Annotated in this window: 40 protein-coding genes and 1 riboswitch; of the genes, 12 read left to right on the top strand and 28 right to left on the bottom strand. The window is 41.1% G+C overall.

What is annotated here, in order from left to right:
- Positions 1 to 1,138 precede the first annotated feature (1,138 nt).
- Entirely contained in the window at positions 1,139 to 2,677 is a 1,539-nt protein-coding gene (gene modF / locus DZ860_RS20385; protein WP_120034805.1) for a molybdate ABC transporter ATP-binding protein ModF, read from the top strand.
- A 206-nt stretch (positions 2,678 to 2,883) separates the two neighbouring features.
- On the opposite strand, the gene DZ860_RS20390 is transcribed toward modF, so the two are convergent.
- From DZ860_RS20390 to thiD, 9 genes are all read right to left on the bottom strand, one after another.
- Positions 2,884 to 3,174, bottom strand: coding sequence for a putative quinol monooxygenase (locus tag DZ860_RS20390; protein ID WP_120034807.1), 291 nt, complete (start codon positions 3,172 to 3,174; stop codon positions 2,884 to 2,886).
- A 142-nt stretch (positions 3,175 to 3,316) separates the two neighbouring features.
- On the bottom strand, positions 3,317 to 4,072 hold the full coding sequence (locus tag DZ860_RS20395) for a phosphatase PAP2 family protein (RefSeq protein ID WP_120034873.1): 756 nt from the start codon (positions 4,070 to 4,072) through the stop codon (positions 3,317 to 3,319).
- A 265-nt stretch (positions 4,073 to 4,337) separates the two neighbouring features.
- The gene (gene thiE / locus DZ860_RS20400; RefSeq protein ID WP_120034809.1) at positions 4,338 to 4,952 is read right to left on the bottom strand and encodes a thiamine phosphate synthase; all 615 of its coding nucleotides are present in this window, start codon (positions 4,950 to 4,952) and stop codon (positions 4,338 to 4,340) included.
- 81 nt (positions 4,953 to 5,033) lie between these two features.
- Positions 5,034 to 5,819 (bottom strand): hydroxyethylthiazole kinase, encoded by a 786-nt coding sequence (gene thiM / locus DZ860_RS20405; protein WP_120034811.1) that lies wholly within the window; start codon positions 5,817 to 5,819, stop codon positions 5,034 to 5,036.
- On the bottom strand, positions 5,812 to 6,489 hold the full coding sequence (tenA, locus tag DZ860_RS20410) for a thiaminase II (protein ID WP_120034813.1): 678 nt from the start codon (positions 6,487 to 6,489) through the stop codon (positions 5,812 to 5,814). The genes thiM and tenA overlap by 8 nt, the downstream gene beginning before the upstream one ends.
- Before the next feature lie 42 nt (positions 6,490 to 6,531).
- Positions 6,532 to 7,485 carry an ABC transporter substrate-binding protein gene (locus tag DZ860_RS20415; protein WP_120034815.1) on the bottom strand — a complete coding sequence of 318 codons (954 nt, stop codon included), beginning with the start codon at positions 7,483 to 7,485 and terminating at the stop codon, positions 6,532 to 6,534.
- Positions 7,486 to 7,558: 73 nt separating this feature from the next.
- The gene (locus DZ860_RS20420; protein ID WP_120034817.1) at positions 7,559 to 8,308 is read right to left on the bottom strand and encodes an ABC transporter permease; all 750 of its coding nucleotides are present in this window, start codon (positions 8,306 to 8,308) and stop codon (positions 7,559 to 7,561) included.
- Positions 8,301 to 9,110 carry an ABC transporter ATP-binding protein gene (locus tag DZ860_RS20425; protein ID WP_120034874.1) on the bottom strand — a complete coding sequence of 270 codons (810 nt, stop codon included), beginning with the start codon at positions 9,108 to 9,110 and terminating at the stop codon, positions 8,301 to 8,303. Before DZ860_RS20425 ends, DZ860_RS20420 begins: the two co-directional genes overlap by 8 nt.
- A gap of 40 nt (positions 9,111 to 9,150) precedes the next feature.
- Positions 9,151 to 10,050: a bifunctional hydroxymethylpyrimidine kinase/phosphomethylpyrimidine kinase gene (gene thiD / locus DZ860_RS20430; RefSeq protein WP_120034819.1), complete on the bottom strand. Its 900-nt coding sequence runs from the start codon at positions 10,048 to 10,050 to the stop codon at positions 9,151 to 9,153.
- 109 nt (positions 10,051 to 10,159) lie between these two features.
- Positions 10,160 to 10,265, bottom strand: a riboswitch (TPP riboswitch).
- Positions 10,266 to 10,426: 161 nt separating this feature from the next.
- Between thiD and DZ860_RS20435 the strand changes: the two genes are divergently transcribed.
- Positions 10,427 to 11,323 carry a LysR family transcriptional regulator gene (locus DZ860_RS20435; RefSeq protein ID WP_120034821.1) on the top strand — a complete coding sequence of 299 codons (897 nt, stop codon included), beginning with the start codon at positions 10,427 to 10,429 and terminating at the stop codon, positions 11,321 to 11,323.
- 192 nt (positions 11,324 to 11,515) lie between these two features.
- Here the strand turns inward: DZ860_RS20435 and DZ860_RS24515 are convergent, their stop codons facing one another.
- From DZ860_RS24515 to DZ860_RS20485, 11 genes are all read right to left on the bottom strand, one after another.
- On the bottom strand, positions 11,516 to 11,668 hold the full coding sequence (locus DZ860_RS24515; protein WP_165862943.1) for a hypothetical protein: 153 nt from the start codon (positions 11,666 to 11,668) through the stop codon (positions 11,516 to 11,518).
- 858 nt (positions 11,669 to 12,526) lie between these two features.
- A complete protein-coding gene (locus DZ860_RS20440; RefSeq protein WP_120034823.1) occupies positions 12,527 to 13,357 on the bottom strand; it encodes an arginase family protein in 831 nt (276 codons plus the stop codon).
- 4 nt (positions 13,358 to 13,361) lie between these two features.
- Positions 13,362 to 14,087 (bottom strand): IclR family transcriptional regulator, encoded by a 726-nt coding sequence (locus tag DZ860_RS20445; protein ID WP_120034825.1) that lies wholly within the window; start codon positions 14,085 to 14,087, stop codon positions 13,362 to 13,364.
- A gap of 280 nt (positions 14,088 to 14,367) precedes the next feature.
- Positions 14,368 to 15,759, bottom strand: a complete 1,392-nt coding sequence (locus tag DZ860_RS20450) for a glycoside hydrolase family 1 protein (protein WP_120034876.1) — start codon at positions 15,757 to 15,759, stop codon at positions 14,368 to 14,370.
- Between the two features lie 208 nt (positions 15,760 to 15,967).
- A complete protein-coding gene (locus DZ860_RS20455) occupies positions 15,968 to 17,641 on the bottom strand; it encodes a flagellar assembly protein A (RefSeq protein WP_120034827.1) in 1,674 nt (557 codons plus the stop codon).
- 664 nt (positions 17,642 to 18,305) lie between these two features.
- Positions 18,306 to 18,485 carry a hypothetical protein gene (locus tag DZ860_RS20460; RefSeq protein WP_120034829.1) on the bottom strand — a complete coding sequence of 60 codons (180 nt, stop codon included), beginning with the start codon at positions 18,483 to 18,485 and terminating at the stop codon, positions 18,306 to 18,308.
- Positions 18,486 to 18,829: 344 nt separating this feature from the next.
- Positions 18,830 to 20,527, bottom strand: coding sequence for an ATP-binding SpoIIE family protein phosphatase (locus DZ860_RS20465; protein WP_120034831.1), 1,698 nt, complete (start codon positions 20,525 to 20,527; stop codon positions 18,830 to 18,832).
- Positions 20,528 to 20,539: 12 nt separating this feature from the next.
- Complete coding sequence (locus tag DZ860_RS20470; RefSeq protein ID WP_120034833.1) at positions 20,540 to 20,839, bottom strand: STAS domain-containing protein; 300 nt, start codon at positions 20,837 to 20,839, stop codon at positions 20,540 to 20,542.
- A gap of 744 nt (positions 20,840 to 21,583) precedes the next feature.
- Entirely contained in the window at positions 21,584 to 23,629 is a 2,046-nt protein-coding gene (locus DZ860_RS20475; RefSeq protein WP_120034835.1) for a tRNA(Met) cytidine acetyltransferase TmcA domain-containing protein, read from the bottom strand.
- 115 nt (positions 23,630 to 23,744) lie between these two features.
- On the bottom strand, positions 23,745 to 24,716 hold the full coding sequence (locus tag DZ860_RS20480; protein WP_120034837.1) for a ParB/RepB/Spo0J family partition protein: 972 nt from the start codon (positions 24,714 to 24,716) through the stop codon (positions 23,745 to 23,747).
- A 7-nt stretch (positions 24,717 to 24,723) separates the two neighbouring features.
- Positions 24,724 to 25,941, bottom strand: coding sequence for a ParA family protein (locus tag DZ860_RS20485; protein ID WP_120034839.1), 1,218 nt, complete (start codon positions 25,939 to 25,941; stop codon positions 24,724 to 24,726).
- Between the two features lie 1,264 nt (positions 25,942 to 27,205).
- On the opposite strand from DZ860_RS20485, the gene DZ860_RS20490 reads away from it, so the two are divergent.
- The 4 genes from DZ860_RS20490 (at position 27,206) to DZ860_RS20505 (ending at position 31,603) form a co-directional block, all read left to right on the top strand.
- Entirely contained in the window at positions 27,206 to 29,176 is a 1,971-nt protein-coding gene (locus tag DZ860_RS20490; protein WP_120034841.1) for a replication initiator protein RctB domain-containing protein, read from the top strand.
- Between the two features lie 997 nt (positions 29,177 to 30,173).
- Positions 30,174 to 30,374, top strand: coding sequence for a hypothetical protein (locus tag DZ860_RS20495; protein WP_120034843.1), 201 nt, complete (start codon positions 30,174 to 30,176; stop codon positions 30,372 to 30,374).
- Positions 30,375 to 30,533: 159 nt separating this feature from the next.
- The gene (locus DZ860_RS20500; RefSeq protein ID WP_120034845.1) at positions 30,534 to 30,743 is read left to right on the top strand and encodes a DUF3283 family protein; all 210 of its coding nucleotides are present in this window, start codon (positions 30,534 to 30,536) and stop codon (positions 30,741 to 30,743) included.
- Between the two features lie 143 nt (positions 30,744 to 30,886).
- Positions 30,887 to 31,603: a YebC/PmpR family DNA-binding transcriptional regulator gene (locus tag DZ860_RS20505; RefSeq protein ID WP_120034847.1), complete on the top strand. Its 717-nt coding sequence runs from the start codon at positions 30,887 to 30,889 to the stop codon at positions 31,601 to 31,603.
- A gap of 132 nt (positions 31,604 to 31,735) precedes the next feature.
- Here the strand turns inward: DZ860_RS20505 and rodA are convergent, their stop codons facing one another.
- On the bottom strand, positions 31,736 to 32,818 hold the full coding sequence (gene rodA / locus DZ860_RS20510; RefSeq protein WP_120034849.1) for a rod shape-determining protein RodA: 1,083 nt from the start codon (positions 32,816 to 32,818) through the stop codon (positions 31,736 to 31,738).
- A 650-nt stretch (positions 32,819 to 33,468) separates the two neighbouring features.
- On the opposite strand from rodA, the gene DZ860_RS20515 reads away from it, so the two are divergent.
- A complete protein-coding gene (locus tag DZ860_RS20515) occupies positions 33,469 to 34,224 on the top strand; it encodes a helix-turn-helix transcriptional regulator (RefSeq protein ID WP_165862944.1) in 756 nt (251 codons plus the stop codon).
- Here the strand turns inward: DZ860_RS20515 and DZ860_RS20520 are convergent.
- Both DZ860_RS20520 and DZ860_RS20525 read right to left on the bottom strand, forming a co-directional pair.
- Positions 34,221 to 35,270 carry a DUF2955 domain-containing protein gene (locus DZ860_RS20520; protein WP_120034853.1) on the bottom strand — a complete coding sequence of 350 codons (1,050 nt, stop codon included), beginning with the start codon at positions 35,268 to 35,270 and terminating at the stop codon, positions 34,221 to 34,223. The genes DZ860_RS20515 and DZ860_RS20520 overlap by 4 nt on opposite strands.
- Positions 35,271 to 35,278: 8 nt before the next feature.
- Positions 35,279 to 36,328 (bottom strand): HlyD family secretion protein, encoded by a 1,050-nt coding sequence (locus tag DZ860_RS20525; RefSeq protein WP_120034855.1) that lies wholly within the window; start codon positions 36,326 to 36,328, stop codon positions 35,279 to 35,281.
- A 243-nt stretch (positions 36,329 to 36,571) separates the two neighbouring features.
- On the opposite strand from DZ860_RS20525, the gene DZ860_RS20530 reads away from it, so the two are divergent.
- Positions 36,572 to 37,465: a LysR family transcriptional regulator gene (locus DZ860_RS20530; protein ID WP_120034857.1), complete on the top strand. Its 894-nt coding sequence runs from the start codon at positions 36,572 to 36,574 to the stop codon at positions 37,463 to 37,465.
- Between the two features lie 560 nt (positions 37,466 to 38,025).
- On the opposite strand, the gene DZ860_RS20535 is transcribed toward DZ860_RS20530, so the two are convergent.
- Positions 38,026 to 39,687, bottom strand: coding sequence for a methyl-accepting chemotaxis protein (locus DZ860_RS20535; protein ID WP_120034858.1), 1,662 nt, complete (start codon positions 39,685 to 39,687; stop codon positions 38,026 to 38,028).
- Between the two features lie 431 nt (positions 39,688 to 40,118).
- The gene (locus DZ860_RS20540; protein WP_120034860.1) at positions 40,119 to 40,856 is read right to left on the bottom strand and encodes a DUF4344 domain-containing metallopeptidase; all 738 of its coding nucleotides are present in this window, start codon (positions 40,854 to 40,856) and stop codon (positions 40,119 to 40,121) included.
- A gap of 272 nt (positions 40,857 to 41,128) precedes the next feature.
- Here DZ860_RS20540 and DZ860_RS20545 point away from each other — a divergent pair, with 272 nt between their 5' ends.
- Positions 41,129 to 41,485: a YibL family ribosome-associated protein gene (locus DZ860_RS20545; protein WP_120034862.1), complete on the top strand. Its 357-nt coding sequence runs from the start codon at positions 41,129 to 41,131 to the stop codon at positions 41,483 to 41,485.
- Between the two features lie 322 nt (positions 41,486 to 41,807).
- Here DZ860_RS20545 and DZ860_RS24520 read toward each other — a convergent pair whose 3' ends face one another.
- The 3 genes from DZ860_RS24520 to malT all read right to left on the bottom strand — a co-directional run bounded on the left by DZ860_RS24520 (position 41,808) and on the right by malT (position 46,181).
- A complete protein-coding gene (locus tag DZ860_RS24520) occupies positions 41,808 to 41,969 on the bottom strand; it encodes a hypothetical protein (RefSeq protein WP_165862945.1) in 162 nt (53 codons plus the stop codon).
- 427 nt (positions 41,970 to 42,396) lie between these two features.
- Positions 42,397 to 43,344 (bottom strand): acyltransferase family protein, encoded by a 948-nt coding sequence (locus DZ860_RS20550; RefSeq protein ID WP_120034864.1) that lies wholly within the window; start codon positions 43,342 to 43,344, stop codon positions 42,397 to 42,399.
- Positions 43,345 to 43,481: 137 nt separating this feature from the next.
- The gene (malT, locus tag DZ860_RS20555) at positions 43,482 to 46,181 is read right to left on the bottom strand and encodes an HTH-type transcriptional regulator MalT (RefSeq protein ID WP_120034866.1); all 2,700 of its coding nucleotides are present in this window, start codon (positions 46,179 to 46,181) and stop codon (positions 43,482 to 43,484) included.
- Between the two features lie 422 nt (positions 46,182 to 46,603).
- Here malT and DZ860_RS20560 point away from each other — a divergent pair, with 422 nt between their 5' ends.
- The 3 genes from DZ860_RS20560 (at position 46,604) to glgB (ending at position 53,893) form a co-directional block, all read left to right on the top strand.
- Positions 46,604 to 49,057: a glycogen/starch/alpha-glucan phosphorylase gene (locus tag DZ860_RS20560; RefSeq protein WP_120034867.1), complete on the top strand. Its 2,454-nt coding sequence runs from the start codon at positions 46,604 to 46,606 to the stop codon at positions 49,055 to 49,057.
- Between the two features lie 98 nt (positions 49,058 to 49,155).
- On the top strand, positions 49,156 to 51,333 hold the full coding sequence (malQ, locus tag DZ860_RS20565; protein WP_120034869.1) for a 4-alpha-glucanotransferase: 2,178 nt from the start codon (positions 49,156 to 49,158) through the stop codon (positions 51,331 to 51,333).
- Positions 51,334 to 51,712: 379 nt separating this feature from the next.
- Positions 51,713 to 53,893 (top strand): 1,4-alpha-glucan branching protein GlgB, encoded by a 2,181-nt coding sequence (gene glgB / locus DZ860_RS20570; protein WP_120034871.1) that lies wholly within the window; start codon positions 51,713 to 51,715, stop codon positions 53,891 to 53,893.
- Positions 53,894 to 54,086 lie beyond the last annotated feature (193 nt).

Consider the following 54,086-nt stretch of genomic DNA (forward strand, 5'->3'; position numbering starts at 1 on the left):
AGTCAATAGGTCAATGTAAACGTCTTCACTGTTCAACAAGAATGTGTTGTAACCCGCTTCTTTCATCTTCTCAGCACGCTCTTCACGGCCAATCATCGATACTGTTTCAACTGCTTTAATGCGGAACGGTTCTGCTGGATAAGACATTTGTGTACTCCAATTTTATTTTCAATTAATAAAGGAAGTTGTTTATTCCGTGCTTCCTTTCGACGGGATTGATTTAAATTCATTTCTTTATCGAATGGAATGCTGGTTGAAGTTAATTAACGCTCTAGTTTTGTACAAAAAACGACACGATATACTGATTAAATAATTTGACGTAAGGCCACTAAAAAAACCATTTATCAGACAATGATGCATTGCAATTAAGGTGGTAATTTGATAGCCAGTATTTACTAATGAGATTTAATTAACATATTCTGAAAAATAATCCTCTTTGACATCACAACTGCGAAGTGTACAAAATAATAAACACTTACGAACATCCGTGTTTACTTACCAATATTTATTAAAGCAGACCTAAAATAATGCTTGTTTTGTACGATTAGGACTCATTTTTTAATGATGTTTTCATTAATTTATAAACAGACTAAGAATATATTTAATTGTTTTTATTGATTAGACCCATATTTTTATATGGCAAATAGAATATGAAAATAATAAATCAGTGGTGTTTTATTATTTTTCTATCGATTTTAAATAATAGATAATAAATGGAAGTACTAAATAAATTCATTTTTAATCATATATAACAAATAAAACCACACAAATTAAAAACAAACCAACTCAATTTAATTAACAACACTTAGTGGTAGATCTATCTCGTTGGCTATTCTTTATCATTAAAAACACGATGCAATTTTAGGTACTGTGATATCCGCTACTATTTAAAAGCTCGACTGATAGACAGACGGCAAGTGGATGAATTCCCATAAACACCAATAATGAGAGCATTGGCCAAATAAAATGAATAGCCAATACTTCTTAGGAATTGGATTAACGGTAAAATGACCCATTCTCTTATTCGCTGTTTCCTCATCCATTCAACCCTTTCGCATTGTGCCTAAATTTCGTACAGTAAAACCTATCATGACTCTTTTCCTTTGGGATCAAGCAAAATAATAAGGACTGTACTTACATGGATATTCAATTCGCAGGGTTGATCGCGCAAGGCAAAGTGGATGCATTACAGATAGAGCACTGGCACATCCAACATCAGCAATCTTGGGGGATTTTCGTTACCGAGGGAGATTCAGGCTCACTGATTGGTGATTTGTTGTGTGGAGAAATCGAGTATCAACAAGGCAGCCTATTACGTACTGATGGGCGAATCGCCCAAGTCTCACTTGAAGAGCAGCAGCGCCTACTCGAACGAGAACTCAACAATGACGATACGGATTTTTTAGATAGGATAGATACTGGCAGTCGAGTCGAAGCCTTAATTCAAGAACAGAGTAACGATTATCAACTGACGGAAAAGCTACTGACCGAATTGGATCTGCTTCATCTAAGAAACAGCGGCTTTAGAGTGCTTTCGACCGGTGAAACTCGCCGAGTGATATTAGCCAGGGCATTAGCGAGCGATCCTGACTTTCTCGTGCTGGATAACCCTTTCACTGGGCTAGACACTGCCCATCGCCAAACATTAGCGCTTTATCTACACAAGTTATCACAGTCGCTACAGATGCTGGTCTGTTTCTCTCGTGAAGAAGATTTACCCGAATGGATTGAACACATTGCGCTTTTTGAACGGGGTAAGCTGGATAGTATCCTCGATAAGAGGCGTTGGGATTCACACCCTGTGATTAAACAAATCAAGCAACAAGCTGACCAACAAAGTGAAGAAATGCTGTCATTGGTTCGCCGCCATACTTATCTCTCTCCTTTTGATGATCCGCTATTTTCCTTAACGGATGGTCATGTCGCCTATACTGATAAAACCATTTTCACGGCGGTTGATTGGGAAATCAAGAAAGGGGAACACTGGCAAATAAGTGGTCCAAATGGTTGTGGCAAAAGTACATTACTCGGGCTTATTTTTGGTGACCACCCTCAATGTTACAGCAATAACATTCAAATATTTGGTCGTCAGCGGGGCTCTGGTGAAACCATTTGGGAAATCAAAAAACACATCGGTATGGTGTCTTCCGCTTTACACTTGCAGTATCGCGTCAATTGTTGCGCACTCGATGTTATTCTATCAGGGTTCTATGATTCAATTGGGATTTATCAACAACCCACTAAAGATGAAATCAACATCGCCCGTGATTGGCTCAAAATTCTCCACATGCAAGATTATGCCAAAACATCATTTAAGCAGCTTGAATATGGTCAGCAAAGGCTACTGCTGATTGCTCGTGCCATTGTAAAGCGACCGACATTACTAATATTGGATGAACCTTATCAAGGGTTAGACTATCTGGGTCGACGATTAGTTAAGAATGCACTGGAGTTGATCGCTCGCGAACAATTATGTCAGCTGCTGTATGTTTCTCATTATCACGCAGACAAACTCGACAGCATAAAAAACTATCTCGACTTTGTTCCAATTCACCCATCAAGTTCATCATCCAGCGAAAAATCATCACATCAACAGCAATCGCTTTGCGGTTATACCGTGAAAATAACGCGTCAGAAGATACCGTTCAACCAACATAAAAAGTGCTTTGAGGTTTAATAATGCAAATATAATGTGTGCAATAAACACACAAATAAAAAATTATCTCGCTTAAAATCGTCCTGAAAGAGCAACTATAACGAGTAAAATAGAAAAAACGCCCATCAGCACAAGCCAAAGGGCGTTTTTTTACAATCTCTGCTTACATTTTGTCCACTCTAAATCAAGCCATTTATCTTGACCTAATTTAGAGATAGCTCTACGTATTATCCGATTTGTGTCATCTCATTGAGAGTAAAACTTTCAACCGCGCCCTCTGTCGCCTTCACATAAGCGGCAAGGTGAGTATTGTCCAAGTGTGCTTGTAATAACGCTCGCGATGTCCAGTTCTCATAGAAGACAAAATGGGCTGGGTTTTCATTGTCCTGATGCAAGTCGTAGTTGATACAGCCTTCTTCGCCGCGAGTTACATCGATTAATTTCAGCAACTCTGATTTCACTAATTCAATGCTATCTGGCTTCGCTACGATATTGGCAACAATTGTTAATTTCGTCATTTAAGTACCCTTTATCATTCTGGAAAACTCGTCAATGAAAATCATCTTAGTCTTAAATATTGAAAGGATAAACGGCTGCCATTCAAAAAGATTTTCAATTTATATTTGATAATCAGTTGCTAAATTGATGAATGAATTCTCACTAACGATGAAGCGGCGTTAACCAATAATCAATATATGATGTCACTCGATAGCCCAAGGTATTCATTGCCGGTAACAAGGTATAAACCGCAGCAATAAATATGACCGAACCGACCAAATCTATTGGGTGATGCATACCAAGCCAGAGACGACTGTACGCGACGCCTGTTGCCCAAGCCCCTAACAATAGCAGTAATCCATAACGCTTTTGTTCCATAAACAAACCGCCAAACATCACCAAGCAGATTGCGACAAACATAGTATGTCCTGATGGGAATGAGTAGTCGGTTTCACCTTGCCAGTGATCGGTGCGCCAATGGCTGACTCGCTTTGAAATATTCGTGATGATCTGGTGTTGTTGCTCGATGTTCAGCTTATAGAAATGATCCGCTTGTGGGATCAAGAGTTGATGAGCAAGTAACTCTGTATATGGGCGAGGACTTTCTGTCATCAATTTCAATCCAGTTTTACTCGCAAAACCCACCAGCAAAATGATCACTAGCTGGATAGCTCGTTTAACTAACGTACGGCGAGGCAAGTGTAAGCGTAGACAAACTAGACTCAAGACGATTAAGGTGATAACAAAACCTTTGCTACCAGCTGAATTCGTTAATAGAGTAAACACCGAACCGGTCAAATCCGAAACAGGCGCCAGCAAATCAATATAATTGACCAATAGGCTCATAGGCGCGATTACAACTAAAAAGGCAAACAGTACGGTTAGTCCTGCGCGCTTGTTATGTAGGTTAGCTTTCATCATTTCATCAGACCAATAAGGTTAAACGCCACAAATTTTCATGCTGTATAAACAAGAAAAGTCTAAGCGTTGAGACAACTTGTAACAAATTGAGATAGTAGCCGAATAGAACCGATAGGTTTATCAATTTGATGTCAATTTGGCGCAAGATTCGCTCACTTGTAGGAAACTGAGAGAGGCTTCACTTTGTGAAGTAACAAAAATGTCGTGTCGATAAGAGCCGAGAGATCCTCGACTTTTATCCGCGCAGAATTTGCAGCCCAACTTAATACATTTTTTCTAATAACTGTTCCGTGGCATATCTAGGGTTATCTGCATGACAGATTGCCCGCACTAATGCAATGCCATGAACCCCCGTCGCACACAAGGTCGGTATATTGCTTTCATCAATTCCACCAATAGCAACAATGGGGAGGGGAGTTTGACCAAGGGCATAGGTTAGCCCCTCAATACCCCAATGTGTTTTGGTATTCGTTTTTGTGGGTGTGGCGAAAATGGCGCTTAACCCAATATAATCTACCGGTAATTGCTCAACTTCAGCCAGTTGCTTTTTAGTTTCAATTGAGAGCCCTAAAAGTTTATTCGGCCCAATGAGTTGGCGAGCCATTTTTGCAGGCATATCACTCTGACCAAGATGAACGCCATCAGCATCGACCGCCAAAGCGACATCGACACGATCATTAATAATCAATGGTACACCGGTACCTTTTAGTACAGCTTTTACCGCATTAGCACGTTCAATAAAGGCGCGAACATCCCCATGTTTCTCTCGCACTTGTACCATAGTCACTCCACCCTCAACCGCCTGAGCGACCACATGGCACAATGTCTCAATATCTTGCTGGTCATCAGTAACCAAATATAAACGATATGGATTCACTCTTTTACCTCAAAAATCGTGTTTAACCATTTCAATAACCCGTCAATATGACGGGTATAAGAACACAATCACTCAACTAAACTATTCAATATTAAGTCGATTTAACACCGTTTCGTTGTCGAGTTGGTACAGTACATCCAGTAAGTTCATTTGTAATGACCCCGGACCTTTAGATTGCTCTACAGCGATTTCACCAACCACACCTAAAATAGCCACTGCCGCTAAACCCGTGTGATCACCGACTGCAGCAAAAGCTCCCGTCAATGCACTCAATGTACAGCCCATTCCTGTCACGCAAGGCATCATTGCATTACCGTTAGAAAGCTTAATCACTTGTTCAGGGGACACCACATAATCGGTTTCTCCGGAAATCACCACGTGAGCCTGGTATTCTTGAACCAGAAACTGCGCCGCGTCCAATGCAGTTTCGCTGCTATCTAGAGCATCAACACCTTTGCTCTGTGCTTGCTCTCCGGCCAATGCGATAATTTCAGAAGCATTGCCACGAATGATCAGCTTTTGTGCACTTCGAGCAATTTCTCGTGATGTTTCCGTTCGTAAACGACTCGCGCCACAGCCGACAGGATCCAAAACGACCACTTTATTGTTTTTATTGGCTTGCTGGACTGCATATAACATACGAGGCGTCCATTGGCTGTCCAATGTACCGATATTAATCACTAACGCTCCAGCGTAAGTCATCATTTCAGCCATCTCTTGTTGCGAATGGGCCATAATCGGCGATGCACCAAGCGCCAATAACGCATTGGCCGTATTATTCATCACAACATAGTTGGTAATATTAACGACCAGAGGCTTTTGTTCACGAACCGCGTTTAGTGCTTCTATAATTTGTTGTTTAAGCATTACTCACTTCCCCCACATTCAAACCTTGTTGCCAAAATGCCACTTCCATACGAGTAGCGGTTTTAAATACTTGAATGAGATGCTGACCACGCTGGCTATTTACATCAATCTCAGCCAACAACTGATTAAAATGCAGTGCTCCTTGTGCGACCCCTTGCTGAAATTCTTCACCACCGTATAGCAGTATCCAACTCGCGTAAGGATTATTTTCTAATACTGTTTTTTCGTTGTTAGACAATGCAAGACCGATAGCAGCATACCCTAAAGAACAAGGGGCGAGAGCCGCGTACAGATCCACCAAGTCTCCTGTCATACCTGCATCGAGTACATAACGGGTATAAGCCACTGTGCCAAAATCCTCATCTTCATTTTCTAAATCAGACTCAGAGAGCCCCCACTCACTACAGTACGCGACATGATGGGCAATTTCCGAATCGAGTAGAGCATGGACACTTGGTAATGCACGGCGCATATCATCTAGCGTTTTCGCTTTGTAAATGGCAAGCGCGTAAGCACGAGCATATTGCTTGAGAAACAGAAAGTCTTGCTTCAAGTAATGCAAAAAACAGCCATGTTCGAGTGTGCCTTGTGCCAATGTCTGCACAAATTCATGTTCGGTGTAGGCCTGCCAATCTTCATGGCATGCATTGATAAGATCTTGGTAATTCATTGAGTCGAATCTCTATCTAAAAAGGACATACAAGCGGGTTAATTAGTTCAAAACTGGCACATAATCAGCAGCTTTTGGTAATATTTCGATAATGTTTTGTTGGTACATGAACTGTGCATAATCATCATATCGTTTGAGGTCAACGGCTGATGGGCGCAATGAAAAACGAGTTAACGTATCATTCCAAGCTCGTTTATTGAGTTCGTTATTTAGGGTATCTGGTGAATAGGCGACAAATTCATTCCATGCCGCATCAGGGTGGTTGACGATATAATTGGTCGCCTGCTCTAAAGCGTTATTAAATGCCACGATAGCGGCGCGATCATAGTGATTGGCATTTGCAACAAAGACCAATTCATCATAAGTGGGAACACCATGCTCTTCAGGGAAGTAGGCTTTCGCTTGATAGCCTTCTAAAGCCAATTGATTGGTCTCAAAGTTACGCAAACCACCCCAAATCGCATCAACTTTACCTGAGGCAAGAGAACTAGAAAGAGCCCAACCAATATTGATAATCTCAACATCTTTTAATTCAACTCCTTCTTGTTTCAGCATAGTGCCAATGGTTGCCTCTTCATTTCCCGCAATCGCAATGCCTATTTTTTTCCCTTTTAAATCTCGCAACGAATCATGCTTTCCGTTATCCAATACCATCAGTGTGTTTAAAGGGGTTGCGATCAATGTCGCGGAGCGAATCAAAGGCAGACCTGCCGCAACATCAATCGTTAGGTTTGGCTGATAAGAGATCGCTAAGTCAATTTTTCCAGCCGCAACCAGTTTTGGTGGCATTGTCGGGTCAGCGGGTTCTTGAATCTCAACAGATATCCCTTGATCTGCAAAGTAGCCTCTTTCTTGCGCAATGATGATAGGACCGTGGTTTGGGTTAACAAACCAATCAAGCATCAACGTCAGTCTATTTTCTTGGGCTACCGCCACATTCGAAATTAGAGAGGTAAGCAAAGCTGCTGCCCCTAATAGAATCTTATTTTTCACAATGAATTCCTTTTAAAATGTCCAACAAACAAATAGATCAACCACCATTTTTATTAATGGTTGGTCTATTTAATATTTAATTTTCCCATGGGATAAATTTCTTCAATAACTTGTCCGTAATGAAGTACAGCGAAATAGATAACAAAGCGAGAATCAACAAGGCTGCAAACATTTCATCAATCTGCATCCGAGCATTAGCTTGTAACATCAAATACCCGAGTCCAGCACTGGAACCTACCCACTCCCCCACAACAGCGCCAATAGGTGCAATAACCACGGCGACACGAAGACCAGAGGCGAGTGTTGGCAATGAAGCAGGTATCTGAATGTGGCGTAGTCTTTGCCATTTCGATGCGCCCATTGTCTTGGCAAGATCTAAATAGCCACTTGGTGTGTTGCGTAAACCGTCATAGCAACATGTAGTTACTGGGAAAAAAATAATAATGGCGGCCATCACTACTTTTGACGCAATGCCATACCCCAACCACAGCATCAGTAACGGAGCGATAGCAAATACAGGTACCGCTTGGCTTGCAATCAAAATAGGCAACAACCAACGTTTTATTGGCTTAAATAGCAACATTTGCAGGGCGAACATTAAGCCCATGGAGAGGCCAAGTAATAGCCCGAGTAAAATTTCTTTCGCGGTAACCCACGTGTGTTTGAGTAACACATCAAAACGACTGAATAGTCGTTCGAATACGTCCCACGGGGCTGGCAAAATAAAACTCGGCATCTCAAACAAGATCACAACCAACTGCCATAATCCTAAAATTACCGCAACGGTGACTAAACTACGCCCAATTGAAATCGAACCGTCATTCATGATCCTGCTCCAATTTCGCGTAAATTGCCTGTTGTAAAGCTGCACATTCAGCATCGATGTCTCGAGGAGATAGTGCTTGGGGAACTGGCAGTGAAATCGCTTTAGCTGGAACGCCTTGCATCACATAAAGTCGATCGGCTAATCGAACGGCTTCTTGGGGATCGTGAGTAATCAAAATCACCGTTTTTTCTTTCAGCAATTGCGCTGATAAGGTTTGTAATTTGTGACGAGTCACCGCATCCAGTGCAGAAAAAGGTTCATCCATTAACACGACTGGTTTGTCTTGCATTAATGTACGAGCTAAAGCGACACGCTGTCGCATCCCGCCAGATAGTTGTCTGGGAAAAACATTCGCGTATTCCTCTAATCCCACGAGAGCCAGCAATTCTGTCGCTTTTTTCTGCGCTGATTCGAGGTAATGACCAGGAGAGCTTGTTACTGCTTTGCTATTCTTTTTCGCTTTTAGAAATGGACTGAATTTAGTACTCAAACATACGTTATCCATCACTGTCAGCCATGGCAGTAATAAATCTTGTTGCGCCATGTAAGCAATACGGTGATTTAAAGGCTGTCCATCACTGATCGACAATTCGCCCGACCATGTCACTTTGTCCCCCAATAAATCGGCAAGATAGCGCAATAAGGTGGTTTTTCCACAACCACTCCGACCTAAGATACAACTCCACTTCCCCGCAGGAATTGACATCGTAAAATCATCAAGCACCGCATCTGCGCTGTCTCGATATTGTAATCGTGCATTGACGATCTCTATTCCAAGCAATGAAGACACGGCAACTTGCATGGGTAAAGAAGCTGACAATGAGAGCGGTTGAAGTTCGCTGTTAACGCACATTTGAGTGGCCGGAAAAGAAATGATGAACAGGACCATGACCATGGCCAATATCTAACTCATCTGCATGAGCAATAGCCTGGGAAATATAGTGCTTGCCGAGCTTTGCTGCATTTAGCAAAGTATTACCTTGTGCTAAGTAAGAAGCAATTGCTGAGGACAAAGTACACCCTGTTCCGTGAGTATTTTTCGTTGGATAACGTTTCGCACTGATCAAAGAGAATCCTTGATCACTAATGAACAAGTCATTGCTGTTTTCATCTTGTTCTAAATGCCCGCCTTTCAGCAATACCGCTCTTGCGCCTAAGTCCCGCAGATCGTCGATCATATCTTCCATTTGCTCTTGGCTTTGCGGCACCGGATACCCCGTCAACGCCGCGGCCTCTGGTAAGTTAGGCGTGATCAAATCCGCTAATGGGATCAATTCATCTTTCAAAGTACTGATTGCTGAATGCTCTAATAAAAGATCCCCACTTGTTGCCACCATCACAGGATCAACAACAAGAAAAGCAGGTTGATACTGCCGGATTTTGTTCGCCACAACACGAATTATTGAACTGTCGGCTAACATACCCACTTTAACGGCAACAATATTAAGATCAGTGAATACCGCATCAAGTTGATGCTCAACATGCTCGAGAGGAATTGGAAAGATGGCTGATACACCTTGGGTATTTTGTGCTGTGATAGCGGTGATAACAGAACACGCATAGCTACCCGTTGCAGAAATCGCTTTAATATCCGCTTGAATGCCAGCACCACCACCGCTATCGGATCCCGCGATGGTCAATACAATAGGCGTCGTTTTGATATGACTTTGTTTATCCTCTTGGACACTAGAGTTCACACCAGAAACATTCGCTTGATGAGGAATATGGGATTGGTTTGGCATTGTCGCTCCTACGCGGTTTAGTAGGGAACGAACTCAACCTAGACAAGGAGAACAATGATAATCCTTGAGTGATGAGAGTATTTTTTGTGCTGCTACCAAGAGCGAAAGATCAAAAAATACGATAGTTCCCTACGTCAGTGTTAACTGAATCAGGTTCAACGGGTCTCGCATCGCGATCTCAGCCTCTTTCACAGGAGGCCCCCCGACTATATCAAATGGGATAATAACAGCTGTTTATACCCAAGTAACTTCAATTGTGCTTATCAAGCTGCTTTAGATTACAGCCGCTTTAAAAATTTAGTTTCCAATTCGGCACAACGAAAAATTAGTGTTATCTTACTTTAATAATTATTCGTTATATTCAGCGAGTTGCTCTATGCTTAATCCATTATGGCTCAAGACGTTTCAAACCTTGATCGACACTGGTCACTTTACTCGCACCGCTGAAAAGCTTTACATGACCCAGCCAGGTGTCAGCCAACACATCAAAAAACTCGAACAAGCTTGTGGCTATCCTTTGATTGAGCGATACAACAAAAGTTTTGAAATAACCCAACAAGGAATAGCGGTTTACCAATATGCGCTTCAATATGCTCATAACGAAACCGCGTTGCTGGCAAGCCTACATAATGATGACCCTTTCTCCGGTCCAGTATCATTATCTTGCTCAGGCTCACTCGCTTTATTGCTTTATCCCAAGCTATTAGATTTACAATGTAAATATCCAAACTTAGTCATCCAGCTTGAAGCAGCCCCGAACAAAAAAATTCTTGCCGATATTCTATCTGGCGAAATGGATCTCGGTATCGTTAGACATTTACCCAAAGATGGTCGGTATGCAACTAAACCTCTGGGTGAAGAAGCTCTCTGTTTAATGATGCCAAAGTCCAAGGCAGTCTCTAGCCTGACCCAAAATCACCTGCAAAGTATCGGTTTAATACGACATCCTGATGTAGAACATTACCTTTCGCTCTACTTCTCTACTTGTAATGAAGATGCGTTACGTGACCTAAATACTGATGATTTTCCGCATACTGGCTATGTAAATCAACTTAACCAAATATTATTGCCCGTTTCTAAAGGGCTGGGTTTCACTGTTCTACCATACAATGCGCTAAAAAATTTCGTCAATCGTGACCAGATTAGCGTATATCAAGCTCAACAAAATGTGGTTGAGAAATTACACTTAATCAGTAAGAAAAGACGCCCACACCCAGCTCGATTCCAAACGGTTATTAATGAAATAGAACAAATTCTTAATCTCAAGGATTAGCGTTTTCGAGTCGTAACGGCAGTATTGAGGGTTAAGATAATAACTGTCATTAAAGACCAATATAGAGGATAGAATTAGATATGTAATACTGAGGTTTAGGCAATCAGGTCAAAACGAATTAGGCACATGATAGGGCGTTATTCACTCTTATAGACGTGTTCGTAAAAAATTCATTACTACATAATTATTTTCTTAGGCTTCGAGAATATCTTCGCCAATGACATCAGATAAAAGCAGCGAATCTTCGGTATCAACATGCATCCCCATCATTGGTAAACCATGATGACATACCCAAGAACAAAAAAACACGCCAAACGCAATTGCAACAATTCCTACTGTAAACATAGCGTTATCTCCCTCTCTGACATCATTTAACTTAACCTCAACTTACGTATTATGTTGAGAATAATCAATACTAGTAATCAGAAAGTTATCATACCATCACAAAAAATATGCCATTCTGTTCATTAACCATATGGCGCACAAAAAATAACCAATTGATTTTTAGAAGAAAAATATTATTAAGACTCATTTTTTTTGATTATTGCGTGACAGAAAATAATTTAATAATTCTCAATAGATGGGAAATTTAGTTTCCAATTATAGAAGGTGCTATAACCATATTCTTGGGTAATACTCAGGAGTGATCGGTAAGATTGGATAAAAAGAATTCACCTGAGCGCTCGCCTTACCAAATAGCAGACACATGACAGTAAATCTCCAATACAACATGTCACTTAAATGAACGAAACGTTACTCAGGTGCTGAATTTACATTGCATATAAAAGAAAGTGTGCTCGAGATCGACCTATTAAACATACGTCGTACGATATTCAAGCAAAAATGTGACTTTTGATCTGGAGTTCTTAGCAAAATGTCGCTACATTGGAAGTGTTCATGAAGAACTTTATACAACAAGGCTCATAGAAGAGCTGCCTTATTTTAGTGAGGGATTATCATGAAGAAAATGAGAAAAGCGCAACTGCATCGCGTACGTATCCAATATTGGAAAGAACAAGCTCGAGATACACGTAAAGCATCTTAATGCGCGCAACACCCGTCTAAGCTGGCTTAAAACGCCAGCTTTTATAGTTTTTGGGGTATGACAAATTACTTTTAAGCTCCCCTCACCACTGTAAGTCATCGCTCGACAACACATAATAGCTTTACTTGTGTATCTATTTTCCAAAGACAGTATCTTCGCTACGCCGCGCAATCTCGACTAGGCACCATTGTCGCAATTTCATGAAGAACACCTTGTGTTGCTTTAGAATAGATATGTTTGTCTTTCCATCCGACTAATTGAACTAATTTGGTCTTTTGCGACATTAACACTAAACGAATAATACGATTAACGATTTGCACGTCCAAACCATCCCCATGCTCTAAACGTAATTTAGGGTATAGAGAGGCCAAATCGATATTCAAAACGACTTCATCACAGTGAGCAAGGTAAGCCGTGAGTTGTTGTTTAACCGCAAATCGGTGGCTAAAAGTACACTCTGAGGCTTTCATCCAATCACAGCCTAAATCTTCTGCGTATTCGAACGTCTTCATACTTTGGTTATCATCGACGCCAAGATAGAACAATCGACATCCATTGTAACGAGCGAGCGCAAAGTGAAAGGCTGAACCCTGTTCAACATCGAGAGGATCTCTGAGATCAAATTGATGTCCTATATGAATAACTCCCACCTCTTTTCGTGGTGAATCTAGCAAGGGTAAGGAGTGAAGGATGGTCTCAGTATTATTAGTAAATACTACTGGCAAAGTATTGGAACCAAAGTATCGACTGATTTTTAGCTGGTACTGCGCACCGGTTTGATCACTCATATTAAAGTGACCACCATTAAACCAATGGCCTTGTTCTTGCTCTGATAACCAGTCAAAAACTTCTTCTAAGCTTTGATTGGCTATTTCGAATTCAACTTGAGTCATAGGTTTCAGTCTTTCACTGACACTCAATAACGCTAAACTATAAGGAGATGAACCTTTTATATCGTTAACTTGCTTACGTCGAAATAGCCCAAACATTTAATTACCTTTCTGGGGGCAAAGCCCTAGCTGCTTGAAGAACGTGTAAAATAATCCGTTGTTGATTCTGTTGAACTCGATGAGCCGGGGCCATGACAGAAATAGCACCGATTAACTTAGTCCCTTTCATAACCGGCGCACTGATCCCTGAAACGCCAGGATCAATTTCCGATGTGCTCAACGCATAACCTTGGTTGCGAATCATATCTAGCTCTTGCTGCCATTCAGTGATTCGATGTGCCTCACCAAAATAACGCAAAATCTTTTCGCGACGCTGCGTAGGCATATAAGCCAACATCACTTTAGAGGACGCACCACGTAATAACGGCTGGCTTTGGCCTTGAACGTAGCTACAACGTAATGCCTGCATACTTTCCTTTCGGCTAACGCACAGAGCGCGATAACCAACTGGAACCATGTACGCTGCCATTTCACCGGTTTGTTTCTGCAAACGGTTCAATACCGCTTCTACCGTCTCTAATTCATGTTGACTGGTTTCGTAGCTGCGCATTAAAAGTAGTGCTGCTGGACCAATAATTAACGTTTTGTCACTTGGGCTTTCTTCAATTAAATTCCATTCTTTCAAAAGCTTAAGATGTCGATACAAACTACTGATCGGCGTCCCTAACTGTTCGCTTAATGTTTTTGCTGTAACTGGCTCATCATTCACGGCAACTTGCATTAACAATTGCAGAATTTTTTCGCTTACTTGCCCATGAGTTTGCTTCATCGGGTTCTTGCCCTTGTTCTATCGTTAATCAGATCTGATGATCAAATTGTATTCCCACACTTCGAGAATATATAAATTATTTAAGCATTGCTTTCTCATATAGTAAGAAAGTAATTTAAAAAATATCCACTTAAAATGGAACCGAATCGACAATTTGTATTGTCTCCAAATCCCCGCCATTAAACGTCTGTTTGTTTTTCTCGAAAATGACACTTGCTCTATGAAAAAGGCTCTGCAATGCAGAGCCTAACAATCATATTCTTACTCAGTGAAAACGAGTCTACTCTTCCAATGATGCCCCATTAGTGCGAATCACCTCTTGGTACCAGTAGAAGCTTTTCTTACGAGTTCGTGTCAAAGTGCCTGTTCCGTCATCATGACGATCGACATAAATAAAACCATAGCGTTTGCTCATTTCAGCCGTAGAGTTAGCGACTAAATCTATCGGCCCCCATGTGGTATAACCCATCAAATCAACACCATCGAGTACTGCTTCACGAGCTTGAACTAAATGGTCATTTAAATATTTGATTCGGTAATCATCAATAATTTCGCCATCTGAATTGACTTCATCACGCGCACCTAAGCCATTTTCAACGATAAACAAAGGCTTTTGGTAACGATCGTGCAAGAAATTCAACAAAATTCGTAGCCCTTTAGGATCGATCAACCAACCCCATTGGCTTTTTTCAAGATACGGATTAGGGACCCCTGCAACAATATTGCCCACCTCTTTTTCTTTTGGATCGGCACTTGCACAACCACTTGCGTAATAACTGAATGAAATAAAATCAACACTCGCGCTAGCAAGAATTTCAAGATCACCGACTTCCATATCGATGGTGATGCCATTTTCGCGGAAGTAACGCAACATATAACCTGGATACTTACCTCGAGTTTGCACATCACCAAAGAACAACCACTGGTTATTTTCATGAATTGATGCCAAAACATCATCAGGATTACACGTATAAGGGTAATTGAGTGCACCTAACAACATATTACCAATTTTCGCATCTGGGACTATTTGGTGACATAAGGTGACTGCTTTCGCACTGGCAACAAGCTGATGATGGATCGCTTGATAAATCCTTTGTTCACTCGACTCTTCAGGTAGCCCTACACCAGTAAATGGTGCATGCAGTGACATGTTGATTTCGTTAAACGTCAGCCACAACTTAACTTTGTTTTTGTAGCGTTCAAATACCGTTGTCGCATAACGTTCAAAGAAAGTGATCAATTCACGGCTTTCCCAACCACCGTATTGCTCAGTCAGTGCATAAGGCATCTCATAATGGGAGAGAGTAACGAATGGTGTGATGTCGTGCTTTGCTAACTCATCAAATATTTGATCATAGTAAGCTAACCCCGCTTCATTTGGCTGGGTTTCATCTCCATTTGGAAAGATCCTTGTCCACGCAATAGACAAGCGTAAACAAGTAAAACCCATTTCCTTAAAAAGAGCGATATCTTCTGGATATCTGTGATAAAAATCGATCGCAAGATCTTTAATACCATCAGCGCGATCTTTACGGGATTCATGTGGACTAAGAATGCCATTAGGCAGCATGTCAGACGTTGAAAGACCTTTGCCATCCAAGTCAAAAGCACCTTCAACCTGGTTAGCGGCAATTGCACCACCCCATAAAAAATCGTTCGGGAATCTAGTTATCATAATTACTCATCGCTAATTCAAAATTATCAGCAAATCCCGTCATATAAGGGCTTGCGGATTGTTTATCGATTTATTTTAGCGTATTAATGGGGAAGTAAATGAGGTTTAAGTTAACAGTTGTTGTTCCTATTTTAGGAATAGGAAGACTGTGTATCAGAATGAGAATAACGATTTGTTAACATGCGCACAGGATCGAAAGATCCTTTTATAATTCCTCTTCTAAAGCTTCTTTATCAAATAAAGACTGGCACTTGATCGCATAGCCATTGAAAGAGAATGTACTGGCTCCATGAGTTCGTTTTGTGATCACTTTTTCACTACCAAATAGAACCGTTACATGAGTAAATACTCGGCTCTTCACCACAAGAGTATTCCTTTCTAACAGCATTTCTAATTGAGTATCGTGCACTTCTTTAGCTTCTTTTACTTGCTCTAGCCGTTTATTTGCATTCTGTTTCAATCTATCGATTGTGTCGCGTTCTTGCTCGTTTCGCTCGCCTTTTGGGCGTTTTTTGAATTCCAGTTCCTTTCGAATCGCATTCATCGTTCCCTCTTGAGCTTGCTTGTAACACTCTTTTAGCTTGGTTTGACGTGCTTTATGTTTTTGGTAATGAGCAAACAACTCAACAGAGGTCGCCGTGTCACCCTCTACTCCCAAATTAACACAGATAACTTTCCCTCCAATCTTGGCTGAACCACCGCTAAGTGTCCCTTGGCGATCATTGCTATCGCAAACAACAAGATCCCCACCAACACGTATTTCATTATTTAAACAATGGACGGAAAGATGAATATCCTGAGCTGCTTGCAATTCTGAAAATTGGGCGTAGTTGGCACGAATGGAGCCTCCGGCTTTAACCAAACAAGATCGAGTCTCCCCCTCGGACACGTTATGACCAATAATGCCTTTCTTAACCTCTATATCCCCCTTAACTTGCACATCTGCAGATTCAATAAAACCATCGACGATAAGATTTCCCGTCGCACGCACGATCATATCTGACTCAATATTGCCTCGAACGACAACATTGCCTTTAAATTTGATATGTCCAGTCGCAACACCTATAGATGAAAGACTCAGAACATCATCAACTTCAACACTGCGATCGCTAATGATCGGCATTCCACAGCGATCAGCGATTAAAATATTCGGATCTTGGGCTGAAATAACCGATCCCTTACTTTCTTTTAACATCGCATCTTTACCCGGCTTCGCTGGGATCAATTTACCTTGAACTGTGATCCCATCCGTTCCTTTGGTGGATGGGATTCGTTTCATTAGAGGTTGATTTTCAGCAACATTGATCGTGCCCCCTAAATCAAGCATATCAACTTTGCCTCCCCTCTCTTGAGGTGTAAGACGCTGCTTTTTCGCATCTTTAACCAGAGGGATAAATCTTGCGTCTTTACCATTGATTGGAGGCTTACCTTGCGCTACTGCTTGCACAAATTCCTCACCAGGTTTGAGCTGGTGGCTCATTATGAGCACTTTTTTTAGCGCTAATTTATTAATGCCTTTGGTTACATTTTCTTGCTGAAGAAGCTGTATGAGCTGTACGCCGCCGAGAGGTTTACCTCCATAAGCACCAATAACACGCATACTTGCTAATAAATCTTGTTCAGAAAGAATCAGACACGCCTGTGCATCCTTTTTCTCTGCAATGACATGGGGATTTTGTGCATCCGGATGTGCCGAAGTAGCAAGCGAAATGAAATCATCTAATGCTTGTTCGAAAAGAAAAAAATGTTCTGCTCCAACCATTCCCAACCCATCAGTTAGTCCGGATCGCGTCAGATTTTTGCGAACTTCAACGCCAGAAGGTAAAGAAGCGATAACTTGCAGTCCGTTATCCGTTAAAGAGACCAGGTCTTTCCACATAACAAACCTATTTTGAGATAATTCCTTTTGTTCAGTTTATACAAAACTCTATTTTATAAGTATGAAAAAGCTAACAGTTTGATGTATCCGTTATATACAGCGTTCACATATTTGTTGAATAGTCCCATAGATAATCTGGTTTTATAACTCACCTCGCAACAAAATTAATCTCACTGAGTCTAGCTAAAATCGCTAAGTCTGGTAAACGCTCCCTGCCATAAAGCATCTTCATGCTTTAAAACGATATATAAGAAGAGATGACATCCTGTACGCTCTACCTAGCTCGTTATTACGTTTACTCTATGGTGTTATGAAACCCAGAATATCGCTTTAGAACGCATTTAGAGCGACTCTGAGTGCCATTAAAGGAGTAGTAATACATTCTCTCTATAAGAGTAATCTCTCGCCCTAACCATCATCTTGCTCGATGACCTTTACTCAATCGACTTAGTGTTGCAATTAAAGCAGAAAAGAATGGATTATTATGAGTCCTGATACGCTAACTTTTCACAGTAACTAACTTTACACTGTCACTCTGCACACTGTAGATAGAATCAATGTAACTTAAGAGCGGTAAAAAGGACCAAACGTAAAAAGGGATGAAACGAGTCAAACATATTTCAGCCATGTAGATCATTCCATCCCAGTAATTAATTTCATCAGCTTAATCTTCACTTGGAAACTCACTGCGTTTTTGATTCCCAGTATTTTCCGATTGCCAGTGCTCAGCGGGGTCAAACGCTTCGTCACACAAATCGATAGTAAATCCCATTTCTGCCACTTCTTTGAGTGTCAAACTATCAGCCAATTGTGTTACGTCCCCAGCTTTATTACGCAGTTCCACATTCACCTCCTCGTTCACTTGCCTGTGCTAGATAAAAACATTTCTCTCACTCGTCTTAATAAGTATAGGAGGCTAGCTACACATAAATAAAACCATGCAGAAAATATTTCTCTAACCATTGAGTCGCACCTAAATCAGTTTAAGATACGAGCGTCAGTGAGAGTGATTAATTTTTTAAACAAGCTTCGAAGATTGAAAAGTTAAGCTACTCCCAATGTAAGTTCGAAACTATCAAATGATGACTGCATTGGCTCGTCTTTCAATAATTGTCGCGAGCACCATATTGTGAAGTTACTTGGGTCTATCACTTACATTTATCAGTCTTACCCATTTACAGTGTAAATTCACAATGATGATGGAAAGTGATGTGATGTATCGAAGCGATAGACCGCCGTCGCAACGGTCCCCTGTTTTGAATAAGTTAAAGAATCACACAACTCAGAGGCTAGTACGATACCTCTCCCGTAGGTGAGTTCTGTATTTTTCTCGCGCCGGATTGATTGATAGTCGAATCCTTTTCCGTTGTGTTCAAGTTCAATTACCAACGAGTTTTGACCGGGCTGATAGTCGAGCGTCAATTTAATCCATAAACGATCATCTAACTTAGCTAACTTTTCTTCTCTCATTTGGTAAAACAAAAAGAAACCATCAGGCCGTTCCTTAACACTAGAATCCATATCTAATAAACCATGTTCAATAGCATTAGAAAACAATTCTGATAATACCGAGCAAACTAAATCTAAATGAGGGCCGCCATTGACAATACCCGACAGATACCGTCTAACCTCATTCATGACGGTTGTGGTTCTCAGTACTTTTGCAGGAAAGTTTAATGTCGAATGCACAGGTAAACGACTCATGATATCGGTTGATTGTTCTAACTGAGAGTCTTGAGTACTGGATATTGGAAATTCCATCGACAGAATTGACAAGTCGTCTTCAACTGAACGATTAGCAAAATCTCGGACTGAATCGAACAGCGTCGGTATCACAGCTCGCCCACTTTTGAGTACTTGCTGTAACCGCTCTTCACCATATAATTCACCTTGACCATTCTTAGCCTCGATAACACCGTCGGTATAACAGACTATCTTTTGATCCGGCTCCATTTTCAAATGAACTAAATTCGTTTCAAATTCATGTGAACGCAGAACTCCCAACGGCATATGAGTTGACACCAATTTTCGTATTATTTCGCCATCACCATCCAGTATGTAACCATCAGGTAATCCTCCTCCCCACCAAGAAACTTCGAAACCATTTGCACGAACTTCAAAGATACTTGCTGAGAGCATCATCCCCATAGGTAAGAATCGAACCAAAGCATCATTGATCTCAGACACAATCTCCCCTAGAGATAGACCTTTCATCGCCATTGAAAAGAATGCTCTTGTCGCTGGTATCGCAGAAATTGCGGCTGGAAGACCATGTCCGGTTGCGTCTGCAATCATGACATACATACCACCGTGTGGTCGGTTAGCGACAACAATCAGGTCACCATTAAAAATCGTCGATGGCGTAGAAATATAATTAATGCCATAAATACTCTTAATCTGAGACCCCATCTCTTCTTTCAAATTAGAAAAGATAGATTCAGCAATAGCGTAGTCATAGCGTACTTGCTCATGGAATTGACTCAGCTCATCTCGTTGCGTCGTTACTTCGTTGTGCATCCTCACGATTCGCATATGTGCCTGTACTTTAGCAAGTAACACATTTCGTTCGACAGGCTTCAAAATAAAGTCATCACCTATCGCTAAGCAACGCTCAAACGAGATGTTATCGTCAAGTACCGTTAGAAAAATAATCGCTATATGTTGTTCCGAAAATGCATCCCGAATCAATTGGGCTGTAGTGAAGCCATCTTGGTCTGGCATCATCACATCCAGTAGAATCACATCTGGCAACATATCCATTTGCTGCATTTTTTCAATAAGTCCGATACCGGATTCAAAGCAATCTATCTGCCGAGAGACATTGGTTAACATGAAGCGACATAATTCTCTATTCGTTTCATGGTCGTCTACGATCATAATCCTCATAGCGTCACCCTATCATTCAATCTCAAACTTTTTATCAAAGCGAGAAATAGAAAGAACTTTACGCACTTGTGGCAAGGTGTTGGTAATACGTATATCCCCATCAGATTGTTCCAAATAGTTGTGCATATTAAGTAGCATGCCGAGCCCAGCACTATCTATGTAGTCCACTTTCCTCAAATCGATCGTGAATTGATACTCACGCTTATCAACGTAACAACGTCGAAACTGGTGAACTAAGTTAAATCCAAACGTCCCCACAACAGAAATAGTGACTGTTCGTGAGCAGCTATCGACTTCTGCTGATACTGACATCTTCCCCCCCTAAACATGACAAATCGGTATAGCTACCGCGTCATATAACCAAAGAATCTACTACCCGAAAACGCGCTATATGTGAAACACCATTCCAACTTAACAACCATGTTGTCGATACCACGAAGAAAAGAGGAAGTTTAAAAACAGAGACGGTTTCAAGAGCATTTGATTCTTCTATTAAATAAAATGTTCAAAGCAACAAACGCGCGACCTGACGGTCATATATAAAGAAAGAGTGCGAGTGATAGTGTCTTGGCTTCTTAAGTAACTGCATCACTACACAAACACCCTATTGAAGCGTTCACCTCTTTTAAATCGCAACCAACCGACACACTCCCCAATGAGAATATAGTTGCTTATGCAAAGTGTAGGAAACAATCATCAATTATCAATTCAAAATGTAACTTTTCATGTCACCAGCTTACGGATTACGTATTTTCAATTAGTTATAGTTGGGACTTAAACGCTGCCAATAATGATATTTATATCAGAAAACAGATTTACACTGTAAATTTGTGGTTCACTCTTGGAGATGACTGTTCATTATATCGCGGTTGTTGAAAGAAGAGTTGGAGGTAGAGGTGAAGGTAGCCACCGAGTTTACAGTGTAAATTGGGCTACCAAACAATGAACGAGATAACTAAATTCATTTACAGTGTAAATTACCAAATATGCACAAGAGACAAGAGACAAGAGACAAGAGACAAGAGACAAGGCAAGCATCTTGGCTCTTGTTCAAATTCACACAAGCAGTGCTTTGATATCTTCACGTAACTGACATTCTGTTTGTTTTCTTCCTGGGAAAGAAAACTCGTAACTACATTGCTGCCAAGTGTGATGCTGCAGCAACTTACGTATAATTAGATCTGACGTAGTTACGATAAGATTTGGGTTGCTCTGAATATAACGAGCTAGTAACGGCGCGACTGCTTCGTAGCTTGCGCCTCCAGCCAAATAATTCTTAACCAAAGGATGTGTTGATAAGGCGTGAGTTTGCTTATCGCTAACTTGAGCGAGTAAGCCAAAAAGAGAGCGCACCATATCGACTTCTAGTTCTGAATAAATGCCGGACAGAGAGTAATGGAAAGATAAAGAAAACAAATCAACTCCATCTTCTATCCACGCTTGATTACCTTTAACCATCAGTAAAGAGTGACACCCACTCGCTTGGTCTCTTTGAACACCAAGCTTCACGGGAACATAGTTATTCTTTTTCCAAAATGAAACTAAATCACTTGTTGCACCAAAGCTCGTTGAGTAAAAATCAAAATCACTATTCTCTTCAAGCTCCTGAATCATCCGCGCACCAATTCCAGTTCGTTGAACTGTTGGATGAACGGCAATTCGCATTACACGCAAACTAGATTGAAGAGCCGCTTTGGTAATACCCAACTGATGCGCAAGCGTAACTGGTGCTAAATGTCCTTTCGGTCGACGTCGTCCAAGTTGAATTTGTTCAACAAGTTCAGCGTCAAGGCAACCCTCGACAACCGAGATAGTACAACCGATACAAACATCATCTGAAAAGAGTGCATGCAGTAACATCGAATCGTCTGACAGCAACAACATCAAATCATTAGGGCTCGTTTGATAATGAGCATTCACCAATAGTGAAAAACAAGAACGTAATAGTTTTGGCGATTCAAACAATGTTTGTTTATCTAGAACCACCAAAGAAAAATCATTTTGAATGACCTCAAGAGCTAGGTTTTCTAATTCAACCTCTTCCAGTTCAACATCAAGAAGAAACGCTTGATAATGCCAGGTCTCAAGTGGGTCCCCACGGCTCCACCGAATAGGCTGTTCAATATGAAAAAAGACACTACCTGGACGCTGTTGACGAAGCCATTGCTGGAACTTCAAGGTAAAACCACGACCACACCCTTCATAACCATGAACAGTGGTAGAAAAAACGCAGCGATGATGTTGCTCTGTGATGCGTTTCAACATAGGGATAGGAATCGCAGACGCTTCATCAACCAATAGTAAATCACAGTCGAAACTTCGACTTAGTAAGTCATCTGGCGCAACAAATTCCAATCGGCTTAACTGATACGTAAAACATCCACGTTGCAAATCACCATCAGGGAGTTCACGCTGTGCATGCTCAAACAAAGGCTGAACACTTGCAAAACTTGGCGCAGTCACAACAATATGCATTTTGCGCGAACTCATTAACTGCGCAGCTGCAATACCAAGCGCACTTGTTTTACCTCTACCGCGATCAGCCGTTAAGACAAGCGGTCTTTTCCGATGTCCGGTGACCACTTTTTTTACTAACTCTATTGCTTGATTCTGTTCAGCAAAAACATCGAACGTCTGAGTCTCTTGGAGTAGAGGTAAGTTTGGTAAAACGAGGTTTTGGTTTAAACAAATCAATGAGCCGAATGATCGCTGTAACCAAGCTGATGAAAAACTTGCCGGCAAAGATTCAGGATTCAAAATTAAAAGAGCCCCTCCCCCTTTTAAAGTACCAAGAGCTGAGCTAAAAGAATTGGCGTCAAAGCCCCCTACGCAATCTACGATTAACAAACGGCACTCTTGACCGAGCAATTGCTGACCTTTGTTGTAAGCCACTTTTTTGGTAACAGGACCTAACTCTGATTCTCCAACCAGAAAAACCTTATGATTAACCTCAGAGCTTGATAGTGAGCATTGCAGAGATTCAGCCAAGTAACTAATTACGGTGGACTGCCAATCGACATCCCCTTGGATAGTGAGACCGACTCGATGGTTTGACGCAGCAAGTTGGTTAACGAGTGATGATAAATAAGTTTGGATATCCATAAGTGACAACAAGAATCAAAGATAGCTCTAGTATATCAATTACAAATAAAAAAGCGGGTAAAATGAGTAAGAGGTAAACGCTAGACAAAAAAAAGCCGCTAAACGCGGCTTAATTCTAATTCAATTTACTTGAAACAAAATCGAGGATTTCTTGCATGGTCGCATCATCAACCTTTTTCAGGTTAAGAGCTAAATTTGAGCCCTTGCGGCTGTAACTTACACGTCCTTTGACAAGATCTATTTTATTACTGACCACTTTTTTGCTTGGTGATAACTCTTCAATCCATGCTTCAATCATTTCTGAAACATCTTTTGTAATTCGAGAAACACCTTGTGCCTGGCTACGTTGCCAAACAAATCCATTATCATTACGACATTTGTCTAGTAACAGCTGACGGTTTTCATCATTCAACTGATGAAATTGTTTGTGCAACTTAACAATGGTAGGTCGACCTAAATCACCCACATTTGGATAAGCTTGTAAGACTTCAAGAGGTAAATCTGCCGCTTTCAAAGCACCACTAACAAGAGCCTCACTACATTGGAACATTTTCGCTAAAGATTTTTGATCTTCTGCTTCACCACTATTGAGCTTAGCTTGCATTTCTTTACCTTTCTCAAATAGAGATAAAGGCTTATGAGCGTTAGCAACGTCTGAAAGAAATTTAGCATGTTCACTATTGATGTTTTCACCAACGTAAATCAAAAACTCTCGCTCAGCAAGAATACATGACATACGACGGCGGCTACCATCTAAGACTTCGATTTTACCATCTTCACGCTTACGACCAACGGCTGGATATTGTTGTCCACGTTCACGCAACGTAACCAGCACATCAGAAAGCGCATGTTCATTTAAGAATGACTGTTCACGAGCATTTTCTGCGAAAACAACCGTATCTAGTGCAACACGGCCTGCTGGAATTTTTACTAACTCAAAAGAAACCAATTCTTCGCCGGCGACAGACAATTCAATGACCTGCGCTTGTTCTTTCGCAGCTTGTTGCGCTTCTTGTGGCGTAGTCGCTAAACGTTTATTTTGTTTACCAAACAATCGAGCATTTAAGTCTGAGGTTTTAATTGCCATTTTTTATTTATCCTTGATTCAGCGATGACCAATGGCTATGCAGCACACGTTCTAATTCTAATGCACTTTTTTGAACCGCGTCTTGAGCAGTTAAGAGCGTCTTCTTGCCGCCCTCAAAATCACTCACAGTTAAATCAAAAACAGTGCTGTAAGTATCGGCACAAGTTTCAAATGCACGACTACGAGGAATCGTCGCCATCATTACTTGGTCACCAAGCAAATAATTCATCTCGGTTAACACCGCTACTTGTTTTTTATTGTCGTCTTCAAACATCGTTGGCATAAGACGAACAAATTCGAGTCCTTTCCAATCTTGTGGGAACATTTCATACACAGTTGGTAAATGCTGGAAGAAGTTAACGGTTGATGCCCAGTCCAAACGTTTTGCAGCACACGGAATCAATAATGCGTTTGAAGCATACATTGCGTTCCATACTAGAGGGTCAACGTGAGGTCCGGTATCGATCATAATGACATCGAAGTCATCACCAATTTTGTCGATTAACTTTTCTTTCAGTAGTTTTACTATATCTAGAGACTGGTCTTGCGAAAGATTCTGCCAAGCCTCAGCGTTAAACATCGCATCTTCAGGAAAAGCTGATACGGTTTTTAGGTTTGGATACTGAGTTGGCAACAATACATTTCTGCGCAAGAATTCCAGATCAACATCGACACCATCAGGGACATTGTCTAGCATAATATCGACCGCTGAATAGATATTATCGTGATCAGAAATACTGATTTGGGGATTCAAAAATAAACGTAGTGACCCTTGTGGATCTAAGTCGATAAGACAAATACGGTAGCGCTTATCTAGGTTTAATGCCAAGCAACCAGCTAGGTGAACGGCTGTCATCGACTTACCGGTCCCACCCTTTTGGTTCTGAACATTAACAATCCAAGGCTTGTTTCCAACGTGATTTTTACGCTCATGGAATTTAGGCACTTCTGCCGCGTCCATCAGCATATGGGCTTCATGCAAAGAGATAGAATAGTGGTTGGCATTATTCTTTGTAAATTGGTGGCCAGAACTTTCTAATTTACCGATAGCTTCATCTAACTTACGACGAGTCAGACCCGAACGGGTTTCCATCAACGCTTTCGACATTGGAGGGAAATGCTCTTCACGACGTTCTTCTAAAACGATTTCAATTCGATCTGCTTGAACCTGCGCTGTCTGTTCCGCTAAGCGAACAAGATTATCAATGGTCTGTTCTCTTTTCATTGCCAAATTCCATAATTAATTAACAAAAACAATTGTACAGCATATTAGTTAAATTACAATAAAAAGGTGAACATTCACTTATTGATTACAATCACATTAATTAGATTTATTTGTATCATTTAAGTGAATAGTGGTAAAAAAATAGACAAATGATTCTGAATTTACCGTGTAAAAAGTGGTTCGAATTACCACAAATTAAAAGTGTTACACTGTCACTCATTTACAATGTAAATATGATGAATTTCTATGATATTGGTTAAAAAAAACACCGGAACGATTAAAAAAACAGAACAAGTTACGGACAATGTAATTTGGAGTTGTAAATTACGATAGTTTTCACAAATATCCGCTAAAAATAGAGAACCTTAGTTAATCTTGATCTAAATGAATAATAAAGTGCTGCTTCCGCAACGATGATCAAGGCAGATACTTGATCATGCTTTCGGCACGAAATGACCTATCAGGAAGAATGATCAAGAGATTTTCTTTCGCATATTAAATGAATGAGATCGTACTATTCAATGATCGTTGTTCGGATCAATGATCAAGTGTATAGGAACTCCGGAAGCATATAAATTCATGGCTAACTTACGGACGAATGTAGGCAGACTAAGGTTTTGTGACAATTTAGAAGCTAATTGGCTCTAAAGTTGAAACGCAAGTAGAAATAGGAACGGTATCAAGCCAATTCCATGATCATGCTTTCATAACTTCTATCGAAAAGCTATTACGTCAGGCTTTCACTATCTCAATGCATTTCAAGTTTCGATTAAACAAAAAAACAAACAATTCATAATAAAACCCAGCAAAATGACGCTACCTTGATCATTGTTTCGGAAAAATTGGTATGAAGATAGCGAGGTTATTATTCATGAACGTCTTTAAATCGTAGAATCAAAGATCCCTCCTGTGGATAACATGTGCAAGGATGATGATCATGCTTCAGATTGCACGTTGATCATGCATTCAAAGTCATTATGATCATAGTTCTAACGAGAATTGATCATGCTTTCCTGTTGAGTATGATCATCGTTTCGTTGATCGCATGATCATGCTTTCATGTTAAATTTAAAATACATGTTTATTATCAGAAGCTTGCGTGGGGTTTTTCTGCCTGATCAATAGATCATATAATCACTTAAGATCAGTTTAATCAAAAAGATCAGTTATTTAAAACAACAAGATTTTTCTTTATTTCTGATCTATTTTTCTTTATTCTTCGGAACCATAGCAAATCTACGGTCAATGTGACGCGGATCCAAAAATGAATTCAGAAACAAAAATATTGATCAAAGCCCCAAGAAGCCACAAAGACGGCCATTTGTTTGAAGTGTCCGAAGCAGCTATTGATTGGGTAGAGCAATACCAACACTTCAAAGGTGTCACCAAAAGTATTGTTGAATTATTGAATCTGATCTCGTTACGTGGATTTCGAAGTCAAGATGGTCTAGTGTCAACGACAGAATTAATTATCGCAACCGATGGGAAGCTCACCCGAGCAGCCATTCAACAGCGATTACGCGCAGCCGTAAGTATTGGTTTATTTCAACAAACTCCTGTTCGCTTCGAAGAGGGTTTAGCTGGAAAAACCATGCTTCACCGGTTTGTGAATCCAAATCAGCTAATCTCAGTACTGGGTGCTACAAGCCTAGTTACTGAGACAGTAAAGCAAACTGAAAAACAAAAACGATCAAAAGCTTTAGCTCAAACACAAGTAAACAAACGTTTATTAAATGAATATGGTTTGAATACCCCACCAGCAATGAAAGATGAGGCAGATCAATTTGTCGTTTCACCGACTAACTGGGCTGGGATCATTGATCAGGCATTAGCGCCACCGCGCACACGTAAAAATTATCAGAAAACCATGGTTTCCATTTCTGGCACCCGCGCGGTGATCGAAACAAGATCATCGAAAAATATCATGACCGTCGACGATCTAATGACATTATTTGCTCTGTTTACTCTGACAGTTCAATACCACGATCATCATCAACACCAATATCAACTTGATGCTAAGCACGCTCCAAATAAAACGCCATTGTACATAACAGATATTTTGTCGTTGCGTGGAAAGAAAGATAGCGGCCCAGCTCGAGATTCGATTCGTGACAGTATTGACCGTATTGAATTTACCGATTTTCAATTACACGAACTGACAGGACGCTGGTTAAGTGAAAACATGCCAGAGGGCTTTAAGAGCGATCGTTTTCGTTTTATAGCCAGAACCATTACTGCATCAGAAGAAGCACCTACAGAGGGCGCTGATGGCGAAATACGTATTAAACCGAACCTATACATCTTAGTTTGGGAACCGTCTTTCTATGAAGAGCTGTTAACACGAGATTATTTCTTCCTGTTCCCACCTGAAATTTTAAGACAACATACGTTAGTGTTTCAGCTCTACAGCTATTTCCGTAGTCGTATGGCACGTCGTCACAGCGACATGATGATGCTTTCTGATTTGAATCAAAAACTCGCTCGTAACATTGAGTGGCGACGTTTCTCTATGGATTTGATCCGTGAATTGAGAAAACTTTCCGATGGCGATGGAAGCGACGATCTTTTTGCTGTGAATCTTTGGGGTTATCATTTGACGATCAGTACGGTGATCTCAAAAGGTAAGATCCAGGATTACCAGATCGATATCCAATGTGATGTCGAAGAAGTACTTCGTTATTCTCGCGCTCGAACCACTAATGCTGGCAAACGAAACATGGCGCCAACTATGCCTAACCCATTAAGAAATGAAATGGTTTCTCGTCAACGTTTGGATGAGTTATCGCAAATCATTGATGGTGAGTTTGAGCCTATTCAGCGCAAAGAGCGTTCTCCCAAAGGGAATTTAGGTCGTCGCGTTAAACTACGTAAACACCTTGTTGAGATCAATGCTGACGAAATTACCATAACCTTATCGAAATATACCTCTCCAGAGGCTCTAGAACGCAGTATAGGAGCTTTGTCTGCCATGACAGGGCATTCCCCTAACTCGATCAAAGAAGAGTGCTTAGAATTGATTGAGAAGCTTGATTGGTTAAAAGTTGGAAAAGAAGTTATTCCTTATGAAACGTTGAGCCGGATCGTTGAACTATACAATGATCAAAGCAACAACAAACATTTGTCGATTGAACGTTTACTCGCGGGTTTAGCGGTACGACGTAAAGTTTGCAAGCAAGTTTATGAAGGGCACATTGACGAAACTGTGTTTCGTGCACTTGATGAGGTTGCTGTTTAGTCGTGGCAGGTGAGTGGTTTGACTAAAAAACAAACAATTCTACGACATGGCGCTGACAGGTAACTGACATTGACTACTTTGATAGTCATTATGATTACAACCGAATAGACAACCTTTTGTTCTTATCTGATGAATTAGGGTTCCACCTCTAATAGATTGGCTCATATTGTTACATTCATTCTGAATTGTTTTGCGAGTTCTCTGAGCTCGCTTTTTTTTGCGTCAAATTTCATAAAGCTGTGGCGGTAATGATCAACACTCTACTTGATCATTGTTCCGTGGTATCGATGGATCCAGCCTATTTATTCGTATTCTTCCTTGATCATCTTTCCGCTATACCCTCTTTCTATTTAGCTACGATGGGGAAATCAGACATTGCAACAATAGTCTTAATAAACCATCAAGCTATCCGCAGTATGTATCTATTGGGCACAACAGTGACTAGGAGGAGTTAATAGAAAGGCAGTAAGATCAAATTAACATGTGTACTTTCACCTTGATCATGCTTCCCAATTTTTAAGATGGGACGAATAAGAGCCTCTGATGTACCGATCTTGTTGCTATCTTGTTTCGCAGCTTTCGTGCCAACCTAAAATCCATCAGCCTTATGTTTAAGTGACCAAGAGATTAGTAATGTTGATTTCAAGAATCACGACGAAGTAACGCAACAACTTTTATATTCAATTTAGATCTGGTTTTTCTGGAATACTTGATAGTTAAATAAATTGTTATTTGAACATTAAATTTTGTGGTTTATATGGTTGATTTCTTAGTGCTGTAAGCGAGGGTAAATGAGAGGTAGATCGAGGTATTTTTGGTAAGGGAATTTTTGAATGTACTGTGTCTTAGCCCTTTGTGCAAAAGGAATTTCACCAAAAATTCAATTGAATGGTTGAACTCATATCAAAATCACATTCTGGTACTAAAAGGCTTAACAAACTTGTGTCTAATTTGGTAAAGATTAACTGTCCCTGACATGGTTCATTCGGAGGTTCAAATGTCCATAAATTCAATAGACCATGACCAAATTACTCACATTGCAACGAACAAGTGGGACTTCACGGAAGAAGTTAATTCACAAAAGCTAGCATCTGGTGTGAAATGCGCCGAAGCGAGACGTCGTATTGAAGCGATGCGCGAAATTCGCGAGAGTGGCCTTACAATGGAAGAAGCAAGAGAGTTAGGTCTGATTCACTAGAGAGTGTTTTGTCATCATCTGGTCGTTCGGGTGGCGAAAGTGCCACCCGATGTTTATTTTTTCGGTTTTGCCTAGATTAATTATTGCTTTCCCCTCTTAATATTGCTGTTTGGTGTGTTATATTCCACCCTCATAATTTTTCTGATACCGAGAACCAGCATGTCAATCAACCTGTCACTTCTTCCACCAGGTGAAAAAAACAAGATTGAGCTCGATAAGCAAGCTTCGTTTTTGATCTGGAAGTTAAGGGAAGCGAAAGCGACCCCAGACGAGATTGATCAGCAGGCGACCAAGATCCTCGATGAGCAGGAGAAAGCCTGGTTCTTACAGTCGGTTGAAAAATATAAGCGAGTAATGGGCGTAGCATAAATCTCGATGAATAATCTTGGTTATTGAAAGAGATAGCCAGTGAAAGTCGAATGGCGTTCATTCCTCTGCAAAAAGGTGAAATTGAAATGGTCGCACTTTTTGCTAAAATCCTTCGCATAAATTGAATTAGAGAGAACATCCCAATGGGAAGAAGTTTTGAAGTGCGCAAAGCCTCTATGGCGAAAACTGCAGGCGCAAAAATTAAAGTTTATTCCAAGTACGGTAAAGAAATTTACATGAGCGCCAAAAATGGCGGTTCAGATCCAGACATGAACTTGTCACTTAAGCACCTTATTGCTAAAGCGAAGAAAGACCAAGTTCCTGCGCACGTTATCGATAAAGCGCTTGATAAAGCAAACGGCGGCGGTGGTGAAGATTACCAACCAGCTCGTTACGAGGGTTTTACTCCTGGTGGCGCTAGTGTGATTGTTGACTGTCTGACTGACAACGGTAACCGTACGTTCCAAGATGTTCGCCAATGCTTCGTGAAAACAGGCGCTAAAATTGGTGTTGCTGGTACCGTATCCCACATGTTCGATCACCAAGCTGTATTCCAGTTTAAAGGTGAAGACGAAGAAGCAGTACTTGAAGCGCTAATGATGGCGGATTGTGATGTTGCTGATATCGAACTAGAAGATGGCGTGATCACAGTTTACGCTCCTAACACGGAGTTCTTCAAAGTGAAGACTGCGCTAGCGGCTGAATACCCAGAGCTAACGTTAGACGTTGAAGAAATCACGTTTGTACCTCAAACGTACACAGAGATCTCGGCAGATGACCAAGAGAAATTCCAGAAGTTCCTTGATCTTCTAGAAGACTGTGATGACGTTCAGCAGGTTTACCACAACGCTGAAGTTTAATTACCAAGCGTAGTGTGAAAAAAGGCTTCCATATGGAAGCCTTTTTTGTTGGTTGTTGACCATGTTCCGTCCTGAAATGTATTTACACCTGAGGACTCATTATGGCAACGTCAATCACCCATTGAACAGAGGTCAACCTGGTCTAGATTGTGTTTTGCACAATGACATGATGATACCAAAGCAGATACCTTGAGTAATCATTGCAGTACCACCATAGCTAAAGAATGGTAGAGGGCTGCCCATAACCGGTAGTAAGCCGCTTACCATGCCTGTATTGATAAAGGCATAAAGAAAGAAGCTCAGCGCAAGTGAGCCGCATACCAAGCGGTTATAAGCACGATTACACTTACAGGCTAGCCATAAAGCTCGCAAAGTAATGAATAAGTACAGTGCTAAGAGCAGAACACAGCCAATAAATCCCCATTCTTCTGCGTATGTCGAAAAAATAAAATCGGTATGGCTTTCTGGAATGAAACCAAGGTGACCTTGGGTCGCATTTGTCCACCCTTTTCCTTTAATTCCCCCTGAACCAATAGCAATCAGTGATTGGATAATTTGGTAACCAGAACCTAACGGATCTGATTCCGGGTTAAGAAATTGGAACACACGCTTTTTCTGATAGGTTTCCATAACAAAGAACCATAGCAGTGGAACAAGCGTAATAACGGTTCCTGCAAATCCCCCAATAATCTTCCAACTCATTCCTGCAAAATAGAGCACAAAAAGTGCGTAAATCATGGTGAAAATGGCCCCATCTAGATCGGGTTGAATAAAAATCAGCCCCGTTGGGATCGCGGTAATGATCAGCGCGTAAACTATTTTAATAAAACTTGGTCGCCCACCTTCGATTTGTAAAAACCAAGCGACCATCATTGGGATGGCGAGTTTGATTAACTCTGAGGGTTGGAAACGAAATGATCCAATGGCTAACCAACGCTGGGATCCATTGGTACTGTCGCCGGCTAAGGCCACAGCAAGAAGTAAACTGACCGCACATACATACAGGTATGGCGTAAAGCGCTGGTAAAGGCGCGATGGTACGGCAGACATAATTACAATACAGGAAATGGAAATGAAACATCGAATAAGATGATTCAGCATCATAGGCTCGCTAAAGCCGCTGGCACTCCAGATCGTCATTGAACTGAGTAGCATGACGCACATCACCGCTAATAACAGCGGTAGATCAAGCTGGGGAAGTGGAAATTTCTTCAATTAATTATACTCATAAACGCCAAAATGAAAGGGAAAACACAATAAGAGTCTGAGTGTTTCTTATTGTCCCATACATACCGAAGCTAAAAATCCATTTTGCTGCATCTAGATAGGTCATCGACTCAAAAGAGTGAGAGCACTATGTAAATGCGATAAAAATAATGATTCAGCTCTACGCTAAGGGGGCTGATACGTCCTACGACACTCGAGATATCATTGCTAAGCAGATTGTGCTGGCGATAGGTAAGTGGTGTTAGGTGAGTCGCCATGCGGCAGAACAGCACACTGAGCAATAAAGCGAGCAGAGTATACCTGCTGATTTAACTGTCATGAAGTAGATAAAACGTACTCTTTTGAGTAATCACAAAGTTAAACTCAATAAATATGTGATTACTCACTATAGAAACAGAGAGTTAACGATTAATACGAGAGATGAATTTCATTTTCCAATCGCTTTATTTCACTATCTGATGAACATTTTTTGAAAAATGGTTTTTACACGAGTTAATGGATGATATTGGCAGAGGAAAGATCGATAATCCTGTCGATTTATACGCTGATTTTGAAGGTATGCTATGCATTTTGGTCGGATTGTAAGAGACAAAATATCGTTAGAGCCCTTTTGTTTAAATCGAACTGTTTTTGTTGTTATGAATGGATATAACGGTCAATTCATCATTAATGATCAGTCGATTAAAAGCGTGAATCGTAAGCTTATCATACTCCCTGCTGGTACAAGATTAGGGTGTCGTTTAGATAAGCAAAACGAACAGGGCAATGTTGAATTTATTACTGTTGATGATGGCGACTTGAAAGTATTGAGTCAGAAAATCAAAAGCCTTAAAGAGATCGATGCTAAACGAGTAAAAAATGTAGGAGTTGAGTATCTACTTGTTGATGATGAACAACTCATCGAGTTATTTAGTGCTCACGCGATTGTTCGTGAGAGTCGGTTAAACTCTAAACAGTTCAGTCTCTATTTACGACAGAGTGTGTTTTTTATGCTTGAAACTATCTACTCCGGTGGTTTTGATATTACTGTACTCTTTAAAGAGATCTGTAATGAAAGCAATAAAGAGAAACTGACTAAAATGTTCATGAAAGATCCGACTAAGCATTGGACTTTAGACAATACATCAAAAGCGCTCTTTATGAGCTCTTCCACTTTGAGGCGGCAGTTATTGAGGGAAAATACCTCGTTCGTAAAAATATTGAATGATGTAAAGCTAGGTATTGCACTGAATTACCTCACGTTTTCAAACATGTCGATATCAAAAATTAGCGAGCTGTCTGGCTTTAATAGTTGTGCCTATTTTTGTACGACGTTTAAAAAAAAGTACCATGAAACACCGTATAGCTTTAGAGCGTCATCCAAATCCCTCAACAAAGGCGGAAAAGAGCTTTAATGTTGGGAGTGATGCGATGTCGAGAGCCCATTGTTACCAGATTCCTGTAATGACCCCTTATTGTTTATAAGCGCAGTTAGGTGGTATAGACCCCACAATATAAATAACGTAACAGAAAGCTCCCAAGCGCGTAAAAAGGTGCTTTCTAAGCCTATTTGATGACTTGTGATATAGAGTTGGATAGGCAGCATGGTCGCAAGCAGTGCATCAGCATGTGTATCTCGTGCAATCCCCTGACTTTTCGCCATAACAGCACTGATCGTAAAACTAAGTAAGCCTAATCCTAAAGTGTAAAACCCAATATTTGATTGATGATTTGCCATGATCACGGAAAAGATGATCGCAATAGCACAGCCACCCACTTGAGTTTGAAAGCGTTGGTTAACCACGTTAAGAAATCCAGTCCGCGTGGTTTGAATCGCAGCGGCAATGACGGGAACCAAGCAAAATGTTGCTGATATTAGGTCGACAATCATTAGAGCGGCCACTCCACCTCCAATCAGGGCTAACGAGATATAACGGTTTTCAAAACTGACCGGCATATCTATCATTTGGCGCGGTTTTCCCGCAGGCTTAACGGGAAATAACCAGATCATTGATTTAGCCACGAACGTTGTGATCACCATTGCTATCAATATTTCATGTAAACGAGTTGGCATGTCCATCGTGGTATGTTGTGAAAAAATCACAATCAGGATCCAGTTAAATGTAGGCATCAGCATTGCGCCTTGTTTGGCTGGATTTGTCGCTCTGCGGCGCATGAAATCAAAAAACAGCAAGCTAATCGTCCAAATGACGAATGGGTGCTCTGAAAACACTTCTGAAATGACTAAAGCGATACTGGCAGCAATAAAAGTCGGCATAAATGTTTTCGCGAATCCACGCCATGAATAGTCTTTACCTTTCGTCATAATAAGAGTCGGGTAAAGCGCGAAGTAGACTGGAGATTGGAAGTCGAATAACTTGCCTATAAGCATACACAGCGTGATGGTCAGTGCCATCCGCAGTGCTTCATTTCGTTGTGATGGCGTATCAAACTTGAACATAACAACTCCTAATAAGCAAAACGAAATAGTGCAACGATATGGATCCACGCATCACCGATCGTATCAATTAAAGGGTTACCATTTTCTACGATAACACTGGCGCGAGATCCTGCGATCAGGCTTGGATTAAGATCTTTTACATCAATGCGCGTTCTGATTTTTTGTTGTTCGCGGATCCAACGTGTATCGTTGATCACATTAGAAAGTTCAGCGCTATTATTATCAGTATCTCGAATTGCCCGTTCTTGGGTGGTGATATAGCCATGAAATACTTGCCCTGGAATTGCATCAAACGCGATCAGAACAGGTTGGTTCGCAATCAGTTTGTTCATCCCTTTTTCATTAAAATCTGCACTTAGCCAAGTGTTACTCTCATTTACGACAAATAAAGCCAGCGCGCCTTGATTGATGTAGCTACCTGCTTGGAGTTGTAAGTTGGTGATTACCCCTCGAGTTTGTGCGACCACGGTTGTGCGTTCTAAATCTAATTGAGCACTAGCTAGTTTGGCTTCAGCAAGTTGAATAGAGGCACTTTTATCCTGATTGGACAGTTCTACTTCAATGCGGCGCACTTCTGCTTGGGCTGCTTCAACTGCGCTCTGTGCGACGTGGTCATCAGTACGAGAGTCTTCATAAGTTTGTTCAGTTATCAGTCCTTTACTTTGTAGTACTTGGTTACGTGCCAGTTTGTGGAGGCTGTTTTGTCGCTCATATTGACGTTGTTTCAAAGTTTGTTTTACTGATGCTAGTTGTTGCCATTTTGCAGAGTCTGCCTCACGAGCTTGTTTTAGCTCCGCTTTCGCTTGATTTACTTTGAGTTGGTAACTGCTTGGATCAATAGAAAATAGAGCCTCTCCTTTTGATACTTGTTGGCCATTTTTAACCATTACCTTGCTAACAACGCCGGACACTTCAGGAGCAATATTGGCGATCGTCCGATGTAAAGCGGCTTGTGTGGTGAATGGAGACACATTATCTGAAATAAGCAGAAAGGCAGAAAACAACACCGTGATCGAGAAAACAACATAAATGGTGTATTTGTAAAAGGTCTCTTTCATATTGATTCCTTATCGTTGGCTCGTGTTACTAAAACGAGAGATAAAAAGGGAATGAGTGCGTTTAAACCATGTTTTGTGAGGCATGTTTTTTAAGGCATGTTTTGTAAACCATGCTTTCTGAATAAGGGCTTCTAAATCACTTCAGCCTATGAGCATACATAAAGTGCCTATGAGTTAACCGCTCTCTACTGGTGAATACTGTATACTGATGCAATATTGGAAAAAATAAGCAGTTTAAGAACTATGACTTCCATATTTGGAAATATTGATGATCTCTATTTATTCTGTTCTGTGGTGGAAGAGGGCTCTTTGCAGGCAGCGGCACGACAATTGAAGCTGCCGGTTTCTACCATGTCTCGACGCTTATCCGCCCTTGAATCTAGGTTAAACATTAAGTTATTAGAGAAGCAGGGACGTGAGTTGGTGGCTACGCAAACTGGCCAAGATGCGTTTGTGGCATTACAAAGTGGAATGGAAGCGATTGAAATTGGAATGCAGCAACTGGTTTCGAATCAATCGGAAGTTACGGGAAAAATTAAAATGGCACTGCCACATAATTTCTACCGAGGTTTCGTCGGAGAGGTGATTGCTGAGTTTCTACAACAATATCCTAAAGTGACGTTAGATCTGGTTTTAAGTCAGGAGCAGGTGCTGCCTCAAACAGATCGCGATCTATTGATGACGTTTGATATTGACGGTTTAGAGGATATGGTCGCAAGACCTTTATTCGAAGCGCAACATGGCTTTTATACCAGTCCAGAATACCTTGCACGCCATGGTGATAAGATAAACCAATTACAAACATTGGCTTCTCTTGATTGGGTGTCGGTGGATCACATGACGGAAATTCCGGTTTATGAGGGAGAGCAGTTGATTGAAATCATGGAGATACACCCCAAGCTGGTTGTTAATGACATTATGGCGGTGCTTTCTGCTGCAGAAAAAGGACTAGGTGTTGCCTCACTTCCTGTTCGTTACGTTACACCGGAAATGAATTTAGTATCAGTTTTACCACAATATCACCGGAATGGGCGTCAAGCTTATCTTGTTTACAAGCCACGTCGTTATCAACCTAAAGCGTTGACGCTATTAATTGAAACTTTACTTGATAAAGTGAAACCGCTTCGTGGTGAATAGCGGTTGATAATAGGTCTTTTGTTTTGTGTGGGGGAGGGAGAGGATACAGATAAAAAAGCACCACCCTTCGGTGGTGCGTGTGACAGGAATTTATCACTAAATCTCTTGGAGGAACAACGGTTAACCCGTTGTAGAGAACTGCTATTCATCATCTAGTTAGGTTGCGCACTTTATATTGCTAGAAGGCGAATAACGATCGTTAAGAACATTGATATCGAATGATATCTGGCGGTGATCATTCGATGGGGTGCACAATAAATTATCTCAAAATAGAAATATAGAGTGGGTGAGTGAGTTGAGCAGATGCTGAAACAAAGTGCAGAAATGCTTTAAATCAATTTGGTGTTCGATGATGATTGTTCAATGACTATCGCATGGCTATCACTTAAAGATAGTGGACAACCAATGAAAGGTAACTTAGTCAAGGCCAGTGGATGACCATGACTAAGTTACGATTGGTTAAGCTGGGTATTGTAGGTTAAATAATTGCTTGATATGCAATCGATTGATTGGTTGCATATCAAGGTGTCATGGGCATAATCGATGCCGGCCTTATCGTTTTACACTGTAAAGCGATCGACTAATTCGTATAGCTTATTCGCTCGTTGGTTGAGATCTTGACTTCCAGCTCGGTTTTCGTTGGCAAGTTGCGCTGATTGGAGGCTTTGGTCTGAAATAACCACAATACGCTCTGAGATTTCATGGCCAACAATACTTTGTTCTTCTGTTGCTGTAGCAATGAGTGCGTTCATGTCCATGATAGTTGCGACAGAACCTTGGATTTTAATCAAAGCATCAGCAGCTGCTTTAGCCTCTGCAACGGTCGTTGCGCTACGTGTTTGACTGGAGTTCATCGCTTTCACTGCGGCATCAGATGCGGATTTTAACTGTTTAATCATTTGATGGATTTCACCTGTACTGTCTTGCGTGCGGCTTGCTAGTTGACGCACTTCATCAGCAACAACGGCGAAACCACGACCTTGCTCACCTGCACGAGCAGCTTCAATAGCGGCATTGAGGGCTAACAGGTTGGTTTGTTCTGCAATATCTTGAATTACCCCGAGTGACGTTGAAATGGTTTGTACATCACCCTCTAATCGAGAAATGACAAGGTTAGCTTGTTGCACTTCTTCTGCTAAAGCTTCTACTGATTGTGCTGCAGCATCAACAGTTTGTTGAGCTTCTTTCGCATTATCATCCGCTTCTTTGGCTGATTGAGCGGCTTGACTAGCATTATTAGATATTTCTTGAGCTGTGGTTGTCATCTCTGTCATTGCGGTAGCGACCTGCTCAGTTTCATTTCGCTGACTTTCTGCTAATTGATCGACCTGAGTGGCACGTGAGGACATGTTCGTGGTTTCTGTTACGACTTCTTGACCTACAGTACTGACGTTACGGATGATCGATTGTAGACTCTCAACGAAACGGTTGAAGTTTTGACTGAGTTTTGCAAATTCAGGGACATTAAATTGTTCCATTCTTGCCGTGAGATCGGCATCGCCAGTGGCAAATGATGCGATAGAAGAATCTAATAGTTCGATAGGTTTTAAAATCGTACGGTTAACCCACATAGCGAATACACAGACAACGGTAGCGATCAAAAGACAGAATAAAGCTATGGTCGTGAGTGTTGAAGTTAGAACCCCATAAGCACTGGTTTCCATTTCAGCGATGATTGCATCTATATCGTCAGTATAGAATCCTGTTCCTAAGACCAAATCCCATTGAGGGATATAGACAGAGTAGCTGAGCTTAGGTAAAGCTTCCGTTGAGTTTGGTTTTGGAAAGTAGTAGGTGGTAAATTGATCGTTGTAGCTGTTATCTATCAGCTCTTTAATCAAATAGTTGCCTCGTTTATCTTGTAAATTGATGAAATTATCACCAATACCATCCGTGCTTTCACCTACGACGATACGTTCACCGTTTGAGCTGTAACCGAAGATATAGCCAGACTCACCATACTTGAATGAACGGAGTGTCGGTAGTGCATCTTCTAAACTGGTGTTTGTATCGAGTAGTGGTTGAAGCGAGGAAAGTGCAATTTGCATGTAGGACTTTAGTTCATCTTGCTTCATTTGCATCATGTTGCTTCGAGTCGACTCAGACTCCATATGTACCAGTTCTTCTGTTTTTACAAAAGTTACAGCCATCATACCCAGCGCCATAAGCAATAAAGGCACAATGGTTAAAGCGTAGAGGCGGCTTTTTATCGATAAGTTCATGGGTGTTTCCTATATAGTCAGCTAATTATTCGGCCTATTTTTCTGTTATTGCTGCACTGGCAGCAAATCATAGGCTCTGCTTTGTTAGTGTGGTGTTTTTTATAATGTGGCTAAATGTTATCTTTTTATCGACATTAATGTAGCAATCTTGATAGCAAATTTGTTGTACCACTGTGTTTTTAGGTGGTTTTTTGCTCAGAATTATGACTTGAAAAGGTATTTGGTTGGAAATAACAGGGGAAATATAACGTTGTTGGTATTTGATAAAATTGTCGAGATGATATCGGATAGGAATTAACGGGGCTGATTAGTTATGTTATATAGCTATGTAATTTAGTAATTTAGTAATTTAGCTATGTCGTTTAACGATGCGCTTTAATGCTTCAGTTTAACCCCGATCATCCATAATATTAAGGCTTGCTTATGGCTTTTTATTGAGTGAAGTAATGATGCCAATTATCGGAAATGGCTTGGTATTGATAGACACAGAATTCTTTTCTTTCACTTAGATAACTATTTTCTACTTCATCAAGTAGGTTCTGATGTTTCTTTGGATCACTGCCGTAGACTAAGCACAATGTTGAAAAGTAGCGTTGCAAGTCAAAACTATGTTCATCGATATATTCACCGAAGTCGTAATAGTCAGGACGTGAATCGGATTCAAAAGCGAACATATCAGCAGCACTGATTGCGGCTTCATCACCTTGTTCTGTGTATTCAATCATTAACACAGCCGAAAAATTGTCAACGGCATCTTCTTCTTTACCTAAAATCGGTATGTTTTGATCGGCAATATAGGCATGACCAGCTTCATGCAGCAAGGTATGTAACAGCGTATCTATAGCACCAGATTGAACCGACTTACCAAAACGTTGCTGATACTCATTTTTATCAAAATACCCAATGGTTTCTGTATAGAAGTGATAGGGGATCTGGATTTGGTGGGATTGTGGGTCATATAAAGGCCCATCTTTACTTCCGTATTGCACGGTGAGTGGTTGATTGAATGTAAAATGTGTTTGTGACAGATTGATGAGAATTTCGTTTATACCGCTGGCTTTGATGGTTTCGAGTGTGTTTGCCTCTTGTTTTGAAGTGACTGGAAGATATTCGATATGGATAGCGAGTACGGCTTGATCGGATGCATTGGCTAAGGTGACCGCAAACATCGTTGGTATAAGTAACCCGCCTAAAGTGATTCGAGATGAGAATATTTTCACGTGTTTTACCTACTAAGAGTTTGCTCTTCTTATAGATTGGCACAAAACGAGTTAATCGTATGTGAAATGTTCTGGCGAATGGAGGCCTTGCCGAAAAGAGTCGAGAAAAAACGTGATATGTTTCAAATAATATCGATGAATTGACTTGTCTATATTATAATTAGAGCGAACCGATGTGCTGTGCTATAGTCAGCGCCCTTTAATATTCGACAGAGAAAGTCATGAGCATTAAGCAAGATATTCAAAAAATTAACAACCGTGTAGACAGTTGTCAGCGTAAACTCGATGCCGCGAAAGCTCGTGGCGATAATGCGATGGTCAGCAAATTTACCGATGACCTCGAAAAACTGTCGAAAACACAAAGTTCTTTGAAGCATAAGCAGCAGTACGATCTGAATAAAGAGCGTAGAGATCTGTCTGATATGCCATTTTCACGTGAAATTACCAAGCTTGAACAGGCAGACTTAGGTCAATTGAAGAAAAAAGTGAAAGGTTTAGTCATTGTTCACCCAATGACTAAGATTGGTAAGCAGCTTCGCGTTGATGTGATGACAGGTTTTGCGCCAAAACCTTTCTAAGAATAACACCAGTTTTAAAAACGCCGACTTCAAAGAGTCGGCGTTTTTGTTTCCGATTCTATTTTCGAATGGTTTGATGTAAAAGAGTTCAGATGATCATGCCTTGAGAAAGAAAACATCTTCTTAATTCAATCATCATTGATATCGCGCAGAAGTCATTAGTGAGTTTGCGAATGGGGTGGTCTTAATTTAAATGCTGAAGTGGTTGATGGAGGATTTATAGCGAGGGGAGTGGGATGTATTTTAAATATTGCGTAGGCGATACTCTTTGCGTTTAGCTTAGTGAGTATCGCTTTTATGCACTTCCATGTAATAGTCCTTGTTACATTGCCCAAGTCAGGCTAAGCAGGAGAATTACCGCTGCAGTTGATACAAATAACACCGCTAATGTCGCGATCTCAGCCAATGTAGATGTTGGTGCGTTATCAACATTTTTAGTTTCAGAGTCAGTTTTTAGTAAAGATAAAAGTGCAGAATTCAGCATTACCTTGTTCCTTATGTGTGATTTATGTTTAATTTGTAGATTAATTTTCGCTCAATATGTGACTTAGGTCAAATTAAAATAGTATTTTTATTACTATTTTTTTGATTTCATGATTTGGAATCAATGCTGCCAGGGAATGCGATGAGAAATTCAATATTGGGGAGTTAGCTAGAAGTATATCGCTTCTTTTATAAAGCTAGTAATATTTAATAAAGTATAGCTTTAATTATTAATATTTAGAAACAATATAGGTTGATTGAGTTGTTATCGACATCGCCTATGAATGCAGGTGACTCGACTTTGATTATTCATTATTTTTGGTGCCATTGAGCAGATGATGTTAGGTCAAGTTACCCCTAAACTAGAGGGCAACCAGAGATAACGATGCTCCCAAAATTGATATGTTCCAAAATCGAACAAGTTTACATCAAAGGATAAATTTGAATCGATAGTTCATTTTAATCAAGATGTAGGAGGAGAATGCGGATAGGAGAATCGTCAATAAACTGATATGAGTATGTCCTAGTTCCGTAACTTTCTTTAATAGCAAAATAAAAAATGGATGTATAAAGTAAATAGCACTTGAAACGAGAGCTAAGTTTTTTATAGGTGTTGTAAGATCTAAATTAATAATCCAAAGAAATAGGGCAGGACATATAATGATAAGCGATAAGTAATTATCAAACCCACCATGATTATGTTCATTATTAAAATTAAACCAACTTTCAAATAACAGTAGTAATAAACCTGATAAAGTTATTGTACTGATAATCCATGGTTGTACGTTTATTGATGTTCGCAATCGGTTAAACAAAAATCCAATATAGAAAAATGGAAACCCGATAAATAAAAAATTCCTATGCATATAAGTTGTATTCATTGTTTCATTAATTGATTTTGTATTGAAAAAATCATAGTTACCGCTATATTGAATTAACACTCCTGTGATAAATAGTAATATCGACAAAATAAATCCAACACGCATATTTTTTCTAAATAAGTAGGTCATTATTGCGGCGCCTATCATAGCTGGAAGGTACCATAGGTGGTGATAGCCAATTAGAATGGTACGCGCTATTTCAGATGCGCTATAAAGTTGAGGTTTCATCCAAAAGTATATATAAAACACCATCCAAAAGACGTAAAGTGCAGAAATTCTTTTTAACCAATATGTTAGTTTGTGTGAGTTATTAATCGATGTGAAATAGAATCCACTAACTATAAAAAAGAATGGTACGGCAATCCTAAATAGCCCTTGGGTACTTATATAATAACCCAAATCATTGGTGTCAATTAAAAATTGACCATGTATACCCACAACCATGATGGCGAGTAGTATTTTTGTTGCATCTAAAACTAAGTTTCTATTTTCCATATCTCTATTTTGTCAATTAAGTGATGGGAAAATGTTAATATGATAATTATCTACAGTTCAATATCTGTCTATGAGACAGGAGGCAATTAGCAAATATAATGACATTGAAATGAAACTAGTCATTTAGTTTATGGCTATTATATGTTTAATAGTTTTTCAGCTGTTTCTATTGCTTGCTTTCTATTTGCTATCCCTAATTTCTGATACAAATTTCGTATATGGGTTTTAATTGTCGTTCCCGCAACATCAAGCTCTTGAGCGATTCGTTCATTACTTAAGCCTGAATGAATTAGTCCAAAGACTTGCCATTCTCTTTGAGTTAAAGGGCTTGTATGGACAAAGGTCGGTGCATTCGGAGTTGTCAGTAGTTTGGCTATAAAGTCTTGACCAAATGGTGAGGCTTGGCAGTGTTTATGTTGTGTTAGTGATTTTAAGAACTGTACCGTTTGTTGTTGGGGTTGTTCGTTTAATGATGATCGCTCATTTAATTGCACAATGATGGTGGTTAATCGAGCGTTATCAACAAAGAAGCTACCAATCATGCCAGCATGATTAGCTAATTCAATCGCGCAGCTTAAGTGTTGGTGGGCAGACTCTACCTGATTTTGAGCGACAGAAAGTAGAGCTTCTACAATTAGGTTACGCTGAGTGTCTGCGATAAGCTCACTTTTGTTTGCCTGCAGTTGCAAGAAAGCCATTGTTTCAGCAGCTTCGTCGAACAGTTTTAGATTGATTTGAGCGAGCGCAATATTACGCCATTGTAGCTGGTTGAAATGATTACACGCATCTTGGGGGTAATTTGCCGTTGCTAACCATTGTTTTATTGCTGGGAAGTCTTGCTGAGCTTGCCAATATAAGATTAAAGAGAATGACGCATTCGCTGACCAGTCGACATGGTAGTTTGCTTGATTTAAAAGACTCTTAATATTCTCTACAAACTCTTCGGCTTGCTTCCACTGTTCTTGCCCAATAGCAACGCGCGCTAACATCGCATAGCAGAGTAAGTGCTGACTGGTTTCATGATGCCCGAGTACCTCTATGCCTTGATAGGCACAGGCTTTTGCTTCATCAAGTCTATTTAAGCTCCAAAGTAAATGGGCTCGCGTTCGTAATAGAAATTCATGTAACGGTAACTGCTGAAGCTGTTGTTCTTCAATGAGCCGAAAGGCATTTTCTTGTACGTTAAACGCATGCTGAGTATGACCTTGGGCAATGAGTATTTCGCTTTGTTGCAACATTGCCCATAACGCTTGATGGTAGAGGTGATGTTGTCGAGCTAACTTCTCTGTCTGCTGCATCATTGAAAGGGCTTGATTTAGATGCCCAAGGACATGGTTGACTTCGCCAATAACCGAAGTCGCTATGATACGACTTCGATAAACATGGCTTTCTAGTTGGCTTAGTGCGAGTTCAGCGAGCTCAAACGCCTGCTTAGGTTCATTGTGATTGATTGCCACTTGTGCGCGAAGCGCGTTGAATTCTCCTTTTTGCTGCGTGGAAAGGGCAATGTTTTGTTTGCTCATTTGAGTATTGGTGGTGAGTAGCAGTTCGCCGACTTCATGATAACGATGCTGGCTTTGAGCTAACCATGCTTTAAGCATGCAGAGCTTAGGTTCACGATATAAGATTTCGTCAGCAAGTTGTTCAATTGCTTTTTCAAGATTGGTAAGTTCACCATTGTTGAACATATTCCAGCCATGCTCGATGAGAATATCCGCAATCAATGCTTGGTTTGAGGCCTTTTGAGCATGGCGCAATGCTTGGTGAGGAGAAGATTGCTCTAGCCATGCTTTAGCGGCTGATTCGTGTAATATTTGTTCTTGTTTTGGTATTCGAGACTGGCGTTCATGCGTCAGAAATTCAGCGAACAGGTGATGAAAGCGATACCAATTGTGCTCGCCCTCCAAAGGATGAATAAATAAGCCATATCGGTTGAGTGACTCGATCATCGCGAGTGCGTCATCACGTTGAGTTAACGCGCTGATTAAGGTGTCGTTAAAGTGTTCTAGTATCGAGCATTGCAATAGAAAATCGCAGGTCTCTTTATCGAGTAGATCGAATACCTCTTCAACTAAATATTCCCACAGGTGGGCGTGGTTAAATTGGGCGACATTGTGGGCTGATTGCGCCAGCGTTTTGTTGTGGTGCTGAGCTTGAAGCGCGATTAATTGCAGAGCAGATGGCCAACCTTCCACATACTGACATAGGTTATCAGCGGTTTGATGATCAATATCGTCCGTGAAGCGTTGATTGAAAAAACGTAGGGTTTCTTCATTATCAAAAGCGAGCCGTTGGTGATCTATCTCAAGCATTGTGCCTCGCACTCGCAAATTAGCGCTGCCAATAGGAGGAACAGTGCGGGAGGTCATTATTAAAGTAATATTTTCCGGCTGATGCTTAATGTAAAAACGTAAAGCGGCATGGATTTCTTCATTGTGAATAAGATGGTAATCATCTAATACGATATAGCTTTTATCGCTAAATTGTTGCAACTCACCAAATACCTGACCAAACAAGTTTAATAGGTTGGAGAACTGGCGCTTTTCTGCCAGTGTTTGAGCATTTGGGCATGCATTATTTGTGGCTTTGTTGAGTGCTTGAATAAAATAGTTAGCGAAATGAAAAGTATCATTGTCACTGTCGTCTAGGTTATACCAACCTGTATGGGGCTTATTGGCTAACCATTGTGCCACCATGGTGGTTTTGCCATATCCTGCGGGCGAACGGAATAGGATGAGCTTGTAATCGAGGGCATTCTTAAGTAGATCAAGGACGCGCGCACGAGTGATTGTGTTGTGTAATCGCCCCGGGCGAGTCAGTTTTGATGGGATCCACATCGTTTGCTTTCCTTAGCCATTTCGTTTTTTAATCACGCTTTGATATTTTTACTACTCACACTGATTAGGTATGGTTTTTCTCCATCCAACTTGGAGTTTCTTGAGGAAGTTTGATGCATTGATAACCCACTCATCAGCATTGTCGATTATGTGACTCTAGAGTTATATGTAATTAGCGTTTTGTATCCATCTACGCCCCAAAAATGTGATCTGATTCATGATAGTCGCTTAGATATTATTCGATGAATATATCCATTGTACCAATATAGAGTGGATGGAATAGATATGGGTGTTCGTGGCGTGTAGAGTGAACTACGCCCCTTCTACTCCTTATTGAGATGAGTGAGGGAGGATGTGCAACTTGATCAAGAAGGGCACTCTAGTGAGTGATGGATAAAAATCACTAGAGTGAGCTTTCAAAGATGAAACCTACACAACAAAAACAGTTTGATAAAACCGCATTCCAAAACAGTGTAAAGAAACATTTGACGTCGACCTATGCGACCACGTTGCAGACAGCCACCAGCCGTGCTTGGTATCTAGCAATGGGACGCGCTTTAGCAGAATTGACGACATTTGATCTCCTAGAAACCGAACACGATGAAAAAATTCGTCACGCGAAAAGCGTCAACTACTTATCTTTAGAATTCTTAATTGGTCGTTTAACTGGCAACAATTTGATTAGTCTTGGCTTATATTCGCAAGTGAATGACGCGATGAACGAACTGGGTCAGCACTTAACAGATTTACTTGAAGAAGAACGCGACCCATCATTAGGCAACGGTGGCTTAGGTCGCTTAGCTGCTTGTTTTATGGACTCGTTAGCTGCTCAAGAATTTCCGTGCGTAGGCTATGGATTGCATTACGAATACGGCTTGTTCAAGCAATCTTTTGCCCTTGGTCGCCAGCAGGAAGCGCCTGATGCATGGCGTAGTGTCGAAGGTTATCCTTGGGAGGTCGCAAGACCCAATCTAGCTCAAGAGATTGGATTCTACGGTCAAGTTGAAGTGTATCAAGAGAACGGTGAGGAACGTCGCCGTTGGGTACCGGGCATGACAGTTAAAGCGATGCCGTGGGATATGCCAATTGTCGGGTATGAAAGTGATACGGTATACCCGTTGCGACTATGGGAATGTCGAGCTATCGCTCCATTTTCACTAGCGAGTTTCAACAACGGTAACTATTTTGAAGCGCAACACGCTCTGATTGATGCGGGTAATATTACCAAAGTACTCTACCCGAATGATAATCATGAAAAAGGCAAAACACTGCGTTTAATGCAGCAATATTTTCATAGTGCAGCCTCTGTGAGAGATATTTTACGTCGTCATGAGGAGATTGGTCACTCACTTGAAAGCCTACCTGATTATGAAACCATTCAGCTTAATGACACTCATCCCACTATCGCTATCCCTGAATTAATGCGCATCTTAATTGATGAAAAAGGGCTGAGTTGGGATGATGCTTGGCGTATTAGTTCGAAGACCTTTGCTTACACCAATCACACCTTATTACCTGAAGCTCTTGAAACTTGGAGTGAGGCTTTACTGCAACATTTACTGCCTCGTCACATGGAAATTATTTATCAGATCAACCATCTATTCCTAAAGGAAGTCAGAGAGAAATGGCCTGGTGATGTTTCTAAGCAGCGCAAACTCTCGATTATTCAAGAGGGTTTCCATCGTATGGTACGCATGGCTAACTTGAGTGTTGTTGGCTCTTATGCCGTAAATGGTGTAGCAGCATTGCACTCTAATTTAGTGAAGCGTGATTTGTTCCCTGAGTTTCATGAGCTTTACCCAACCCGATTACAAAACGTGACCAACGGTATTACGCCACGTCGTTGGTTGAAGTTCTGCAATCCGGATCTAAGTGAGTTGATTACCAGCAAGATAGGCGATCAATGGCCGACCGATCTTGATCAACTAGAAGCGATCTCACAGTACGCAGACGATCCGCAATTCCAACAGCAATTTATGGCTGTGAAAAAAGCCAATAAACAGCGTTTGGCTGATTGGGTAGAAAGCAATATGGGTATCGTTTTAGATACCAATGCGATTTTTGATGTGCAGATTAAACGTTTACATGAATATAAGCGTCAGCACCTAAATATGCTGCATATCTTGTCTCTTTATCACCGTTTATTGAATGAACCTGATTTTGATATGGCACCACGCGTGGTCTTTTTTGCTGCGAAAGCAGCACCGGGTTACCACTTGGCTAAAGAAATCATTTATGCCTTGAACAAGATTTCTGAGCGTATCAATGGTGATCCTCGCATTAACGACAAGCTTAAAGTGGTCTTTATTCCTGATTATCGCGTCAGCATTGCGGAAATCATTATCCCAGCGGCTGACGTATCAGAGCAGATTTCGACAGCAGGTAAGGAAGCTTCAGGCACGGGTAATATGAAGATGGCACTTAATGGTGCGCTGACGATTGGTACTATGGATGGAGCAAACGTAGAGATCCGCGAAGAAGTCGGTGACGACAATATTTACATCTTTGGTTTAGATGTCGACCAAGTAGAAGCGTTGCACGCGAATGGCTACAACCCTTATGACTATTATCATGCTGACCCATTATTAAAAGCATCCCTAGAACTGTTGTTAGGGGATGAATTCACACCTGGTGAGCCGGGTAAACTGCGAGTGACTTACGATAGTCTGTTAGATGGGGGAGATCCTTATTTGGTTCTCGCTGATTTCGCGGCCTATGTCCAAGCGCATGAAGCGATGGATCGCCAGTATCGAGATCAAGCTGGATGGGCGAAGAAAGCGATATTGAATACCGCACTAGTGGGTAAATTCAGCTCAGATCGCAGTATTCGAGATTACGTGAATAACATTTGGAAACTGGAAGCCGTTAAACGCTAACTGCTGCACAATGCCTGATGTTATTGGTCTTTTCCTTTCACATTGAGGCATTGTTTTATCCAAATCACTAAAGGCATGTTTGCCCTTTGGAGAGAAGAATGAATCAACAGACCCCATTAAAACAGGTTGCGGAATTAGCGGGACTTTCAGACAGTTATGTCAGTGCAAGAGGCGAAGATGTCACTGTAAGTGATGAGACACTCACTCGCTTGCTGACGGCATTAGGTTATGACACCAGTAGTGATGCCGCTTTGATAAAGTCAGCACAAAAAAAGCATAAACCGGATGTGTTAGCTCCCGTTTTGGTGCTGCGTGACAATCAAGCTTTAGAAATCGCGCTTAATTTAGGCGTGAGTGCTCGTGAAAGTGATTTCAGCTGGCGTTTGGATACAGAGCAAGGTGAACAATTCGAGGGATATTTGCAGTCTCAAGTGATACGAGATGAGCGTAAAGAGGGGGGGGCACTGGTCTTTTCTTTACCTAATACGGTGCCTTGGGGTTATCACACTTTATCGGTATTTCGCAAGCGACGTAAATCGCCTTATACAATGCAGTTAATCGTCACGCCAACGCAATGCTATAAGCAAGAGGTGATGGCACAAGGTAAGAAAATGTGGGGGCCGAGCATTCAGCTCTATACTTTACGCACACAGCATAACTGGGGTATGGGTGACTTTGGTGACCTTAAACAGCTGGTGGCGGATGTTGCTGCACGAGGTGGCGATTTCATTGGGTTAAATCCGATTCATGCACTATTTCCGGCCAATCCAGAAGCTGCGAGTCCATATAGCCCATCATCAAGACGTTGGCTTAATATTCTCTATATTGATGTCAGCTCAGTGGCTGAATTCTCGTTGAGTAGTGAAGCTCAACAGAGGGTGGGCAGCACGGAATTTCAGCAACGTTTACAACAAGCACGAGATGCTCATTGGGTTAACTATACTGAAGTTGCTAGTCTCAAATTAAGCATTTTACCTTTACTGTTTGATGAGTTTAAAAAACGCCATTTGGACAATAACTCTGAACGAGCACAAGTATTCCTGAACTTTGTTGAACAAGGGGGTGATAGCTTATTACACCAAGCTACTTTTGATGCATTGCATGCAGAGCTCCATGCTCAAGATGACCAAATTTGGGGCTGGCCTGTATTCCCTGAGCAATATAGTTCATTTGATAAACCGGCTGTGCGTAAGTTTATGGCGAAAAATCGCGATAAAGTGCATCTCTATCTGTATTTACAATGGATAGCCGATGGTCAAATTAAAGAAGCTCAAGCTCTAGCCAAAGAGAAGGGGATGTCGATCGGATTGTATCGTGACCTTGCGGTGGGTGTGGCTGACTCAGGAGCGGAAACATGGGCAGACCTAGGTAACTTATGTCTGGATGCGAGTGTCGGCGCTCCACCAGATATTCTTGGTCCTCTTGGACAGAATTGGGGGCTACCGCCATTGAACCCTCAACGTTTAACTGCCAGTGCGTATGAACCTTTTATTCGCTTATTACAAGCAAACATGAGCCATTGTGGTTCATTGCGTATTGACCATGTGCTTGGTTTGTTGCGCTTGTGGTGGATACCTAAAGGTGAAGAGGCGACGAATGGCGCTTATCTCTACTACCCAGTTGAAGATATGTTAGCTATTTTAGCGTTAGAGACACATCGTCACCAATGCAGCGTGATTGGTGAAGATCTTGGTACAGTGCCGGATGAAATTGTCGGGCTTTTGCATGATGCTGGCATCTACTCTTATATGGTCTTTTTCTTCGAAACATCAAAAGAAGATGGAGGCTATCTCTCTCCTCGTCATTATCCAGAGCAATCAATGGCAACATTGTGTACTCATGATATGCCGACATTGCGTGGTTACTGGCATTGTGATGATTTGAAAATGGGCCAAGATCTTGGGTTATACCCAAATCAAGAACAGTTGAGCACCTTGTTTAATGAGCGCTTAACCAGTAAGCAGGGTATTTTAGATTCTGTACATTGGCATGGTTGCTTGCCTGAGGGAGTCGGTCATGACGCCCAATATGTGCCGATGGATACCCATTTAGCACAAGCGCTACAAGTTCATTTGGCTGCTGGCAATAGCACTTTATTTAGTGTGCAATTAGAAGATTGGTTAGAGATGGATAAGCCCGTTAATATTCCTGGTACTGTCATGGAATACCCAAACTGGCGTCGAAAACTCTCTTGTAATTTGGATGAAATGTTTGCCCAAGAAAATGTCAATCGCATCACTTCAATGCTAACTGAGACACGCAGCAAGGTGGTGTAAGTTGTCATATTGTCTGTCAGTAGCAAGCAATATGGTAAGCCGCGTATTGTTAGTCGTAATCAGATGATGAAAGTGTTTGAGTTGTAGATATAGCCCCCGGTATTGATAGCGTGAGTATGAAGAAACGATCTGTTAAATGATCGCATTAATCACTCAATATTGGGGGATAATTCGTTAAAATACCGAATGCTATTTTTTGCCAACGCGTGAGCGAAGGCTTGTTATCATATTGAATCTATATCTAACCTGATAAAACGGGGATGAGGCGAGCAATAAAGTGCCGCATTAAGATCAGAGATATAGAGGACTAAAGGACACCAAGGTAATAACCAAAGATCGCGAGAGACATCACTTGGTATCTGGTTAGGGAGAGGGATAATTGAAAACAACAAAAATTAATAAAATTGAGCAAACGTATCATCAATTAGCTAAAGCATCATCTGCGGATCCGTTTGCATTTTTAGGTCCTTTTATTCCCTGTGAGCAAGGAAGTCTAAGAGTTTGGATGCCGGGTGCCGACAAGGTTGAAGTCATCATTGAGGGTGAACCTAGAATCACTATGACGCGTGAAAATGAATCAGGGTTTATTCTCAATAGCAAACGCGATCTGAGCCTGACTCATTACAAACTAGCGGTGCATTGGGGAGAGGTTGAACAATTACTTGATGACCCGTATCAATATCATGGTATCTACGCAGCATATGACGATCTACATACCCCAAAGAGTATGTATCAGCATATGGGAGCCCAGCAACAATCATTCGAACGTGGTGGAGATATAGTCACAGGGGTGCGCTTTTTAGTCTATGCACCTCATGCATCAGCCTGCTCTCTTATTGGTGATTTTAACCATTGGGATGGCCGACGTTTACCGATGCAGCGTTTAGATTATGGTATTTGGGGTATTTTTGTTCCTGATTTACCTGAGGGAACCTCATATAAGTTTGAAATTAAGGGCCCAGATGGTGAGAGCCTGCCTCATAAGGCAGACCCTTGGGGTTTTCATGCGCAGCAGTACCCATCATTTTCATCTGTGGTTTATGACCATCAACGTTATGAATGGCAAGATTTTGAGTGGCAATCACGCCCTGTTACTGACAAGCGCGAAGATGCCTTATCTTTTTACGAACTGCATGCCGGCTCATGGCGTCGTGACAAACAGGGTGAATTTCTAAACTACCGAGATTTGGCAGAAGAATTAATCCCGTATTTAGTCGAGATGAGATACACCCACCTTGAGTTAATGCCGGTGTCTGAGCATCCATTTTACGGCTCTTGGGGTTATCAACCGGTTGGTTTATTCGCTCCAACTAGTCGCTTTGGCTCTCCGGATGATTTTAAATACTTCGTCGATCAATGCCACCAAGCAGGAATTGGGGTTGTTTTAGATTGGGTTCCAGCACATTTCCCATCGGATGATCATGGTCTAGCAAACTTTGATGGTACGCCATTATTCCATGACCCAGATCCACGCCGAGGATGGCATCAGGATTGGAACTCTTATATCTATGATTTAGGACGTGAGCCAGTACGTCGCTTCCTAGTGTCGAATGCGCTTTATTGGTTTGAACAGTTCCACATTGACGGTATTCGTGTTGATGCTGTCGCATCAATGTTATACCTCGACTATTCTCGTAGCCATGGTCAATGGCTGCCGAATGTGGATGGCGGAAATGAGAATTACGATGCGATCGCGACACTAAAGTGGATGAATGAAGAAGTCTACAAACACTTCCCTAATGCGATGACAATTGCGGAAGAATCAACCGCATTCCCGGGCGTATCTGCACCAACATACTTAGGTGGATTAGGCTTTGGTTTTAAGTGGAACATGGGGTGGATGCATGACAGTCTTTCTTACATTAAAGAAGATTCAGTTCATCGAAAATATCACCATAATTCCATCACCTTCCCATTGATTTATGCTCATAGCGAAAACTATGTGTTATCACTTTCTCATGATGAAGTGGTTTATGGAAAAGGTTCTATTCACAATAAGATGCCCGGTGATGAATGGCAACAGACCGCCAATTTGCGAGCTTATTTAGGTTATATGTATGGGCAACCGGGTAAAAAGCTCAACTTTATGGGAACGGAGTTTGGTCAAACAGCGGAATGGAACCATGATGATCAATTGCAGTGGTTCTTGCTCGAATTTGAACGCCATCAAGGCGTAAAATCTCTAACTCGTGACTTGAATCATCTCTATCGAACTGAGCCCGCTCTCTACCAGCAAGATTGCTCTCCTCAAGGGTTTGAATGGCGTCTTCAAGATGCAGCACAAGCCAGTATCTTGGCTCATGAGCGTATTAGTAAAGAGGGTGAACGGGTATTGGTGATCAGTAATTTCACGCCGGTACCTCATCAAGATTTCCGTATTGGGATTCCATCTGCTGGCGAGTATACCTTGTTATTGAATACCGACGCTGACGCTTATCATGGTAGTGGCTTTGAAGTAAAAGCGAGAGTTCTCAGTGATCTAATTGATAGTGAGGGCTTACCTCAGTCACTGTTGCTTAACTTGCCTCCTCTGGCGACAGTGTTTTACAAGTTGAGTTAATCCATACGTGATTTTGATGAACTCGATACTTGAAACCCAGCCTACGTGCTTAATGCTGATCGTTTTAAATAATTGAACGATCCTGAGCAGGGTTCATAATCGGTCTCAACATAGTTGAGGCCGATTTTTTTATGTCTGAGTTTTCTAAAGAGTTACAGATTACCGCTGAGTTTTGCCAAGAACATCATCTCAA

The organism is Vibrio sinensis (assembly GCF_003605645.1).
In the GTDB taxonomy this organism is placed as follows: Bacteria; Pseudomonadota; Gammaproteobacteria; order Enterobacterales; family Vibrionaceae; genus Vibrio; species Vibrio sinensis.

What these genes read in the sequence shown, in the direction of transcription:
- DZ860_RS20455 (WP_120034827.1), bottom strand. Translation starts at nt 17,641, where the DNA reads ATGTGGAAAGACCTGGTCTCTTTAACGGATAACGGACTGCAAGTTATC.
- malT (WP_120034866.1), bottom strand. Translation starts at nt 46,181, where the DNA reads ATGTGGATCCCATCAAAACTGACTCGCCCGGGGCGATTACACAACACA.
- thiD (WP_120034819.1), bottom strand. Translation starts at nt 10,050, where the DNA reads ATGCCAAACCAATCCCATATTCCTCATCAAGCGAATGTTTCTGGTGTG.
- DZ860_RS24520 (WP_165862945.1), bottom strand. Translation starts at nt 41,969, where the DNA reads ATGCTGAATTCTGCACTTTTATCTTTACTAAAAACTGACTCTGAAACT.
- DZ860_RS20490 (WP_120034841.1), top strand. Translation starts at nt 27,206, where the DNA reads ATGAATTCAGAAACAAAAATATTGATCAAAGCCCCAAGAAGCCACAAA.
- DZ860_RS20550 (WP_120034864.1), bottom strand. Translation starts at nt 43,344, where the DNA reads ATGGAAAATAGAAACTTAGTTTTAGATGCAACAAAAATACTACTCGCC.
- DZ860_RS20525 (WP_120034855.1), bottom strand. Translation starts at nt 36,328, where the DNA reads ATGAAAGAGACCTTTTACAAATACACCATTTATGTTGTTTTCTCGATC.
- DZ860_RS20475 (WP_120034835.1), bottom strand. Translation starts at nt 23,629, where the DNA reads ATGGATATCCAAACTTATTTATCATCACTCGTTAACCAACTTGCTGCG.
- DZ860_RS20560 (WP_120034867.1), top strand. Translation starts at nt 46,604, where the DNA reads ATGAAACCTACACAACAAAAACAGTTTGATAAAACCGCATTCCAAAAC.
- DZ860_RS20480 (WP_120034837.1), bottom strand. Translation starts at nt 24,716, where the DNA reads ATGGCAATTAAAACCTCAGACTTAAATGCTCGATTGTTTGGTAAACAA.
- DZ860_RS20540 (WP_120034860.1), bottom strand. Translation starts at nt 40,856, where the DNA reads ATGTTTGCGGTCACCTTAGCCAATGCATCCGATCAAGCCGTACTCGCT.
- tenA (WP_120034813.1), bottom strand. Translation starts at nt 6,489, where the DNA reads ATGAATTACCAAGATCTTATCAATGCATGCCATGAAGATTGGCAGGCC.
- DZ860_RS20520 (WP_120034853.1), bottom strand. Translation starts at nt 35,270, where the DNA reads ATGTTCAAGTTTGATACGCCATCACAACGAAATGAAGCACTGCGGATG.
- DZ860_RS20515 (WP_165862944.1), top strand. Translation starts at nt 33,469, where the DNA reads ATGAATGGATATAACGGTCAATTCATCATTAATGATCAGTCGATTAAA.
- DZ860_RS20395 (WP_120034873.1), bottom strand. Translation starts at nt 4,072, where the DNA reads ATGAAAGCTAACCTACATAACAAGCGCGCAGGACTAACCGTACTGTTT.
- DZ860_RS20440 (WP_120034823.1), bottom strand. Translation starts at nt 13,357, where the DNA reads ATGTTTGGGCTATTTCGACGTAAGCAAGTTAACGATATAAAAGGTTCA.
- DZ860_RS20530 (WP_120034857.1), top strand. Translation starts at nt 36,572, where the DNA reads ATGACTTCCATATTTGGAAATATTGATGATCTCTATTTATTCTGTTCT.
- DZ860_RS20420 (WP_120034817.1), bottom strand. Translation starts at nt 8,308, where the DNA reads ATGAATGACGGTTCGATTTCAATTGGGCGTAGTTTAGTCACCGTTGCG.
- malQ (WP_120034869.1), top strand. Translation starts at nt 49,156, where the DNA reads ATGAATCAACAGACCCCATTAAAACAGGTTGCGGAATTAGCGGGACTT.
- modF (WP_120034805.1), top strand. Translation starts at nt 1,139, where the DNA reads ATGGATATTCAATTCGCAGGGTTGATCGCGCAAGGCAAAGTGGATGCA.
- DZ860_RS20505 (WP_120034847.1), top strand. Translation starts at nt 30,887, where the DNA reads ATGGGAAGAAGTTTTGAAGTGCGCAAAGCCTCTATGGCGAAAACTGCA.
- DZ860_RS20470 (WP_120034833.1), bottom strand. Translation starts at nt 20,839, where the DNA reads ATGTCAGTATCAGCAGAAGTCGATAGCTGCTCACGAACAGTCACTATT.
- DZ860_RS20390 (WP_120034807.1), bottom strand. Translation starts at nt 3,174, where the DNA reads ATGACGAAATTAACAATTGTTGCCAATATCGTAGCGAAGCCAGATAGC.
- DZ860_RS20485 (WP_120034839.1), bottom strand. Translation starts at nt 25,941, where the DNA reads ATGAAAAGAGAACAGACCATTGATAATCTTGTTCGCTTAGCGGAACAG.
- DZ860_RS20500 (WP_120034845.1), top strand. Translation starts at nt 30,534, where the DNA reads ATGTCAATCAACCTGTCACTTCTTCCACCAGGTGAAAAAAACAAGATT.
- DZ860_RS20425 (WP_120034874.1), bottom strand. Translation starts at nt 9,110, where the DNA reads ATGCAAGTTGCCGTGTCTTCATTGCTTGGAATAGAGATCGTCAATGCA.
- DZ860_RS20545 (WP_120034862.1), top strand. Translation starts at nt 41,129, where the DNA reads ATGAGCATTAAGCAAGATATTCAAAAAATTAACAACCGTGTAGACAGT.
- DZ860_RS20535 (WP_120034858.1), bottom strand. Translation starts at nt 39,687, where the DNA reads ATGAACTTATCGATAAAAAGCCGCCTCTACGCTTTAACCATTGTGCCT.
- DZ860_RS24515 (WP_165862943.1), bottom strand. Translation starts at nt 11,668, where the DNA reads ATGTTTACAGTAGGAATTGTTGCAATTGCGTTTGGCGTGTTTTTTTGT.
- DZ860_RS20465 (WP_120034831.1), bottom strand. Translation starts at nt 20,527, where the DNA reads ATGAGGATTATGATCGTAGACGACCATGAAACGAATAGAGAATTATGT.
- DZ860_RS20445 (WP_120034825.1), bottom strand. Translation starts at nt 14,087, where the DNA reads ATGAAGCAAACTCATGGGCAAGTAAGCGAAAAAATTCTGCAATTGTTA.
- DZ860_RS20435 (WP_120034821.1), top strand. Translation starts at nt 10,427, where the DNA reads ATGCTTAATCCATTATGGCTCAAGACGTTTCAAACCTTGATCGACACT.
- DZ860_RS20495 (WP_120034843.1), top strand. Translation starts at nt 30,174, where the DNA reads ATGTCCATAAATTCAATAGACCATGACCAAATTACTCACATTGCAACG.
- thiM (WP_120034811.1), bottom strand. Translation starts at nt 5,819, where the DNA reads ATGCTTAAACAACAAATTATAGAAGCACTAAACGCGGTTCGTGAACAA.